The following is a 56097-nucleotide window of genomic DNA, read 5'->3' as shown; positions in this document are numbered from 1 at the left end:
TAAGAGACAGCCTCCCACACCTCCCACGTCGAGCGCATCGAGACCGAACTGCTGGAGGCGCTGCGCGGGATCACCCCGCGGTCGGCCCGGGTCCCGATGTTCTCCTCCGTCCTCGGCCGGTGGGTCGAGGGCGCCGAACTCGACGGCGCGTACTGGTACCGGAACCTGCGGCAGCAGGTCGGCTTCGCCGACGCCGTACGCGCCCTGCTCGACCTGGGCCACCGGACCGTTGTGGAGGTCAGCGCCCACCCGGTGCTGACCGGGGCCGTGCAGGACCTGGTCGACGACCACGGCGCGGACGGTGCCGCGGTCGTCAGCACACTGCGCCGGGACGAGGGTGGCCCGGCGCGCTTCCACCGGTCGCTGGCCGAACTCTGGGTGCGCGGCGTCGATGTGGACTGGGCGCCCGTCTTCGACGGCGTCACCCCACCGGAGGAGCCCGCGGACCTGCCCACCTACGCCTTCCAGCACCAGCGGTACTGGCTGAGCGCCCCGCCCGTCGGGAACACGGTGACCGGCGCGGGCCTCGCCGCTCCGGGACATCCGCTGCTCGACGCCGAACTGACGATGGCGAACGGCGGCACCAGGGTGTTCACGGGCCGTCTCGATGTGCGGAGGCAGCCGTGGCTGGCCGAGCACCGGGTCGGCGGCGTACTGATCGTGCCGGGCACCGCGTGGCTGGATCTGCTGTTCCACATCGGGGACCGGGTCGGCAGCCCCACGGTCGAGGAACTCACCGTCCTCGCGCCCACGACGCTCCCCGAGAGCGGCGGCACGGACGTCCAGGTCGTCGTGGAAGCGCCCGGCGGCGACGAGAGGGGCGAGCGGCACGTCACCATCCACACCCGCGGCGGCCCCCAGGACGAGGACGCGTGGACCGAGACCGCGAACGCCACCCTCACGGCGCCGGACTCCCCGGCCGCGGCGGAGGTCGGCGCGTGGCCGCCGCCCGGCGCGCGGGCGGTGGACCTGGACGGCTTCTACGACGGGCTGGCCGCGGACTACGGACCGGCGTTCCGCGCGGTGGAGTCGGTCCTGCGGGACGCGGAGGCCACCTACGCCGAGGTGCGGCTGGGCGAGACCGGCGACGACGACGGATACGGCGCGCACCCGGTGCTGCTGGACGCCCTGCTGCATCCGCTGGACGTGTCGGGGCTGCTGGGGGAGCCCGGCCAGTCGCGGCTGGCGTTCTCCTGGTCGGGCTGCCGGTTGTACGCGACCGGTGCGCGGTCGGTGCGGGTGCGGCTGGCCTCCGCCGGTGCGGACGCCGTTTCACTGACCGCGGTGGACGAGGCCGGCCTCCCGGTGGTCAGCGTCGACCGCCTCACCGTGCGGCCCGTCGGGGCCGAGGCGCTGCGGCGGCCTCTCTCCGCCGCCGACCTGCTGTTCGACGTCTCCTGGCAGCGCGCGGAACCGTCGGCGGCCGTCCCGGAGTGGGCGTTCTTCGAGGACGTCCGCGAGGCCGCACAGCTCCCCCCGGTCGTCGTCCGCACACCCGACACCGGCAGTGCCCAGGGGCCCCTGCCGGAGCGCGTCCGTACGGCCGGCCTCCGCGTTCTGCGGGACCTTCAGGAGTGGCTGGCCGACCCCCGGGCCGCCGAGTCGCGGCTCGTGCTGGCGACACGGCCAGGACGGCTGGTCACCGAGCCGCTGCGGGGTCTGCTGCGGACGGCCGCTGCCGAGCACCCGGGGCGGTTCGGGCTGCTGGCCCTCGACCGGCCGGAGCGGGACGCGATCGAGGCCGGGCTGGCGGTGGACGAGCCCGAGGTGTCGGTCCGCGAAGGCAGCGCCTTCGTCCCGCGGCTGAGCCGGGTGCCCGCGCCGGACGAGCCGGGCTCGCTGGAGGGGGAGACCGTGCTCGTCACCGGCGCGACCGGCGGACTCGGCAGGCGGGTCACCGAGCACCTCGTCCATGCCCACGGCGTCGCCGAACTGATTCTGGTCTCCCGCGGCGGCGCCGAGCAGGATTGGGTCGACCGGCTCGCCGCGGCCGGGACGACCGTGCGCTCCTTCGCCGCGGACGTCCGCGACCGCGAGGCACTGGCCGGGATCGTCGGCGCGGCCGCCGACCGGCTGACCGCCGTGGTCCACACCGCGGGCGTCGTCGACGACGGCGTGCTGACCGGCCTCGACGAGCACAAGTGGCACACGGTGCTGCGGACGAAGGTGGACGCCGCCTGGCACCTGCACGAACTCACCGAGCACCTCCCGCTCAAGGCGTTCGTCCTCTACTCGGCGGCCGCGGCCACGTTCGGCAACGCCGGGCAGGGCAACTACACCACGGCGAACGCGTTCCTGGACGCGCTCGCCCGCCATCGCGCCGCCCGGGGCCTGCCCGCGCAGTCGCTGGCCTGGGGCCTGTGGGAAGGCGGGGCCGGCATGGGCAGCCGCCTCGGCGCCGCGGACCGGGCCAGGATGGCCCGGCAGGGCACGCGGGGGTTCCCGGCGGAGCAGGGGCTCGCCGCCTTCGACGCCGCCCTCGCCGTCGACCGGCCGGCGCTCGTACCGGTCCGGCTGGACCAGGAGGCCCTGCGGACCGGCGAGGAGGTCCCGCCGCTGCTCCGCGCGCTCGTCCCGGCCCGCACCCGGCGCAGGGACCTGCGCCGCGACGACGGCGCGGCCGCGCGGGACGACGGGTTCGCGGCGCTCCCGCCGGAGCGGCGCGAGGCGCGGCTGCTCGACCTCGTCCGCACCGCCACGGCGACCGTCGTGGGGCATCGGACCGGTGACGACGTTCCGGCAGGCACCGCGTTCCAGGACCTCGGGATCGACTCGCTGCTCGCCGTGGAGCTGCGCAACCGGCTCAACAAGGCCACTGGGACCCGGCTGCCTGCGACCCTCGTCTTCGATCACCCCACGCCGCAGGACCTCGCCGTGCATCTGACCGGGCTCCTCGGGGACGAGGGCGGCACCGGCCAGGAGTCCGCCGGTCAGGAGCCTGCCGGTCAGGAGCCTGCCGTCCGGGAGCCTGCGGCGGTACCGGAGGGCCGGCCCGGCGAGGCGGGCGCGGCGGACGACCCGATCGCCATCGTGGCCATGGGCTGCCGGCTGCCCGGCGGGGTGGAGTCGCCGGAGGACCTGTGGCGCCTCGTCGAAGCGGGCGGCAGCGGGATCTCCGCGTTCCCGGCCGACCGCGGCTGGCTGCCGGACCCGGTGCTCGGAGCGGACAGCGGCATCGAGCAGGCCGGCGGCTTCCTCGACGGCGCCACCGCCTTCGACGCGGAGCTGTTCCAGCTCTCCCCGCGGGAAGCCGAGACCATGGACCCGCAGCAGCGGCAGCTCCTCGAAGTCGCCTGGGAGACCATCGAGAGCGCCGGGATGGACCCGACAGCCGTACGCGGGCGGCGGATCGGCGTGTTCGCGGGCCTGGTGCACAACGGCTACGCGGACCGCGCCGAGCTCGAAGGGCACCTCGGCGTCGGCACGGTCAGCAGCGTGGCGACCGGGCGGATCGCGTACACCTTCGGCCTTGAGGGCCCGGCGGTCACCGTGGACACCGCCTGCTCCTCCTCGCTGGTGGCGCTGCACCTCGCGGCGCAGTCGGTGCGCAGCGGAGACTCCGACCTCGCGCTCGCCGGCGGCGTCGCCGTCATGGCGTCACCGGAGACGTTCGCGACCTATGTGCGGCAGGGCGCGCTGGCCCCGGACGGGCGGTGCAAGTCCTTCGCCGAGGGCGCCGACGGCATGAGCATGTCCGAGGGCGTGGCGCTGGTGATGCTGGAGCGGCTCTCCGACGCGCGGCGCGAAGGGCACCGCGTGCTGGCCGTGCTCCGCGGCTCCGCGGTGAACCAGGACGGCGCGTCGAACGGCCTGACCGCGCCGAGCGGCAGGGCGCAGGAACGGGTGATCCGCCAGGCCCTCGCGAACGCGCGCACGGCACCCGGCGACGTGGACGCCGTGGAAGGGCACGGCACCGGCACCCCCCTCGGCGACCCCATCGAGGTCAACGCGCTGCTCGCCGCCTACGGCCAGGACCGCGATCCGCAGCGGCCGCTGCGGCTCGGCTCCGTGAAGTCGAACATCGGGCACAGCCAGGCGGCCGGCGGCGTCGCGGGCGTCATCAAGATGGTGCAGGCCATCCGGCAGGGGGTGCTGCCGCCCACGCTGCATGTGGACGAGCCCACCTCGGGCGGCGCGTGGGAGTCCGGAGCCGTCGAGCTGGTCACCGAGGCCACGCCGTGGCCCGAGGTGAACCGGCCCCGCCGGGCCGGGGTGTCGTCGTTCGGAGTGAGCGGGACCAACGCCCATGTGATCCTCGAACAGGCCCCCGACGAGGGGCCGGCCGAGGGGGAGGGGACCGGCGCACCGGAGGAGCGCCCCGCCGTGCCGTCCGCGGTGCCCTGGACGCTGTCGGGCCGGACCCCTGAGGCGCTGCGCGCACAGGCCGGCCGGCTCGCGGCCCACCTCACCCGGCACCCCGGTTCCGACCCTCTCGACGTGGGCTTCTCGCTGGCGCTGAAGGCCGGTCTGGAGCATCGCGCGGTGGTGACGGCCAGGACCGGGGGCGGCGCGGAGGCGCTGGACGCGCTGGAGGCGCTCCGTGCGCTCGCGGCCGGCGAGCGGCATCCCGCGCTCGCGCTCGACCAGGCCGACGACCCCGGGCTCCCCGCCTGGTTCGCCTCGCTCGGCGCGCGGCGGACCGAGCTGCCCGCCTACGCCTTCCAGCGGCAGCGCTACTGGCTGGCCCCGGAGGGCCCGGCCGCCGCCGGGGACGGGGCCGCGGAAGCGGCGCCCGCCGGGCTCGACGCCGACCCGGCCGGCCCGGAGGCGCTCCGTCGCCGCCTGGCCGGGCTCGGCGACGGGGCACGCCGGGAGCTGCTGGCGGACCTCGTCCGGGAGCTGCTGGCGGACTTCGTCGAGGACGGGCTCGCCCCCGGCGTCCCGGACGACGGCAACTTCTTCGAGCTGACCGGTCTGAGCTCGCTGCAGTCGGTCCAGTTCCGCAACCGCCTCAACGAGATCGTCGGACGGCGGCTGCCGGTCACCATCGTATTCAACAACCCGACCCCCGCGTCGCTGGCCGAGTCGCTGCAGGAGTGGCTCGGCAAGGACGGCGGCGCCCGCACGGCTGGAGGCGCGTAGTGCGGTCACCCCAGGAGAACGACGTGAGCACCGGACACGACGGTGCGGATGTACTGATCGTCGGCTACGGACCCGTCGGCATGGTGCTGTCGGTCCTGCTGGCCCAGCGGGGCCGGCGCGTGGATGTCGTGGAACGCTGGCCCCGGCCGTTCGGGCGGCCGCGCGCGGTCGCGTACGACAGCGAGGCCGGCCGCATCCTGGCCGCCGCCGGGCTCGGCGGGTTACTCGCCGGGTTCGGGGAGTGCGCCGACGAGTACATATGGCAGGACGCAGCGGGGGAGACCCTGCTGTACAGCAAGATCTCCGAGCGCGGCTGGTGCCACTGGCCGGACTCGACGTCGATGTACCAGCCGGAGCTGGAGGAAGCGCTGATCGCCCGCGGCGAGCGGCTGGAGAACCTGCGGGTGTTCCGCGGATACCGCGTCGACGACCTGTCCGAGGGCGAGGACGCCGTGCGGGCCGTGGCGCACGGCGCGGACGGGGAAGCGCTGGTGCTCGACGCGAAGTGGGTCGTGGGGTGCGACGGCGCGAACAGCTTCGTCCGCGGCCGCATCGACCCCAGGATGCGCGACTTCACCTTCTCGCACGACTGGCTGATCTGCGATGTGACCCTGCGGGAGCAGCGCGGGTTCCGGCCGAACAACCTTCAGATCTGCGACCCGGCGCGCCCGCGCACCGCGGTGTCCGCCGGGCCCGGCCACCGGCGCTGGGAGTTCATGCGGGTGCCCGGCGAGACCCTGGAGGAGCTGGGCACCGCCGAGTCCGCGTGGCGGCTGCTGCGGCGGTACGCCGGTGTGACACCGGACAACGCACGGCTGGACCGGTTCGCGTGCTACACGTTCGAGGCCCGCTACGCCGAGCGGTGGCGGGCCGGCCGGCTGCTGCTCGCGGGCGACGCCGCGCATCTGATGCCGCCGTTCGCGGGGCAGGGGATGAGCTCGGGGATCCGCGACGCGCTCAACCTCGCGTGGAAGCTCGACCTCGTCCTCGCGGGGAAGGCCGGTGAGGAACTGATCGACACCTACACCGAGGAGCGCTCGGCCCATGTGCGCCACGCGATCCAGCTGTCGCTGCACCTGGGCCAGGTCATCTGCCAGACCGACGAGGAGGACGCCGCCGATCTGCACGCCGTGCTCCGGGCCGCACGCGAGCGGGACATGGCCCGCTCCGCCCAGCGGCCCGGCGTCCACCCGCTCGTCGACGGCTTCCTGGACCGGGACGCCGACGGCACCTGCGCGCCACCGGTCGGCGAGCTGACCCCGCTGGGGCGCGTGTCCCGGGGCGGTGCGCCCGCGCTGCTGGACGACGCCGTCGGACCGGGCTGGGTGCTGCTGTGCCTCGACGACCCCCGGCCGTGGCTGGACGAGACCTGCCGCGGCTACCTCGACGAGATCGGCGCCCATGTCGTGCACGTCCGGCCGCCCGGCGCGAGCGGGCACGCGCCCGCGGGCGCGGTGGCCGACGTCGACGACGTGTACCGGCCGTTCCTCAGGGGCCACGGGGCCGGGGCCGTGCTGGTGCGCCCGGACTTCTACGTCTTCGGCGCGGTGCGGGACAACGACCGGCTGCCGGCGCTCGTCGCGCGGCTGCGCGAGCGCTGTGCGGTCGCCGCGCCGGTGTGAGCCGCGGCCGCTCGTCACCGGGCGCCGCGGGACAGGGGAAACGACACGATGCGAGGGAAGACCATGGTGGAGACCGCGGAGATCGGCAAAGCCTACGACGAGACGTCGCCGGTGGTGAGCGCCGTGGGGGACGGCCAGTTCCACCTCTGGTACTGGCACAGCGACGAGGACGGCGCCGCACTGGCGGAGGCGATGCGGCGCATCACCCGCAAGGTGGCCGGCGCCCTCGCACTGGAACCGGGCGAGCGCGTGCTCGACGCCGGTTGCGGATGCGGCGGCCCCGCGGTCCAGTTGGCGTCCGACACGGGCGCCGACGTCACCGGCGTCACCGTCAGCCGGGTCCAGGTGGCCCAGGCGCGGGCCCGGGGCGCGCAGAGCGAGGCCGCAGGACGCGTGCGCTTCGAGTACGGCGACTACACCGAGCTGGACTACGCGGACGCGTCGTTCGACGCGGTGGTGGCGCTGGAGTCCCTGCAGTGCGCACCGGACCTGCCCGCCGCCACGGCCGAGCTCGCCCGGGTGCTGCGTCCGGGCGGCCGGATCGCGATCACGGAGTTCAGCAGGGAACGGGCCATGACCGACGCGGACGCGGCCCGGTTCGCCGCGAGCATCGGCATCAACACGCTGCACACGCTCGACGGCTGGCTGGACGCGCTCACCCGGGCGGGGTTCGACATCGAGGAGTACACCCAGTGCGGGCCGCGGGTCTTCGGCCGGCGCAAGTGGAAGTACCTCGACCACGTGGACGCGCTGCGCGGCGACCTGACCGCCACGTTCGGCGCGGCGGCCGTCGCCGAGTTCGAGGACGGGGTGCGGCCCTTCTTCGCCCCCGCCGCTGAGCACCTCGGCTATGTGGTCATCGTCGCCGGCAAGCCGCACGACAGCGGGCCCGCGGGCGACGGCGGCCGAGCGGGCGACGGCGGCTGAGCGGGCGGCGGGTGCGTGCGCGCGCACCCGCCGCCCGCGCGGTCAGCGGACGCCGGCCACCTGCCGCACCGCGTCACGGATGATCCTGACGGCGTCGTCGACATGCTCGCGGTGGGTGCGGTGGTTGAGCACGCACATCCGCAGCCAGATCCGGCCGTTGACCCGGGTGCTCGTCAGCGTGGCGCGGCCGGAGGCGTTGATGGCCCTGAGCACCCGGAGATTCGTCTCGTCCTCGCCGACCGGGCCGCCGTCCCCGCCGTCCCCGCCGGCCACGCGGAACACGTGGACGGTGAGGTCCGGCGGCAGCACGCGCAGGCCCGGGATCCTCCGCAGCTCGCGGTCCACCACCGCGGCGAGGTCCAGCTTCTCGTCGAGCGCGGCGCGGAACGCGGCGACCCCGTGCAGCTGCAGGGGGAACCACAGCCGGAGGCCGCGCCACTCCCGGCTGAGCTCGGCGCCCAGGTCGGCGTAGTCCGGCAGCTCGTCGGCTTCGCGGTCCAGGTCGCGCAGGTAGGCGCCGCCTGCCGTGGCATGCGAGAGGCGCAGGGCGCGTCCGTCGCGTACGAGCAGGACCCCCGTGGTGTACGGCAGGAACAGCGACTTGTGCGCGTCCAGCACGATCGAGTCGGCCCGCTCGACGCCGGCCAGCAGCGCGCGGCCGCGGCCGGTGAGCTGGAAGCCGCCGCCGTAGGCCGCGTCCGCGTGCAGCCACATGCCGTGCCGGCCGGCGATATCGGCGAGCTGCGGCAGCGGGTCGATGGTGCCGGTGTCGGTCGCGCCCGCCGTGCCGACGAGCAGGAACGGACGGCGGCCCGCCGCCCAGTCCTGCTCGATCAGGGCCTCCGCCGCCCGCGCGTCCATCCGCAGCCCGGCGTCGACGGGCACCTCGCGGACCTGCTCCGGCGCGAAGCCGGCGAGCATCGCGGCCTTCGCCACGCAGTGGTGCGTATGCCGGGTGACGTACAGCGTGCCGGTGGCACCGGGGCCGCCGAGCACCGTGGTGCGGGCGGCGACGAGCGCCGCCAGCGTGCCGGCCGACGCACCGGTGGTGACCAGGCCGCGCGCCCCGTCCGGCAGGAGGAACTCCCGGCACAGCCAGCGCAGCACGCTCTCCTCCAGCGCGACCAGCTCACCGGCCATGGACGCGAAGCCCGAGTAGCGGTTGGTCACCCGGGCCAGCAGCTCGGCCACGGCCGAACTCACCAGGCCGCCACCGGGAAAGTAGGCGTAACAGCCCGGCCCGGTGGTGTCGTGGGCCCGCCCGGTGGCATCGCGGACCACCCGCAGCAGCTCCCGGAGCTCTCCGGGCCCCTCCGGGGGGCGGCCGGCCGGGGCCGTGCCCGGCTCCGGCCGCGGGCCCGGAGGGCGGTCGCGGCCCAGGGAGTCGAGGAAGCCGAGGACGAACTCGGTGACGTCCGCCATCATCGCCGCGGTCTGTTCGCGGTCCGGCTCCAGGGGGATGCGCGCCGCCCCGGGGCCTGCGCCGGCTGCGCCGTCCACGGTCAGCTCGCCCGGGGCAGGGCCGCCGCGCGGTCGTCCGCCGGGTGCGTCCTCTCGTCCGGATGCCGGGGGTCGAGCGGGGGGAGCGGGTAGGCGTAGCGCCGGCCGGGGTACATGACGGGCCGGCGCCAGTCCGAGTAGTCCAGGGTCACCAGCGTGTGCCGGTGCCGTCGGCCGGCGTCGACGGCGGCGGCGCGCGCCGAGGGGTCCGTGCCGCTCGCCCGCGCGATGCGCTGGATGCGCTCGGCGCCGAAGTTGATGGGGGCCGCCTCGCTGAACTCCCGTGCGCTGACCTGCAGCCAGTCCTCGGTGTCCGCCTTGATGCCGTCCGCCAGCTCGCGCAGCGCCTCGGGCACGCCCCGGCCCGCCGCCCGGGAGCGCCAGTAGTCGCGGACCCTGCGGCCGTGGCCGACCATGCCGGTCATCGCGCCGCCGCTGGTCATGAAATGGCCGTTGCCGAAGGAGTCGCCCGCGACGACGCCGTTCGGGACGATGAGCGCGTCGTCCCCGATCTGCTCGATCACGCTGAACAATTTCGGCCCGTAGTTCATCTGCACCCCGAGCAATTCCTCTTTCGGGATCTCCAGGATGTGCCCTGCCTGCTCCAGGAAGAAGTCCCGCATGAGGTGCTGGAAACCGGCGTAGTATTCGGGCGAGTCCTGGTCCGTTCCCTCGGGAACGAGCCCTGCGGCGACCGGGTCGAATGACTTGAAGTCGGGGACCTGCACCAGAACCCAGCCGACAGCGGGATCACCCTCGTGGCCGACGGCAATCTGGCGCACCCAGTACTCCGTGCCCTGCGCGTCGAATGCGGAGGCGATACGGCGCCGAAGCCTCCCGTCCACCAGCACATCCATCAGACCGGCGAGATAGTCGGCCTGTGCGACGACAGGGCCGCGGCCGTCCTGGTGGTCGACGTGGACGTCGTGCTGCTGGAAGCCGAGCCGCTTGGCGTCCTCGCTGTCGAACCCTTCGGCGATCATGAAGACCTCGGGGACGCCGAGGTCGATCACGTCCGTGCCCGGGGCGCGGACCCGGCGGAACCTGCCCGCGTAGTCGAGCTCCCGTATCGCCTCGATCCGGATGTGCCGGCGGCCGTCGGGCAGGGTGGTGAACCCGTCGGGGCCCGGGAGGACGCGGTGGTGGCTGAAGAGCCGCGCCCGTGGCTGCTCCAGGCCCCTGGCGAGGTCCATCGCCTCGATCTCCTCCAGATAGCGGCGCAGCAGGATGAGGACGTCCGCGGCGCGCGCCTGGAGCGTGGAGGGCCCGTCCAGGATGTCGGCCATGCCGCCGCCGAGCTTGGCGGAATCGGGCTCGGTGTCCGGGGTCGGCGGATCCGAGACGGTGATGGCGCGGTGCGGCCCGCCGCTCTTCCACCGGTCGTCGATGAACTCGGTGTGCAGCACGGTGCCGGTCACGCGCGTCTCCATCCCGGCGGCGCCGAGAAACCCGGTGAGCACGTCGTCCGCTGCCACCGGGCCGGCCGGCCAGTCCGGGTGGTACAGGCACTCGGCCAGGCGCATCAGACGGCCGTCGCCGCGGCGCGGGACGCCGTCCTCGCCGTACCTCTCCAGCATCAGCCGGTCGATCGTGCCGAGGTGATGGTAGAACTCCTGCCGGATGTTCCAGTGCACCCCCAGCGAGGGGCAGTTGCGCACATCGATACCGACAGCGCGCTTTCCGCTGGCTATCGTCCATAACATGGCCATCATGCTCGTGCCGCCGAGGCCGATTGCCAGGAAGTCGGGGTCGCGGGCCCCGGTCAGGTCTTCCGAGTACTCAGCCCTGTTGAATTGGGCGTTATCAAGGCAGACCGGTTCCGCTGTCTGCCCGTTCCGGTTCACCGGCCCAATCGGATCAGTCATCAATCCCCCTCGGGTGGAAGTCGCCCGGCCAAAGACTCATCGGGGCCGCCGGACAAGGACCTGTTGTATCCATTAACACCGAGGGGCTGTGAAACGGTCAACGCGCATAAGGAAAGTTAGGGGGGTCGGTCGAGAACGACGACGACCTTTCCTCTGCCATGGCCGGTTTCGACGTCGCGGTGCGCCTGGGCGATCTGCTCCAGCGGGTAGCGCGCGCGGACCGTGATGCGCAGCCGCCCCTCCGCGTAGAGGCCGGCGAGCTCGCGCAGGTGATCGAGGGAGCGTCGGCCGCGGACGCCGATCACCCCCAGCTCGGCCGCCGCTTCGTGGTCGACCAGGGTGGCGATCCGGCTCCGGTCGGCCGCGAGCAGCAGGGAGTCGCGCAGGGCCTGCCCGCCGACGGCGTCGAGCACCGCGTCCACTCCGCCGCCCGGGGCGACGGCGCGTACGCGCTCGACGAGGCCCGGCCCGTAGGCCAGCGGCGTCGCGCCGAGGCCCGCCAGGTACGCGTGGTTGGCCTCGCTCGCGGTGCCGATGACCCGGGCGCCCCGCGCCCTGGCGACCTGCACCGCGACCGTGCCCGTACCGCCCGCGGCAGCGTGCACGAGCAGGGTCTCGCCGGAGCGGACGCCCAGGTCGTCCAGCGCGGTGCAGGCGGTGTTGCCCGAGGAGGACATGCAGCCGGCGACGTCCCAGGGCATGTCCGGCGGCTTGCGCAGCACGGAGCCGGTGTCGACGGCGACGTAGGCGGCGAGCGAGGCCATGAACGCCCAGCCGAACACCTCGTCGCCCCGCGCCCAGCCGGAGGTGTGCTCGCCGACCTCGTCGACCACACCGGCGAACTCGTTGCCCAGCGACTGCGGGAAGACGACCGGGACATCCATCGTGCCCTGCCGGACCCGGACGTCGAACGGCTGGACGCCGCAGGCCCGCACCCGCACCCGCACCTGTCCGGGACCGGGCCGCGGCGTCCCGCGCTCGACGATCCTCAGCACCTCGGGCGGGCCGTACGCGTCGAAGGCCACCGCTTTCATCGAGACGCCCCCCTCGGGTCCGGCTGCGGCCAGTCGAAGAACTCGCGATAGCAGGACACCTGCTGCTCCAGCATATGGATGCCGTGGTGCACACGGCGCCCCTCCCGGGCGGCCCGGCGCAGCAGCGCGGTGTCGTGCGGCTCCATGACGATGTCCACGACGACGGCATCCGGCCGCACGGCCGAGGGGTCGAAGGGCAGCGGGTCGCCCGCGCGCAGCCCGAGCGGGGTGGCGTTGACCGCGAGATCGGCGGTCCGCAGATCCCCCGGGCCGGCCGCGTGAGCCCTGCCCGGCCACCGCTCGTCGAGCCGGGACAGCAGCGAGGTGAGCCGCGCCGCGTCGACGTCGTGCACACAGACCCGCGCGGCGCCCGCCGACAGGGCCGCCGCCGCGATGGCGCTGCCCGTACCGCCGCCGCCGATCAGCGTCAGCCGGCGGCCGTCCACGGTGTGCCCGGCCGCCTCCAGGCCGCGGACGAACCCGAGCCCGTCGAAGTTCTCGGCCGTCAGCCGCCCGTCGGGTTCGCGGCGCAGGACGTTCGCCGAGCCGGCGAGTGCGGCCGCGGGGCCCAGGGTGTCCGCGAGCGCGCAGACGGCCGCCTTGTGCGGGACGGTGACCAGCAGGCCGTGCAGACTCGCGATCCGTCCCAGCCCCCGTACCACGTCGGCCAGCTCGTCCCGCCCCACCCGCGCGGGGACCAGAACGGCGTCCATGCCGAGCCGCGCGAACAGCGGGTTGACCAGGCCGGGCGCCCTGACCTGCGCCACCGGGTCGCCGAGCACGGCGTACAGCCGCGTGGAGCCCGAGATCGCAGGGACCGCGGCGACTCCGGTCATGCGCGTACGGGCTGGTGGCGGGGAGCCTCGTCCGGCAGCAGGGGGATGGAGTCCAGCGCCGCGCGGACCGGACCCGGGATGGCCGTCTTGGTCAGCTCGCCGACGGCGAAGGCCACATAGCGGGCCGAGGCGTGGACCACCTCGCGGTCCCCGACGCGCCCCCGGTAGTCGATGGTCAGCGAGGTCGTTCCCATGCCGCGCCGCCACACCGCGATCTCCAGCAGCTCGTCGAAGCGGGCGGGGGCGAGGTAGCGGATCGTCATCTCGGCGAGGACGAAGTCCACGTTGTTGGAGGCCAGTACGTCGTAGTCGCCGGAGGCGGTCCGGAACGCCTCGATCATCGCTGCCTCGAAGAAGACGCTGTACCGGGAGGCGTGCACGATCCCCTGGAGGTCGGTGTCCGATGGACGGACGCGCACCTGGTACAGCAGCGCCTGGCCTGTCGCGGTTTCGGAATCGGCCGACATGGGCGTCACCTTACGCAGAACGGCTCCGGGCGTACAGAACCCATCCGGAATTCGCCGCTCCAGCGATCGGCGGCTCGGTCGCGGGGCGGTGTTGACAGGCCATCGTGGCGAAATCCATCCTCGGGGAGCATGACATCGACGGGCGCGCCCGAGGAGCATTTCGCCATCCAGGATGTCGTCAGCCGCTTCGGCCGCATGGTCGACGATCGGAATTGGGACCGGCTTCCCGGCATATTCACCGAACAGGTGCGGCTCGATTACACGGAACTGTTCGGCGGCCGGCCGCAGGAGGTCCCCGGCGGCACGATCGGTGACCGCTGGCGTGCCCGGCTCAGCGGCTTCAGCGCCACCCAGCACGTCATCACCAACGTCGTGGCGGATGTCGGGGGCGCGACGGCCGACGTGGTGGCCAACGTCGTGGCGACGCATGTGCTGCGGGGGCCCGCGGACAGCCGCATGGTGACCTGCGGAGGGACCTACCAGCTGGGCATGGCGCGGGGCCCCGGGCGCTGGCTGATCTCCGCGGTCACCGCGCGGCTGGTGTGGACGGACGGCGACCTCGGCCTCTTCGCGGCCGCGGCCGAGCACGCGCCCAAGCGCAGGGAGTGAGGCGCGCCCCGGCAGGGGCGCGGGGAACTGCGCGACCGGCCACAGAGCACCCGCAGCCTGCGGCGAGCAGCAAGGGGCAGCCCCGACCCGGCAAGATCCGCCGGACGCCCCCAGGCACCCGCCGAGCCGCCGCCCCTCACCAGGCGACCGGCAGGTTCACGGGGCCGCGCAGGATGATGCCGTCCTTCCAGGCGATCTCCTGCGGGGGAGCCGCGAGCCGGAGCCCGGGGAACCTCCGCACCAGCGCGCGCAGCGCGGTCCGCAGCTCCATGGCGGCCAGCCGCGAGCCGAGGCAGTGGTGCGGCCCGTGGCCGAAGCCGAGGTGCGGGTTGTCCTCGCGGGTGAAGTCCAGCTCGTCCGGTGCCGGGAACACCCGCTCGTCCCGATTGGCCGAGCCGGCGTGCGTCACCACCGCGTCGCCCGCCCGGATCACCGCGCCGCCGAGCTCCACATCGCTGGTGGCCACGCGCGGGAAGCTGCCCGCGGCGCCCAGCGGGATATAGCGCACCAGCTCCGCCACAGCGCCGGGGATCAGCCCCGGGTCCTCGCACAGCGCCGTGTACCGCTCCGGTACGGACAGCAGGGTGTGCAGGATGCAGGAGAGCTGGCAGGCCGTCGTCTCGTAGCCGCCGACCAGCACGACGACGCCCAGCATCACCATCTCCGGCTCGCCGAGGCCGCTGTCGGGGTCGGCGTGCCGCACCAGGGTGCTGAGCAGGTCCGCACCGGGCTCGCGGCGGCGACGGGCGATCAGTTCGGCGATATAGCGGTGGAGTTCGCCCGTCGCCCGCTCCATCTCCCGCTCGGTGAAGGCGGTGGTGGAGAGCAGCGCGTCGGAGTACCGCTCGAAGTGCTCGCGCTCGTCGTACGGGACGCCGAGCAGGTTGCAGATCGTCCGCATCGGCATCGGGAAGGCCAGGGCCTCGACCAGGTCGACGCCGGGGCCCCGCTCGGCCACCTGGTCGAGCAGCTCCTCGGCCAGCGCCTCGGTGCGCGCGCGCAGGCGCTCCACCTGGTGGGCGGTGAAAGCCTGCGCCACCACGCCGCGGAGCCTGGTGTGCTCGGGCGGATCCAGGTTCTGCAGCATCGCGGCGGGCAGCGGACGCGGGGTGAACCGGGGGCTGTCCGGGTGCGCCGCCGCGGCCCTGCTGAAGCGCGGGTCGGACAGCACGACCTTGCTCTCCGGATGGCCGGTCACCAGCCAGGCGTCGCCGCCGTGGGGCAGCCGCACCCGCGCCACCGGGCACTCCCGGCGCAGCCGCGCGTACCGCGGGTCGAGCCCGAGCCCCGGCTCGGTGGGAAACGGATACTCCACGTCACACCTCTTTCGCTGCCGACATCGTCAGCGGGCCACTTCGACCTGTCAACGGACCACTCCACCGGGGAATTCGATCGTGATTGACAGCCGCTGAACCGGATAGTTACGCTGACAGATCGTTGGCTTTCTGCGCGTCTTTTGATCTCCGTTCCGTTTTCGGCTCCACAAAGATCCTCAGTACAGATCACTGCCGGAGGGGGAAGATCAATGACCTTGCTGCACGATTCCGGAACGCGGGCAAAACTCTTCACCGTCAGATCGGCGTTATGGTCGCTGTCCAAAGCGGGTGACCCGGGGGCCCGTCTGATGTCGCTGCAGCCGGGCGAGAGCCCCTACCCCGTCTACGCCGCGGTCCGCGCCCGGGGCGAACTGGTCCGCAGCAAGCTCGGAGTCCACCTCACCGGCTCCCACCCGCTCTGCCAGGAGGCCCTGCGGGACCCCCGGTTCGGGGTCGCTCCGATCAGCGAGCTGACCCGCATCGACTTCGACCGGCACGCGGGCGGCCGGCGCCGGTACGTACAGCCCGTCGACGACTCCTTCCTCAGCCTCAACCCGCCGGAGCACACCAGGCTGCGCAAGCTGGTGGCGCCGTGGTTCACCCCGCGCGCCCTGCGCGCGCGTACCGAGCTCGTCGAGCGGACCGTGGCCCGGGAGCTGGACGAGCTGGCGCGGCGGCCGCGGTTCGACGCGGTCACCGACTTCGCGGTGCGGGTGGCGATCAGCACCATCACCGGGCTGCTCGGCGTGCGGACCGTGGACCACGACCGCTTCGTGTGGTGGGGCATGACGCTGGCGGGCACCCTCAACGGGGTGCGCACCATGGGCGAGGTGCGCGAAACCCGCGCGGTGCTGGGCGAGTTGGAGGCGTTCTTCGACGAGCTGATCGCCCACCGCAGACGGCACCCCGGTGACGACGTGGTGAGCCGGCTGGTCGAGTGCGAGGCGGACGGCCGCCCGCTGGAGCGGAAGGACCTGCTGGCCACCGCCCAGCTGCTGTTCGTCGCGGGCTTCGAGACCATGGTGAACCTGGTGGCCAACGCCATCGTGACGCTGCTGGACGGCAACGGCGGCAACGGCGACGGCGACGACGGCGGCAACGGCGGCGGCGGCAACACGGTGCGCCACCGCCTGGCGGCCGACCCGCAGCTCGCCGAGGACGTGGTCGAGGAGGTGCTGCGCCTGGACTCACCGGTGCAGTACGTGGCCCGGGTGGCCCGGGAGCCGGTGGAGCTGGGCGGGCACCGGCTGCGGCCCGGCAGCACGGTCGTGCTGCTGCTGGGCGCGGCCAACCGCGATCCCTCGGTCTTCGCCGAGCCGGACCGGTTCGACCCCGGCAGACCGAACAGCCGCGAGCACCTCGCCTTCTCCGCCGGCGCCCACTTCTGCCTCGGGGCCGGGCTGGCGCGGCTGCAGGCCACCACGATGCTGCGCGAGCTGTTCCGCCGCTTCCCCGCGCTCGCGAGCGCGGGCCCCGTCACCCGGCGCCCGTCCAGGAACATCCGCGGCGTGATCCATCTGCCGGTCGCCGTGCGCGCGCCGAGCCGGTCGGAGCCGGCCGCATGAGCGGCGGCGGCACGGAGCGGCAGGAGCTGCTGGAGCGGATGCGCACCCTGCTGGCCGACCAGCGCGGCATCGCCCCCGAGCTGGTCACCGAGGACGCACGGCTGGACGACGACCTCCATCTGGACTCCCTCGCACTGACCGAGGTCGGCTTCCTCCTGTTCACCGAGGGAGTCGGACTCGACGACGCCGCGGTGCTGACCGCACAGACCGTGGGCGACGTGCTCGACGAGATCGCCCCGAAGCCGGGAGCCTGACCGGCCGCCTCCGCAGACCGGCTACTGACCATCGACATTCCCCCAACTCGTGGCGGAGGGCTACGTGTCGGCGTACATCACTGGAATCGGAAAGTTCCTGCCCGGCGACCCCGTCCCCAGCAGCCGGATGGAGGAGTACATCGGCTCCCTCGGCCCCCGCTGGGACCAGCTGCGCGACAAGGTGGTGCGCAACAGCGGGATCAAGACCCGGCACTACGCGATCGACACCGAGCAGCGCACGCTCCACACCAACGCGACGATGTCCGCGCACGCGGTGCGCGACGCACTCGACAGCGCGGATGCCGCGCTCGATCGGGTCGACTTCCTCGGCGCGGCCGCCAGCTTCCCCGATCTGGTGGCGCCGGGGATCGCGAGCATGGTGCACGGCGAGCTGGGCAGCCCGCCGTGCGAGATCCGCTCGACGCACGGCACCTGCACCTCGGGAATGATGGCGCTGAAGGACGCGTACGCGCAGATCCGGCTCGGCGAGGCGGACTGCGCGGTCTCCTGCGCCTCGGAGTTCACCTCGCGGATCATGAAGAAGTCCCGCTTCTCCTCCGTCTCGGTGGACAGCGTCGACCAGAAGGTCGGCACCGAGCTGGCGTTCATGCGCTACATGCTCTCCGACGGCGCGGGCGCCGTGGTGCTGCGGCCGCGCCCCGCGCAGGACCGGATCAGCCTGCGGGTGGAGTGGATCTCGCTCACCTCGTACGCGAACACCACCGAGCTGTGCTCCTACCTGGGGAAGCCCGACAACTCGGCGGACTCGCCCTACTGGGGCGACTACCCGACCGTCGCCGAGGCCGCGGCCGACGGCGCGCTGCTGCTCCGCCAGGAGCTGCGGCTGCTGCCGGGGCTGGTGCGCACCTGCGTCGGGGAGTACGAACGGCTGCTGAAGGCGGGCAGGTTCGACCCGGGAGGGCTGCGCTACCTCGGTGCGCACTACTCCAGCGAGGTGCTGCGCCCTGCGGTGTGGAAGGAGATCGAGCGGCGCGGGCTGCCCTGCCCGGAGCCGGAGAAGTGGTTCACCAACCTGCACAGCGTGGGCAACATCGGCTGCGCGAGCATCTATGTGATCCTGGAGGAGCTGGTCAGGGAGCACCCGCTGGAGCCCGGGGACCAGGTGCTCTGCTTCGTGCCCGAGGCGGCCCGGTGGTCGATCTCCTTCATGCTGCTCACCGCCGTCGCGCCGCAGGACGGTGCCGCACCGTGACCGGCCGGAGGAGGCCGGTGGCGGTGACCGGAATCGGGGTGGTCTCCCCGGTGGGCTCCGGGCCGCGGTTCTGGGACGCGCTGGTGGCCGGGCAGTCCGGCATCGGCCGGATCACCGGCTTCGACCCGGCGGGCCATCCGGTGCGCATCGCCGGCGAGGTGCGCGATGTGGAGCTGGGCGCCTGGCTGGAGACCAAGGACGTCAAGCGGCTGGACCGGTTCTGCCAGCTCGCGCTGGTGGCCGCGGCGCTGGCGGTGTCGGACGCGGACTTCGCCGCGCCCGACCCGGACCGGGTCGGGGTGGTCTTCGGCACCGCCATCGGCGGCGCCGAGACCATGCGCGAGGGCTCGGTCGCCGAGTGGCTGCGGGGGCCGCGCTATGTCTCCCCGAAGCTGGTGCCCTGCGCGATCCCGAACATGGCCGCCGCGAACATCGCCGTGCGGCACGGCTTCCGCGGCCCGTCCATGTGCCCCGTCACCGCCTGCGCCTCGGCGTCCGACGCGGTCGGCTGGGGCGCGCGGCTGGTGCGGGACGGCTACGCGGACGCCTGTCTGGTGGGCGGCAGCGAGGCTGCCGTACGGGCCCCGATCATGGCTGGATTCGCACAGTTGCGCGCGCTGTCCCGGCGGAATGACGCGCCCGAGGCCGCCTGCCGCCCCTTCGACGCCGATCGCGACGGCTTCGTGCTCGCCGAGGGAGCCGGGGCGTTGCTGCTGGAGTCGGCGGACCTGGCGCGGGCGCGCGGCGCCCGGGTGTACGCGGAGGTCGCGGGCTACGGCCAGACCACGGACGCGCACCACGAGACGGCTCCGCTGCCCGGCGGTGCCGGTGCGGCGCGCGCGATCGGCGCCGCGCTGGACGACGCGTCCACCGCGGCCTGCGAGATCGGCTACGTGAACGCGCACGGCACCTCCACCCGGCTCTCCGACGTCGCGGAGACGGCGGCGCTGCGCCGGAGCCTCGGCGGCCACGCCGAGCGGATCGCGGTCAGCTCCACCAAGTCCATGACGGGCCACCTGCTCGGTGCGTCCGGCGCCGTGGAGGCGGCGGCCACCTCGCTGGCGCTCCACCACGGCATCGTGCCTCCGACGATCAACCTGGAGGCGCCGGATACGGACTGCGATCTCGACTACGTCCCCGGCAGCGCCCGCAAGGTGGAGCTCGATGCCGCGCTGTCGCTGTCCATGGCGTTCGGGGGCCACAACGCGTGCCTGGTCCTCCGCCGCGATAAGGAGGCAGGCCATGTCGCAAGGGCTTGACGTCACCGTGATCGGCGCCACCGGCGACCTCGGCAAGCCGCTGCTGCGCAGGCTGGAGGCCGACCCGCAGGTGGGCCGGATCCGGGCCGTGGGCCGCAGCGCGTTCGACCCGCGCGCCGCGGGCCTGGCCTCGGTGGAGTTCGTCCGGGCCGACGTGGTGGACGCCGCGTCCGTGGCCCGCGCCGTGCGGGGCGCCGACGTCGTGCTGCACCTGGCCTTCCTCATCTTCGGGCCGCGCGCGCAGACGCGGGCCATCAACATCGCCGGCTGCCGCAACGTGTTCCGGGCCGCCGTCGCCGCGGGCGTGAGGCGGCTGGTCTACGCGTCGTCCGCCGCGGTGTACGGGTTCTACGACGACCGGCCGCTTCCGCTCACCGAAGAGCTGCCGCTGCGCGCGAACCGCAACTACTTCTACACCCAGGAGAAGGTCGCCACCGAGCGGATCCTCGCCGACGTCACGGCGGGGACCACGGTGGACGCCTATGTCTTCCGGCCCTGCGTGATCGCCGGTGCCGAGTCGCTGGCGCTGGTGCGGGACAACCCGCTGACGCGGATGGGCGCGAAGGCCCCGGCGGGGCTGATGCGCGCGCTGCGGCGCACCGGGATGAAGCCCGTGGCCTTCGACGCGGGGGTGCCCATGCAGCTGGTGCACGCGGAGGACGTGTCCGAGGCGCTGGCGCTGGCCGTGGCGGGAGCGGGCGCCCCCGGCGCGTACAACCTCGCGGCGCCGGAGGAGCTGGCCGTCGGCGATGTGGCCCGCGCTCTCGGCTGGCCCGTCGCCCGTATCCCGCTCGGCGTCGCCCGCGGGCTCCGCGCCCTGGCGGCCGCCACCCCGTGGACGCCCCCCGAGCTGCAGTTCTACAGCCATCTGCTGTCCGCACCGATGACGGTGAGCTGCGACAAGGCCCTGCGCGAGCTGGGCTGGAAGCCGCGCCACCGCGCCGGTTCCGTCCTGGCCGAGACGGTCGCGAGCGCCCGCCGGCAGGGGCTGCCGGCAGCCGGGCCGTGACCGTGTGCCACCGCCCCGACCAGCAGTCCCTCCAACCCTGCGAGGAGTACCCCGTGGCACGACTGCCCTATGTGACGGCGGACGAGGCGCCCGAGCCCGTCGCCGAGGCCCTGCGCATGATGCCGGCCCAGGCGGGGATCGTGAACCTGGTCGCGCACGCCGAGACCTGTCTGCGGCCCTTCCTGCGGCTGGGCCAGGCGATCCTCACCTCCCTCGAACTCGACCCCGGGCTGCGGGAGCTGGCCGTCCTGCGGGCCGCTCAGCTGTGCGGAGTGGAGTACGAGTGGCACCAGCACGAGCGGCTGGCCCGGGTGGTCGGGGTGGCCGACGACAAGATCGAGGCCCTGCGCGGGGGCGCGGCCGACAGCGAGGTGTTCACCGATCTCGAACGCCGCGTGCTCGACTTCAGCACGGCGGTCGTCCTCACCGGAGACGCCGACGACGCCACCTACGCGGCGGTGGCCGACGACCTCTCGCCCCGGGAGATCGTGGAGCTGACCGTGTCCATCGGCTTCTATCTGATGCTCGGCCGCATCATGAACGTGACGCGGGTGGACCCCGAGCCGGCCGCCGAGGTCTCGATCGACGACCTGAAGCGCTGACGACCGCGGCCCGCCGGCTCCCCGCGGTCAGCCGCTCTTGACGCCGACCCCCACGTAGCCGACGTACTGCCGCAGTTCCTCCTCGGAGGGAACCGGCTCCTCGGGGCGCCACAGCGGCGCCTGCACCAGGCCGGGTTCGAGCAGCTCGAAGCCGTCGAAGAAGGACAGGATCTCCTCCCGTCCGCGCAGGTTGAGGCGTGCTGTGGCGGTGTCGTACACCTTGGCGGCGCCCAGGAGATCGCCGCTGCTGTTCGCCTCGAAGTCGGAGGAGACATGGGACAGGGCCAGGCAGCTGCCCTTGGGCAGGCGCCGGGTGAGGGTGCTGACGATCCCCGCCACGTCCTCCTCGTCGGAGATGAAGTGGAGGATGGCGACCATCATCAGCGCCACCGGCTCGTCGAGGTCGATCAGGTTCCGGACCGCCGGGGATTCGAAGACCGCCTCGGGCTCGCGGAGGTCCGCGAGCGCGAAACCGGCATTGCCCTCGTTGGTGAGCTTGACGTCCGCGTAGGTGGCGACGATGGGGTCGTTGTCCACGTAGACCACCCGGACATCGTTGTCGACCGTGCGGGCCACCTCGTGTGTGTTGGGCGAGGTCGGGATGCCGGTGCCGATGTCGATGATCTGCCGGACGCCCTGCCGGGTGACCGCGCGCACCGCGCGCTCCAGGAACCCCCGGTTGCTGAGGGACCATGCGCGCGCGTACGGAAAGAGCTGCAGTATGCGGTCGGCCGCCGCTCTGTCGACCTCGTAGTTGTCCTTGCCGCCCAGGTAGTAGTCGTAGATGCGAGCCGGGTGGGCGATACTGGTGTTGATCTCTTCAGGTGTGAAGCCGCCGTCGGGCATGGTGTTCTCCGCATTCTTCACTTTTACGCCGGTTGTCGGAGTGATCCGGTGCTGAGCGTTTTCCGGGTGTCGGCCCGTCCGGATCCGTGGACTGCCGCTGCGCGACCCGCCGAGCAGATTAGCGGGCATGCCGCCGCGGACACAGTCGTGGATGCGCCGGACTGCACCATCGTGCAACGCGCCGCCGGGTCAACCGACTTGGGGCGCCCTCGGCATCGCGGCCACCCCGCGGGAGCGGAACGGCGCACGGGCGTCCCGCACGGGGCGCCACGGAGTCACAGGCGGTCCAGCGCCGTGCGGCTGCGGTCGTCCGCGGCGCGGCAGACCATCAGCCGCTGGTCCGTGTCCTGGAGCGGCATCAGCACTTCGAAGTGCACGGCGATCTCACCGACGTCAGGGTGCCGCATCGCCTTGTGTCCGCGACCGTTGACCTTGACGTCCCGCGCGGCCCACAGCCGGGCGAAGTCCTCGTCATGGGCGGTGAACTCGGCGATGAGGCCGCCCAGCGCCCGGTCCTCGGGGTGTGCGGCCCAGGCGCTGCGCAGGTGGGCGACCCCGTCCCGCACCACCTGTTCGCGGTCGAGGTAGAACTCGCGGATCCGCGGATGCATCAGGCACAGCCACATCGCGTTGCGCCGCGGCGCCGGCAGGGTGTCGAAATCCACCTGGAGCAACCGGGTCATTTCGCGGTTCCAGGCCAGGATGTCGAAGCGGTGGTTCATCAGCATGGCCGGAAGGGGCGACAGGTCGGCGACCAGATGGGCCAGCTGCGGCGCCGGCGCGGTGGCGGGCCCGTCGGCCTCGGGGCGCCGCTGGCGGGTCAGGTCGAAGAGGTAGGCGCGTTCGTCGGGGGCCAGCCGCAGCGCCTGGGCCAGCGCCTCCACCACGCCCACCGAGGGCCGCAGTCCGCGCGCCTGTTCCAGCCGCACGATGTAGTCGATGCTGACCCCGGCGAGCTCGGCGACCTCTTCACGGCGCAGCCCCGGGGTCCGCCGGGACTGCCGGCGCGACGGCAGGCCGAAATCCCGCGGATCCAGGCGCTCGCGCCGAGTCCGCAGGAACGCGGCGATCTCCTGTGTCGTGTCCACCGTGTGGGTCGTCATCTCCTTGCCAACACCCGGGGGCGGAGCGATGTTCCCAGCAGGCCCTTCCTCGGGCCTCCGGGCCCCGGGCCCTGAGCCCCGGGCCCCGGCGAGGTAAAGCACGCTTGACACCGGCGGAGTGTCAAGCTTACTTTCCAGTCATGCGGAACGACGTGCGCGCCCTGCGGAGGACCAGGGCGCTGTCCCAGCAGGAGCTGGGGCAGGCCCTGGGCGTCTCCCGGCAGACGGTCAACGCCATCGAGCAGGGCCGCTACGACCCCTCGCTGCCCCTGGCGATCCGCATGGCCCGCTACTTCGGCAGAACGGTGGAGGAGATCTTCCATGTCGACTGACCAGCAGCTCGCGCGGACCCGGGGGCGGCGCTGGCTTGTTCCAGCCGTGGGGCTGCTGTGCGGCGTCGGCTACGTGGCGGTCTTCCTGGCCCGGGGCGACCCCGGAATGGCGGCCGGCGGCTTCGCGATCATGGCCGGCTACACGCTCTTCCTCGTCCTGCTGTCCCGCCGCTCGGAGGCGGTGGCCCTGCTCCGCGGCGAGGTCGAGGACGAGCGCCGTCAGATCATCAGCCTGCGCGCTGCCGCGCTGACGGGGCACGTTCTCATCCTGGTGGTGCTCACCGGCTTCGCGATCGAACTGACTCGCGGGAACAGCGCTCACCCCTGGGATCTGCTCGCTGCGGTGGGCGGGGTCACCTACCTCCTGGCCACCGTGTTCTTCACCCGGCGCGGGTGACCCCGCTACTCGGCGAGCGCCGTGCGGCCGACCCAGCGGAACTCCGGGATCCGCTCGCCGTCGACGGTGCGGTAGCCGCCGTGGTGGGCGAAGTGCTCGTAGCCGGAACCGAACGGCAGTTTGACGGTCTCGGCGAGGTCGGCGACGTGCTGGATGCGCAGATCCTCCGGGAGGTGGGCGGGCCCGCCCGTGAGGACGGCTTTGTACGGGGCCATGACGGACTCCTCCGGGTCTCGGCCCTCATCCACTGAGAGCACCTGGACAGGGCAGTCGGCGACCGCTCGGTGTACGGCGGTGCGGTGTTCTTCCGGGGCCTCCTGGACGAGCACGACGACGACACCGTCCTCGGCGCGCTGGCCGAAGACCTCGGGCGCGGTGTAGGCGCAGAGGCCGGAGGCGACGCAGCTGCCGGTATCGGCTCGTATCCTCAACGCCGCTCTCCCGGGGTCGGCGCCGGCGCCGCGGCGGCGCCTTCGGCGGCGGGATGGATGCGGTCCCAGGCCACCGGCAGGGCCGCGGGGCCGACGACGGTCGAGTCCGTCTTGAAGGGGACCTCCTCCAGCGGCACCGCGAGCCTGAGCGAGGGGACCCTGCGCAGCAGCGTCTCGAAGGCCACGGTCAGCTCCAGCCGGGCGGTCTGCTGGCCGAAGCACTGGTGCGCGCCGTAGCCGAAGCCCAGGTGCCCCTGGCCGCCGCGGGTGAGGTCGAGCCGGTCGGGGTCGGGGAACGCCGCGGGGTCGCGGTCGGCGGCCTGGATGGCGAGGACGAGATAGTCGCCGGCGGCGATCTCCTGGCCGCCGATGCGGGTGTCCCGGGTGGCCTGGCGCACGATGCCCGGGGCGCCGCCGAAGAACCGGACGAGCTCCTCGATCGCCTGGGGGACCAGGGAGGGGTCCGCGCGGAGCCGGGCGAGCTCCTCCGGGTGGGCGAGGAGCGCGAGCAGGCCGTGCGTCAGGACGGTGGCGGTGGTGTCGAAGCCCGCACTGAGCATGATCGCGCACATCGAGACCAGCTCCAGGTCGCTGAACGGCTGCTCGGCGGCGTCGCTGCGGGCGATCATGCGGCTGATGCCGTCGTCGGCCGGGGCGGCCCTGCGCTCCTGCAGGAGCTGGTAGAGGTAGCCGTGCAGCGGTTTGACCGCCGCCACCAGGCCGGCCTGGTCCGTCACACCGCTGAAGACCGCGGCGCCGGCCCGCTGGAAGAGGTCCCGCTCCTCGTAGGGGACGCCGACGATCCCGCCGATGGCGGCCGTGGTGACCGGAACGGCGAAGTCGTGGTAGAACTCGGCCCGCCGGTCCGTCAGCGCCAGCAGGTCGAGCCGCTCGTCGATAATGGCCTGGACCATTGGCCGCAGCTGGGCCAGCCGCCCCGCCGTGGACACCTCCGGGCCGATATGGCGCCGGAAGCGCTGGTACTCCGCTCCGTCCATACGGGTGAACTCGCCCGGCGCCAGCGGGCGTTCGGGATCGGCGTGCGCCATCAGGTGCACGACCTGGCCCGGCCGGCTGCTGAAGCGGTCCGCGTCCCCGAGGGCCTCGCGCACGTCCGCGTAGCGGGTGACGAGCCAGGCGGTGAGGCCGGTCGGGCAGGCCACCCGGGTCACCGGGGCCTCCGCGCGCAGCCGGGCGTACTCGGGCGCCGGCCCGAACGGGCACACATCGGGCCGCGGCATCGGCAGCTGCCGCACCGGGGTGCTGTCGTGTTCCATCAGCTCTCCTAGTCGCGGGCGCGCAGAGCGCGCCGGAGGACCTTTCCGCTCACGTTGCGCGGCAGCCGCTCGACGAACTCGTAGGCGGTGGGCATCTTGTACTCGGCGAGCCGCCCGTGCAGGAACTCCCGCAGCTCGCGCGGGTCCGGCCGGTCCCCGGCCCGGGGGACGACGTAGGCGTGCACGGCCTCCCCGCGCACCCGGTCCGGTCTGCCCACCACCGCGGCGTCGGCGACCGCCGGGCACATCCGCAGGGCGTTCTCGACCTCGGCCGGGTAGACGTTCTCGCCGGCCACGAGGATCACGTCCTTGATCCGGTCGCGGATGTAGAGGTAGCCGTCGTCGTCCACGCACCCCGCGTCGCCGGTGCGCAGCCAGCCGTCGGCGACGGTCAGCGCGCTCTCCCGGGGCCGCTGCCAGTAGCCGTCCATGACCGCCGGGGTGTCGATGAGCACCTCGCCGACCTGCCCGGTGGGCAGCGGGTTCCCCGCGTCGTCCACGATCTGCACGGCCACCCCCGGGTAGGGGCGTCCCGCGGCGGCCAGCCTGGGGTTGCCGGGCACATGGTCGGCCGGGGGCAGGCAGACGGCCGAGGCGCAGGTCTCGGTGAGCCCGTAGATCTGTGCGAACTCGCAGCGCATCGTCTCCAGGCAGCGCCGCAGCAGGCTCTCCGGGATCGGCGACCCGCCGTAGACCACCTTGCGCAGCCCGGTGAAGTCGGCGGGGGAGACGCCGGGTTCGCTGAGCAGCACCTGCAGCATCGCGGGCACCATCAGGGTCGTGGTGATGCCGGAATCGCGGATCAGCCGCAGGGTGTGCTGCCCCTGGAAGTCCCGTACGAGCACATTGGTGGCTCCGGCGCGGAAGCCCTGTAGGAACCACCAGGGGCCGCCGATGTGGTGCCCCGGCAGCAGGTTCAGGCTGCGGTCGTCCTCCCGCCAGTCGAGCCAGTCCAGCCGGTGCCGGGCCAGCAGGTCGTTGACCGCCCAGAAGCTGCCCTGGCGCAGCACCACGCCCTTGGGGGCTCCCGTCGTACCGCTGGTGTAGATCTGGACCAGCGGGTCGCGGGAGCGCGTCACCCCGGGCAGGTCGGTGTCCGGCCGGCCCGCCTGCCAGCCGGGGAACCCGCCGCCCGGCGCGTCCGCGCAGAGCGGGAGGACGGTGCGCAGCTCCGGCAGCGTCGACCGGATCCGGTCCACCGCCTCCAGCCGGTCCTCCTCGGCCAGCAGCAGCGCGGCCTGGGAGTCCCGCAGCACGTGCGCCAGCTCCTGCTCGGTCAGCCGCGGGTCGACGGGCACCAGGACGGCACCGGTCCTGGCACAGGCCAGCAGCGCCTCGTAGTAGTACTCGGAGTCCCTGCCCAGATAGCCGACCCGGGCGCCCGGCGCGAGGCCCTCGGCCAGCAGCCCGTGCGCCGTGCGGTTGCCCCGCTCGTGCAGCTCACGGAAGGTGACCCGCCGCTCCTGGCACTCGATGGCCATGCCGTCCGGCCGGTGCCGGGCGTGGTGGGCCGCCGCCTCGGTGAGGGTGGTGGGCCGGGTCCCGGTCCCGGCCGCGCCGCCGCTCACGGCTGCTCTCCCCGCGCACCGCCCGCGATCCGGGAGTCGAGGAACTCGGCGAGCTGTCCGACCGAGGGGTAGCTGAAGATGTCGGAGGACGACAGCGGGACGCGGAAGCACAGCTCCAGCGCGTTCTTCAACTCGACGGCGGCCAGCGAGTCCAGACCGACCTCGAAGAAGCGCGCGTCGGGCGGGACGTCCTCGGCGTCCTCGTAGTGCAGCTGCTGCGCGATCAGCGACCGCAGCACATGCGCGACGGCGTCCTGGCGCTCGGCGCCGGGCAGCTCCAGCAGGGCCTCCAGATCGACGTCGACGGCGGCGGACGCGGGCCCGCTCCCGACCTTGTGGTACAGCGGGTTGGGCTGCGGGCGGGTGGCGGCGCACCGGTCCCAGTCGACGTCGGCGATGGTGATCTGGGCGGGGAGGCCGTCCAGCAGCCGGGTCAGCGCGCGGATCCCGGCGGCCGGCTTGAAGAAGCCGAACCCCTGGTCCTCCACGCTCGCGATGTGCTGCGCGTCCATCCCGGCCGCCAGGCCGATTTCGCCCCAGGCGCCCCAGTTGACGCTGGTGCCGGGCAGCCCCGCGGCCCGTCGCGCGCACATGAGGGCGTCCAGGAACGCGTTGGCCGCCGCGTAGTTGGCCTGGCCCCGGGAGCCGAGGACCGAGGTGACCGACGAATAGCCGATGAAGAACCGGAGCCCGGGGTGGTGCGCGAGCTCCTGGTGCAGCAGCCAGCTCCCGTAGACCTTCGCCCCGAAGACCGTGTCGATGCTCTCCCAGCTCTGCGCCGTCACCGGCGCGTCCGCCAGCACGCCCGCCGCGTGCACGACCCCGCCCAGCGGCTGCTCCCCGGCCCGCAGCTGCCCGGAGATCCGCCGTACGTCGTCGGCGTCGGCGATGTCCGCGGCCAGCGCGACGACCTCGGTCTCCCGGCCGAGCCGCTCCCGGAGCGCGTCCAGCCGCCCGGCGTCGGGGAGCCGCCTGCCCAGCAGGGTGATGTGCCGGGCGCCGAGCTTGACCAGGTGCTCGGCGGTCAGCTGCCCGAGGGAGCCGAAGCCGCCGGTCACCAGGTATGTCTCCGCCGGGCTGAGCTCCACGGGCGCCGCGGGCGGCGGCACCGGCGGCTCCAGGCCGAGGACGACCCGGCCGGTGTTGGCTCCCCGGCTGAGCACCTCGAACGCCTCGTCGACCTCGTCGAGGGTGTAGACGGTGGTGGGCAGGGGCGCCAGCTCCCCGGCGGAGACCAGGTCGACGACGGTCCGCAGCGCGTCCTGCAGCGCGTCCTGGGGCAGCGTGTGCCGCGTCTGCTCGTCGACCAGGTCGCTGAAGTCGACGTAGCGGGCCTCGGGCCGGATGGCGCGGGCCTCGTCCGGGGTGAGCAGACCGGTCTTGCCCAGCTCGACGAAGGTGCCGCCGTCCGCCACGGTCTTCAGGCCCGCCTTGGCGAAGTCCAGGTCGAGGCTGTTCAGCACGATGTCGACGCCGGCGCCGCCGGTGGCCTCCAGCACCTCGTCGGCGAAGTCGAGGGTGCGGGAGTGCATCAGACGGCGTACGCCCTGGGAGCGCAGCAGCGGCCACTTGTGCGGGCTGGCCGTGGCGAAGACCTCGGCCCCCGCCCGCTGCGCCAGCTGCACCGCGGCCTGGCCGACACCGCCGGCCGCCGCGTGCACCAGGACGCGGTCGCCCGGCTTGATCCCGGCCAGCTCGTGCAGCGCGAGATAGGCGGTGCGGAAGGCGGTGGGCAGCGCAGCGGCCTCCGCGAAGCCCAGCTCCGGCGGCTTGCGGACGGCCGCAGCGGACTCCACGGTCACCTGCCGCTTCAGACAGCCGAGCTGGGCCACGACCACCTCGTCGCCGGCCCGGAAGGAGGCGTCGGGTCCCGCGGCGGTCACCACGCCCGCGCACTCCTGGCCCAGCGGCAGCTCCTCCCGGCCCGTCCCGGCCTCCTGGACGAACTGCCGGTGCAGTCCGAGGACGTTGAAGAGGTCCTTGAGGTTGATCCCGGCGGCGGACACCCGCACCTGGATCTGGCTGCCCGTGGGCTCGGCCGGCTCGCCCAGCGGCACCGCGGCGATCCCGCTGATCCTGCCCGGCTCCCTGAGGACCAGCTCGACCTCGGGGTCCGGGCCGCCCCGCTCGTCGTAGACCCGGCGCACATGGCGCTGTCCCGCACGGTAGGCCACCTGGAAGTCGGTGGCGTCCGGAGCCGTCCACTCGTCGAGCAGGGACGCGTACCCGCCGCCGGCGTCGGAGGGCAGGTCGACGAGGGTGACGCGGTACGCGGGGTACTCCGTCCACATCACGTGGCCGAAGCCCCACAGGGACGCCGCCGCCGGGGGCCCCTCCGCGACTCCGTCCCCGGGCCGGTCGCCCGGGACCCACTGGCCGCCCTCGGTGACCAGCCACAGCCGCTGGTCGTGCCCGAATCCGGACTCCTCCAGCACGTCCCGCAGGGCCAGCAGCCCCCGGTAGTTGCGCTCGCACTCCTCCCGCAGCGACTCCTCCGGGTGCGCGGCGGGCTGCCAGAACCAGCACACGTCCGCGGGCCGCTCCCGGAGCAGCTCACCGGCCTCGGCCCCGGTGGCGGCGACGGAGAGCGTGACCTCCCGGTCCTTCGCCGGCTCCGCCAGCGCCTCGACGGCGGCGCGCGGCGCGCCGACGAGCAGCGCGTGCCGGGGGCCCGGCTCCGGGGGCTCGGCGGAGCGCAGCGAGCGCTTGATCCACCGCACTTCGGAGTACATCCGCTCGCGGTCGGGCGCGGCGTTCGCCACCGGCTGGAGGGTGAGCTCCTCCAGCACGAGGACCGTGCGGTCCCCGTCGAGCAGCACCAGATCAGCGACGGGCGGCCCGGAGGCGGCGTCCGGTTCGCCGCCGGGCTGGCGGAAGCGCAGCACGCTGCGCAGCACGCCGCCGCGCGGCTTCTTCAGCAGCCTGAGCCGTCCGATGCCGGTGGGCATGGCGACCCCGTCCGCCTCGTCCGCGAGCGCGGCGAGCGACTGGAACGCGCAGTCGAGCAGGGCCGGCGGCACCAGCTCGCCCAGGGCCGCGTCCGGCCCGCGCAGCTCCCCGAGGGCCAGCTGTCCGGCGTGCCCCTCGACCTGGACGACTCCCTGGAAGCGGGGCCCGTACTCGACGCCCAGCTCGGCGAAGCCCGCGTAGAGGTCGTCGGCGTTCACCTGCACCCGGGGCTCGCCCGCCTCCCCGGCCAGGCCGCGCAGGGCGGCTTCCGTCTCCGTCACGTCCGCATCGCCGGCCGGGGCGAGGGCGCAGGTCACGTGCTGCCGCTCGAAGAGCGCCACGCCGGGCTCGTCGCTCTCCACGACGCTGACGATCTCGACGGTGTCCGTGCCGTCCCCGCCGGGCCGCAGCCGGGTGCGCAGCTCGGTGTCCGTGCCGTCGGGGAGGAAGAGGGCCTCCCGGATGGCCATGCCGGTGAGGGCCCGGTCGGTCTCGCCGTACACCGCGTCCTGGAGGGCCAGCAGCATCTCGATATAGCCCGCGCCGGGGAACACCACCCGGCCCATCACCTTGTGGTCGGCGAGATACGCGGGGCGGTCCGCGCCGATCCGGGCGGCGAACGTCCGGATGCCTGCCGCGCGTTCCCCGTCGCTGGTCACCTCGCGGCCGAGCAGCGGGTGGTGCCCGCTCTGCGGGCCGGTGGCCGCGCCGCCGGCGGCGGGCGCGGGCAGCCAGTGCCGCTTCCGGTCGAAGGCATAGGTGGGCAGTACGATCCTGCGCCGCTCCTGGCCGCGGTGGTGCGCGGCCCAGGAGACGGGCTCGCCCGCCGTGTAGAGCTGGGCGAGGGTCTGCCGGGCCGTGGTGCCGTCGGTGTCCTCCGGGTGCAGGCTGTTCAGCCACAGATGGTCGCCGGGCACATCGAGGCACTGCTTGCCCATGCCGACGAGCTCGGTTCCCGGGCCCACTTCGACGAAGGTGTGCCGGCCGCGTTCGGCGACGGCCCGCATGCCCTGGGCGAACTGGACCGCGCCGCGCAGATGGCGCCCCCAGTACCCGGGCGTGCGCAGTTCGGCCGGATCGGCCACCTTGCCGGTCAGGTTGGACACCAGGGTGAACTGCGGTTCGTGGAAGGTCAGGCCGGAGGCGACCTCGGTGAGCGCCTCGCCCGCCTCGGCCATCAGCGGCGAGTGGGAGGCGCAGGACACGGCGAGCCGGGTGGTCTTGACCTCCCGCACGGCCAGCGTCTCCTCCAGCCGCGCGAGGGATTCCCGCCCTCCCGACAGCACGGTGTTCCGGGTTCCGTTCACGGCGGCCAGCGACAGGTCGGGGTAGTCCGCGACCCAGGCGGCCGCCTCGGCCGCCGTCGCCTCGACGACGGTCATCGCGCCGGCCGGTGAGGCGTCCATCAGGGAGGCGCGGGCCGCCATCAGCGTGACCGCGTCCCGCAGCGAGAACACCCCCGCGACGGTGGCCGCGACGATCTCGCCGATGCTGTGCCCGGCCAGCACCGTGGGGCGCACGCCCCACGCCAGCCACAGCCGCGCCATCGCGTACTCCAGCGTGAACAGCGCGGGCTGCATATACCGGATCTGGTGGATGAGCTCGGCGTCCTCCGCCACGCCGAGCACCATGTCCCTGACGGACCGGCCCAGATGCGGTTCGAACAGCCCGTCGCACTCGTCCATGGGCTCGCGGAACGCCTCGAACTGCTCGTACAGCGGCCGCCCCATGCCCACGTACTGCGTGCCGCCGCCGGAGAACAGGAACGCCGTCCGGCCGCCCGCGGCCGGCCGGGCGGGCTGGGTGGAGCGCGTCAGGGCCCGGTCCAGCAGCCGGGTGACGTCCTCGTGGCTGCGGACGGCTCCCGCGATCCGCAGCCCGAAGTGGGCCCGGCCGGTGCCGGCGGTGTAGCACAGGTCGCCCAGGTCGGTGTCGGGCTCGTCGCTCAGCAGCTCCTGGTAGCGGCGCACCTGGCCGCGGAGCGCGCCCGGCGTCTTCGCGGAGAGCGCGAGGACATGCGGCCCGGCGGCCGGCCGTGCGGCGCCTGCGGCTTCCCGGTCCGCCGGGGGCTGCTCCACGACCACCGAGGCGATGGTCCCGGTCAGGCCGAAGGAGTTCACCAGGGCCCGCCGTACCGGCGCGGACCACGGGCGGTACTCGGTGGGGACGGTCACCGGGATGTCGTCCCACGGGATGCGGCTGGAGGGGGTGCGCAGATTCAGATGCGGGTAGAACGCGGCGTCCCGGATCTGCAGGACGGCCTTGATGAGTCCGCCGATTCCGGCGGCGGACTCCATATGCCCGATGTTGGTCTTGAGCGAGCCGACCGTCAGCGGCTGCTCCGCGGTGTGCGAAGCGCCGAACACCGCGCTGATCGCGCCGATCTCGATCGGGTCGCCCAGCGGGGTCCCGGTGCCGTGCGCCTCGACGCAGGAGATGTCGCCGGGGTGCAGGTCTCCCGAGGCCAGGGCCGTGCGGATCAGCCGCTCCTGCGCCGCGCCGTTCGGCACCATCAGGGAGCCGCTCTCGCCGTCCTGGCCGATGGCCGAGGAGCGCACCAGGGCGTAGACGCGGTCGCCGTCGCGCCGCGCGTCGCCGAGCCGCTTGAGGACGAGGGCGGCCGCGCCCTCGCTGCGGCAGTACCCGTCGGCGGCCTCGTCGAAGGTCTTGCACACCCCGTCCGGGGCGAGCATGTTCCCCTGGCTGGCCAGGATGTACGGGCGGGGGCTGTGGATGGTGTTGACCCCGCCGCACAGCGCGAGGTCGGTCTCCCCGCCGCGCAGCGCCTGCGCGGCCAGGTGCACCGCGGCCAGCGAGGCCGAGCAGGCCGTGTCCACGGTCAGACAGGGGCCCCGCCAGCCCAGGAAGTACGCGACCCGGCCGGACACCGCGCTCAGCGCCGCGCCGGTGGGCATATAGCTGTTGAGCTCCTCCGCGGCGTAGGCACCCATCTCGCCCGCGTAGTCCATGTTGCTGACGGCCATATAGACGCCGCCGTTTCCGTGCCGCAGCGGCGTCGGGTCCATGCCCGCGTCCTCCAGCGCCTCCCAGGCGACCTCCAGCGCGAGCCGCTGCTGGGGGTCGACGTAGTCGGCCTCCTTCGGCGAGATGTTGAAGAACTTCGCGTCGAACGTGTCGATGTCGTCGAGAAAGCCGCCACGGGCGCACCGGATGGTGCCCTTGGCCTCGGGGTCGTCCGAGAACAGGCCCTCGGTGTCCCACCGGTCCGTGGGGAGCGGGCGCAGACCGGACCGGCCGGCGCGCAGGAATGCGGCGAATTCGTCCGGTGTACTGTTCCCGCCGGGCAGCCGCAGGGCGATACCGACTACGGCGACGGATTCCTCGTGCGTGATGGGCATGGCTCCCTGCTTGTGGTCACGGTGACGGGGCACGACGGTGCGCGGGGTGTCAGGGGCTCGGGACGGGGCCTGCCGCCGGGGATTTCAGCGCCAGCCGCACCTCGCCGTGGCAGGCGGCCTTCTCGGCCTCCCCGTAGCGGCACTGCGTGTTCAGCAGAATCATCCGCCCGTTGCCGCCGTCCCGCTGCTGGGCCTTGACGATGTCGAGCTCGCCCCAGAAGTGGCGGCCGTGCATATGGCGGCGGAAGGTGCTGCGGAAGTCCACAATGAACATATCCGGGAGCTGCCGCTTCCAGAAGTCCTCCATGGACCAGTCGCCGAAGGCCCGCAGCAGCCCTTCCTTGACCGACTTGGCCACGATGAAGTAGTACATCTGGTTGAAGCACAGATTGAACTCGACGGCGTTGAAATGGCCGGTTTCATCGATGTAGCAGGACTCGGGAATGTCGAACGCGCCGCGCAGCCTGACCATTCCGCCCTCGTCCTGCGGGTCCCCCTTGGCCGTCACGGCCGTCGAGTTCAGATAGCGGGTGTGCGGCTTGTAGACGCGGAGCACCTGGTCGAGAAGCGCCTGGTCGTGCTCGTACTCCACTGCGATCCCCTCGCTTTCAGCGCCCGGCCGCCGTCAGCTGCCGCTCGATGCCCGGATAGAACTCGTGGTCGTCGTGCACGGTGACGCGGTGCGAAACCGTCGGCTCCGGGTTGGGCGTGTGCAGGGCGCGGTGCACCAGGCTGCGGTTGTCCCACATCAGCAGGTCGCCCTGCTCGAAGCTCTGGAGGTGGATGTTGTCGTGCGTGAAGCTGGTGTCCAGCTGGCCCACCGCCTCCAGCACCTCGGTGAGCAGGCCGTCGCGCAGCGGGTTGCCCTCGGCGTCCTCCAGCCGGTGGCTGACCGCCTCGCTGATATAGAGCACCGGACGGCCGGTCACCGGGTGCGGGAACACCGCGGGGTGCCTGACCTCGGGCGTCTCCTCCTCGATCTCCGCGAGGATCTCGGAGACCGGGCGGTAGACATCGGAGGGGCGGATCTTGAAGTAGCGGCGCACGCTGTTGACGACCCAGCTGTCCGCCATCTCCTTCCGCAGCTTCGCCGGCAGCTGCTCGTACGCCTTCTCCAGGTCGATGAACAGGGTGCCGCGCTGTCCCTGCGGAATAACCTGCGGGTAGATCAGCGTAAGGCCGAAGGGGCGCGGCATAAAGGAGTAGTCATGGTGCCAGAACTTTCCCGTCTTGGGCACTCCGATCTGCATTCCCCCTTCCTTCTTGTTGGAGGAGACAAAGATCTCCTTGTGCTCAGGGTGGTGGTACATCGGCTGGTAGTACGTCTCCACCTCGCCGAGTCTCCTGCCGAACTCGACGTAGTCGGCGGGGGAGAGATCCTGACCCTTCAGGACCAGGATTTTCGAGGTGTACACCAGGTTCTTGAGATCGCTCAGCTCTTCTTCCGGCGCTGCGAGGGCATCCAGTTCGGACACCTCGACTCCCATTTTCGCGCCGCGCTGCGGAGTAATGATCACAGATGGCCTGCCTAACAGTTCGACGGCAACTCGGGGAAAAGAGTATGCACAGGATTCGGGGCTGTTCAATGAAAAGGCGCTGCTGCCGGCGGCTTTTCGGATCAAGGCATGCCTCGCCAGGGTAGAGGCGCCGGGGGGAGGAATTCGCCCGTCCGCCCGCGCTTTCCGGCCGTGTTGTCCCGTCCGACGAGACAGCGAGCGGGGCCGACGGCCCCGGGGTGAAACCGGAACGAGTGGGTCCGGTCCGGGGCCGGGCCGTGGGTCAGGCGGAGGACCGCGGCGGAAGCACCGCTTGGGTCTGGGTGGTCTGGGCCACGCGCCCGCCCCGGTCGTCGTAGAGGTCGGTCTGTACGACGATGCTGGTCCGTCCGACGTGGAGCGGGCGGGCTGTCGCCCGGACCGTTCCCTCCCGCACCCCGCGCAGGAAGTTGGTCTTGGACTCAAGCGTCGAGGTGCTGTGGTCCGGCGGCAGGTTGAGGAAGGCGCACACCGCTCCCACGGAGTCCGCGAGAGTCATCAACGCTCCACCGTGCATCGCGCCCCCGAGCGTGGTCAGCCGTGGCGAGTAGTCCAAGTGCCCCCGGACCGCGGAGACGTCGGCCTCGTCGAGCGCGATGCCCAGGGCAACGGCGTGCGGCATCGTCGCCAGCATCTCCTCGGTCGAATACGCGGGGCCGGTCATGGCATCGGACTCCGGTTCGTGAGGATCGGGCCGGAATGGCGGGGCGTCGGAACTCGGGCCGGTCGGCTCACCCGTACTCTACGCCGCCCTGACACACCGATGACACGGTGCTGACACGCGCCATCCGGAGTGCTCCGCGGCCTCGGGCCCGGTGAATGGCTCAAGTTCTTCCGTACCGAATCGACTTTCTTGAGAGGGCAATTGACGCCGCGTCCCATGTGCAGCAGCGTCTAGTGTGCAGAGCCCGACACGACTGCCCCCCGCACTCTCTGAACACGGAGAAGGCCCATGTGCATGCCTGTTCCCAGCTCATGCGGCGACAACCCGACGTTCTTCCGCCTTCTCGGTCCGATGGAAGTGGGTGCGGCATCCCGTCCGCTTCCGATGCGCGCGGTACGGCAAAAGTGCATCCTGGCCATGCTGTTGCTCAACGCCAACCGCGTGGTGCCGAGAGAGTGCCTGATCAACGCGGTGTGGGGCGCGCAGTCGCCGCCCACCTCGCGCAGCCAGGTCCACATCTGTATCTCGCAGCTACGCCACAAGCTGGCCGAAGCGCTGCACGACGGCCACGGCATCGAGACCCAGCCGTACGGCTACGTCCTGCACATCGAGCCCGGCGACCTCGATGTGGAGGTGTTCCGGCAGAAGACGGCGGCCGCGGACCTGGCCCAGGACAGGGGCCGCCTCGAACAGGCCGTCGAGCTCTACCGCGCCGCCGTCGCGCTGTGGCGCGGGCCCGCGCTGTCCGACCTGGAGAGCGAGGTGTTGCGCGGCGCGGCGGCGCAGCTGGACGAGGAGCGCATAGCGGCCGACGAGAAGCGGATCGAGCTGGAGCTGCGGCTGGGCCGGCACCGCGCGCTGGTGCACGAACTGACCGGCCTGGTCGTCCGGCACCCGCTGAACGAACTGCTGAACGGCTATCTGATGACGGCGCTGTACCGGTCGGGGCGGCAGGCGGACGCGCTGGCCTCCTATCAGCGCACGCGCAGCCGGCTCGCCGAGGAGCTCGGACTCGAACCGGGCCGAGAGCTACGCGCGTTGGAGCGGGCCATCCTGCGCCATGACGACAGCCTGGTCGCGGACGGAGACGTCCCGTGCCGATCGTGGGACGGACAGCACGGCCGCCCCTGACGGGGATGACCGGGCTCGGACACGTCCAGGCCGCGCCCGGGGCTGCCCCTGTCCGTGCCCTGCGGACCGCGGCTGTCGCCGTGGTTGCGCGCGCAGTTCCCCGCGCCCCTGACGGGGCGCACGGATGCGCCCCGAAGGGGCGCGGGGAACTGCGCGCCAAGCCACGACACACCCGCAGACTGCGACGCGACAGCAAGGGGCAGCCCCGACCCAGCAAGGCCACCGCTAGGCGCCGGCCACCGCCAGAACAGCGTTCTGGCCGCCGAAGCCGAGGGACTCGGTGAGCGCCAGGCCGATGCGGCGCCGGGCGGGCACGGTGGGGATATCGAGCTCCACGCCGCGGTCGAGCCGTTCGAGGTTGGCGGTCGGCGGAACCAGCCCGCGCTCCACCGCGAGCACCGTGTACACCGCCTCGGCCGCGCCCGCCGCGCCGAGCAGGTGTCCGGTGACGCCCTTGGTCGAGGTCACCAGAGGGGAGCCCGGCAGGACCCGGCGCAGCGCCTTGGCCTCGGCCAGGTCGTTCAGCGGCGTCGACGTGCCGTGCGCGTTGACATGCGCCACGTCCGCCGGGGACGCTCCGGCGTCTTCGAGCGCCGCGCGCAGCGCCGCCTCGATGCCGCGCCCTTCGGGGTGCGGGGCGGTCATATGGTGGGCGTCCGCCGAGGCCCCGTAGCCGACGACGCGGGCGCGGACCCGGGCTCCGCGGGCCCGCGCGTGGTCGGGGCGCTCCAGGACCAGCACCCCGGCCCCCTCCCCGGCGACGAAGCCGTCGCGGTCCGCGTCGAAGGGGCGGGAGGCCCCTGCCGGGTCGTGATGGCGCCGGGAGAGGGCCTTCATCTGGGCGAACCCGGAGATGATGAGGGGGGTGAGGGTGGACTCGCCGGCGCCCGTCAGCACGATGTCGCAGCGGTCGAGCGCCAGCAGGTCCTTGGCCGCTCCGACCGCGCTGGTGCCGGAGGCGCACGCGGTGGCGACCACCAGATTGGGGCCCAGCGCGCCGAACTCCATGGCCACCTGGCCCGCCAGCATGCTGAGCGGGTGCATCGGGATCAGCAGCGGCGAGACCCACCGCGCGCCCTCCTCCAGCAGGACCCGGTGCTCGCGTTCCAGGGTGGTGGTTCCGCCGTCTCCGCAGCCGAGCACCACGCCCACCCGGGTTCCGTCCCAGGCCGCGGGGTCCAGGCCGGCGTCGGCGAGGGCCTCACGGGCGGCCACCAGCCCGAGCTGGACGAATCTGTCCAGGTGGTGGGCCCGGCGTGCGCCGAGCTGAGCGGCCGGGTCGAAGTCGGGCACGCGACAGGAGATACGCACCGGTGACGCCGTCAGTGCCGGGTCCAGGGCGGCGGCGGGCTTGGGCGCGCAGACCGTCTCCCAGTTGCGCTCGACTCCGGTCCCCGCCGGCGTCACGAGTCCGAGACCGGTGACGGCCGCGTCGGCGCGTGGCATCAGAGGGTCGCCCCCCGCTCCTCCATGAGCCGGACGATGTCGCCGACGGTGCTGGCCTCGGCCAGCACGTCGTCGCTGAGCTCGATCCCCAGCTCCTTGTCCAGGACGAGGGAGAGCTCCACGACGGCCAGGGAGTCCAGCTCGATGTCCTCGGGCGTGGCCTCCATGGTGATCAGGTCGGGGGGCACCATGAGTTTGCCGGCGAGGATCTCTTTCAGCTTCTCGTACATGAACGCGTCCTCAGGGAGTCGTCGATGGGCTCGGTCGGGGGTGCCGGGCCGTCAGTGCGCGGCGGACAGTTCCGGCCACACCAGGGTGGTCGCGCCCCATGCCAGGCCGCCGCCGAACGCGGTCAGCAGGACCCGGCGGCCGGGCCGCAGCCGGCCGTCCCGGGACGCCTCGGCCAGCAGCAGCGGAATGGAGGCGGAGGAGGTGTTGCCGGCGTACTCGATGTTGGAGAGCTGCCGGTCGGCGGGGATGTCGAGCCTGTCGCCGAGCGCGGCCAGGATGCGGGCGTTGGCCTGGTGCGCCACGAGGTGGTCGACGTCACCGGTCTTCCAGCCCGCGGCCTCCAGGGCGCGGCCCGAGGACTCGGCCATCCGCTCCACCGCGTGCCGGAAGGTCTCCCGGCCCCGCATACGCAGGAACTCCCCGCCCGGCTCGGCCGGCCGGCCGCTCTTGCGCTGCCGGGATCCGCCGTCGGAGACCCTCATCAGCCCGCTGAGCGCGCCGTCGCTGCCCAGGAAGGCGCGGCCGAGCGCCCCCGGCTCGTCGGCCGCGCCCGGCCGCAGCACCACCGCACCGGCCCCGTCGGCCATCAGGGCCGCCAGGGTGCGGTCCTGCGGGTCGACGATGCTGGAGAGGACCTCGGCGCTGATCAGCAGGACGCGGTGGGCCGCACCGTTCGCGATCAGTCCGGACGCCGCGGCCAGCCCGTAGACGAACCCCGCGCACGTCGCCGCGAGGTCGAACGCCGCGGCGCCCGACAGGCCCAGGCGGGTGGCGACGGCCGGCGCGGTGGCCGGGGAGGGGTGGTCCGGGGTCGCGGTGGTGAGCAGCACCGCGTCCACCGCGGGGCTGCCGGCCGACGTCAGGGCCCGGCGGCCGGCCTCCACGGCCAGGTCCGAGGTCGCGGTGCCGAGCGGCGCCATACGGCGCGCGGCGATGCCGGTCCGGCTGCGGATCCAGGCGTCGGAGGTGTCCAGGCGGACGCTGAGGTCGTCGTTGGTGACCACCTCCGGTGGCACCCAGCCGCCCACCCCGGCGACAACCGCCGCGCCCGCTACGGCGGTCGGGGGCGGTCCGGGCCGGTGTGTCGCGCGCATCACGGCCCCCTTCAGCCCGGTCCGCCCAGGACGGCGAGAGCGTCCTGAAGGCCCATGTGGACCAGGCGCGCTTCGGCCATCTCGTCCGTCCAGCGCTCGGCCATGGCGTAGCGCTCCTCGGGGCCGGTGTCGAGCATGCGGCGCCCCGGCCAGACCTCGTAGTCGCCCACCGCGTCGGCGTGCTGGAGCATGCCCTCCTGAAAGAGCTCCTCCCGGGGCATGACGAACTCGCGGTCGGGGAGCTCGTCCCACAGCTTCCGGCCGCCGCGCAGGATCTCCATCAGCCGCGGCCGGTACTCCGGATGGGCCACGAGGTGGTCGCGCAGGATCGAGCTGCCGACCGTCAGATGGCGGATCTCGTCGATCGCCGCGCCCCGGGACACCTCTCCGGCGGCCGGGTCCAGCGGCTCCCACTTGCGCTCGCTCAGCTCGGCGGCGGGTGCGAGGACCCCCTCGACGATGATGGTGAAGATGGCCACGCCGCCGGCGAAGTCGGCCTGGTCGCGTACGACCTCCAGGCTGAAGTCCGCCAGCGGCCGAAGCACCCGGGCGTGGTAGTCGGCGGCCATCTCGTGGATGTCGCGGATCAGCGTGTGCGCCGGCATCCCCAGCTCCACCAGGTGTTCGCGGAACACCCGGGCGTGGCGCGCCTCGTCCAGGAGCTGGGTGGCGTAGAACTCCATCTCCGCGACACCGGGGGCGTTGGCGACGTAGAGCCCCAGGGCTTTGGTGGCCATCTCCTCGGCCACCGAGCGGCAGCCCAGTTCGAGGACGAGGGCCTCGCGCAGCGGGCCGGGCTCCGTCATGAACCGCGGCACCCGTGCCTGGTCCGCGTGCCCGGTGACGGCGCGGCCGCGCAGGGTGCCCTGGGCGACATGGCGCAGCCAGTACGCCAGGTCGCACTGCTCGGCGGTGAGGTCGAGGCTCTTGGCCCCGTCGAGGAGTCCGGGAGCGGACTCCCAGCCTGCCTCGGGGGATACGGCGTCAGTCATCGTTGAATGCCCTCCTGCTGGTGGTGCGCAGCGCCCCGGGCTGCCGGGCCGGGCGCCTTCGGCGGGCCGGAGTCTCAGCCCCCGGCGCTCGGGGTGCCGGCCGGCACCCTGGACTCGGACTCGGACTCGGACTCGGACTCGGACTCGGACTCGGACTCGGGGGTGGGGACGGGGACCCTGCGTCCCTCGCCGCGGCGCCGCAGCCCGTCGACGAGCCGCCGGTACCCCGGATCGGCCTCGGGCTCGAAGGGCAGGGCGAACGGCTTGAGGAAGTTCCCGAACACCCCGCGGTCGCCGCACAGGTGGAACGCCAGCGCGAGCAGGGCCCACTCGGGCTGCACCAGCCAGCACCACAGGGCGGCGACGGCGCCCTGGGTGATCAGGCTGTGCATCGTGTTGTAGAGGACGTAGAAGACCTTGGAGATCCTCTTGTCCGCGCTGCGCCGGTAGGCGATGGCTCCGGGGAGGTAGCCGATGAGGTCGATATAGAGGAAGAGGACGAGCGCAGGGAGCCAGCGGATCTCGTCGGCGTGGGCGACGATCAGACCCCCGGAGACCGCGAGGCCGACGAGGTACTCGGCGCGGTGCAGCCGGAAGGTGGTGCGGGTCTCGAACGGGTTGGCTTGGTCCATCGGTCACTCCCCGCCGAGCGTGACGCCGGTGAACAGGCCGCTGACCGCCCAGGCGACGGTCTCCTCGACCACCCGCTCGGCGATCGGGTCGAGGATGCCCTCCATGCTGGGAATGCCGAAGTCGAAGGCGACCTCGAAGTGCAGGGCGCAGTCCTCGCCCGTCTGGCGCAGTTCCCACGAGCCGGCCAGTTCGTCGAAGTCGCCTTCGGTCTGCCGGAACGCGATGTGCAGGCGCTCGCGGTCGTACTCCTCGCTCTCGGTCCACCGCAGGAGGCCGCTGCGGAAGTACAGCTCCCAGCTGGAGCTGCCCCGCGGCTGCGGCGGCCCGGCGTGCACCACGGCCGTGCGCACATGCGGGGCGAGGTCGGGGTAGCGTTCGAACCGCAGGACGGCGTCGAAGACCGTCTCGGCGCGTTCGCCGGGGATGAGGGCGTCCACCGTCACCTGCCGCATGTCATCCTCCTCCTTGTGGCATACGGGCCCTGTGCTCGACCAGGTCGCGGGTGGCCGCGTCGAAGGCGCTCAGCAGGAATGCCGTGTCCGCGCCGGTGAGCACGGCGGGCGGGGTGAAGCGCACCACGGCGTTGCCGTTCATCGAGTGGTTCGCCACCACCCTGTGGTTGAACAGCTCCAGCAGCAGCTCGCCCGCGAGGCCCGCCTCGGTGAGCTCCACGCCGATGAACAGCCCGCGGCCGCGGACCTCGGTGAGCAGCTCGGGGATGTTGCGGCGGGCGATCTCGGCGATGCGCGGCAGCAGCTCGGCGCCGAGCGCGGCGGCGCGCGCGGTGAGGTCGTCCTCCCGCACCGCGCGGATGGCGCCCCGGACCGCGGCCATGAGGAGCGGGGCGCCGGAGAAGGTTCCGGTGTGGATGTAGGGGTCCTTGTCGAACGGCCGGAAGACCTCGCGGGAGGCGATCGCAGCGGAGACCGGGACGACTCCGCCGCCCAGCGCCTTGCCGGCGAGCAGGACGTCCGGCACCACTCCCTCGGAGTCGGCGCCCCACCAGGCCCCGAGCCGCCCCATACCGGTCTGCACCTCGTCCAGGACGAGGAACCCGCCGTAGGTGGCGCACAGTTCGCGGGCCCGGCGCAGATAGCCGTCCGGCGGGACGATCACGCCGCCCTCGCCCTGAACCGGTTCGAGCAGCACGCAGACCTCGCCGGGGTGCTGCGCCAGCTCCTTCTCCAGAGCGTCGGCATCGCCGTACGGGATCAGTGTGACGTCGGGCAGCAGGGGGTGGAACGGCCGCTGGAAGACGTCCTTGCCGGAGACCGAGAGCGCCCCCAGCGTCTTGCCGTGGTAGCCGAGGTGTGTGGAGACCACCCGCCGCCGGCCGCCCGCGCGGGCGAGCTTGAGCGCGGTCTCGACGGCTTCCGCGCCGGAGAGCGCGAAGTGCACGCGCTCCAGCCCCGGCGGGGTCACGGAGACCAGCGCCTCGGCGGCGCGGGCGACCGTCGGCTCCAGCAGGATGCGGGTGGCCACGGGGTGCGCGTCGAGCTGGCGGCGGACCTCCTCCATGACGACGGGGTGCCGGGCGCCCATGAGGAAGACCCCGTAGCCGCCGCAGTTGAGGTACCTCTCGCCGTCGTTCATGGTCAGCCAGGCACCGCAGGAGGCGACTTCCATATGGCTGCCGAACAGGTCGGCCACCGTCGCCCGGCCCTTGCTGAGGTGGGCCCGGTACTGGCGGAGTATCTCCTCTTCCGTACCGGGGCCGGTTTCCAACGGAGCGTTCACGGGCGTTGCTCCTCGATGTCGTCGACAAGGGGGCGCAAGGAGCGCGGTTTCACCGTGGCACGGGCCCCTGACGGATCGCTGACGGCTTCGCGCGCCGCGCGGTCCGGGCGATGGGAATCGGCCGGGGGGCCGGGCCGCAGGGCCGCCTCGATCCAGTCGCGCAGCTCCGCGCCGTCCATCGCGGGGAGGCGGGGGAGTGCTTCGGCGACCTGGTCCGGGCCGCCGAGCGCGCGGTACTTCGCGCGCACCAGCGCGGCGTGGTGGACGCGGGTGTGCTCCCCCGCGGCGCCGTGCGGGATCAGCAGTTCGCGCTCCGCGCTGCGGCCGTCGGTGAGCCGGACCGTCACCCGGGCGCCGGTGGCCTTGGCGGCCGCGGTGAAGTCCTCGGCCGGCGGGCCCGGGTCGCCCGCCAGCTCCACGAGCGGGGCACCGCCGAACTCCCGCAGCCACGCGGTGCCCGCGGCGCCCGCCTGGCGCAGCGCCTCGCCGAACGGGGCCTCGGAGGCGAGGAGGCCGCGGGTCATGGCGGGGTCGTGCAGCAGCCTGACCCTGTCGGCCGCGGCCCGGCGCACCGGGTCGTCGGCTGCCGGCGGGTCCAGGTCGGCCACGGTCAGCCGGCCGGTCGCCAGCGCCGTGGCCACCAGATAGCCGGTGTCCAGGACCAGGGCGCCGAGCGGCCGCCGGGGCCCGTCCAGGTGGCGGCGGGCGTGCCGGCCGACCAGGACCGTGTAGAGCGAGGCTTCGACCAGGACGTCGGCGAGGTCGTCGAAGTCCGGCGCGCCCAGCTCGCCGTGGAGCGCCAGCGCACAGTCGACGGCTGCGTCGATACCGGGTCCGCCGGGGTGCAGTTTGTACGAGAAGGTCTCGGTGTGCCAGCGCGTTCCGAACCCGGCGGTGACGGCGCCGGGCAGCGGAACGGCCGCGAACCGGCGCAGAAACCCGTCCGGGTCCTCCAGCAGGTCGGGGGCGCCGGTGAGCCCGGCGGCCGCGGCGTCGCACGCGTCCATGCCGGTACGGACCGGCCCGAAGGCGTGCAGCAGCCGGGCTTCGCTGGCGAGAAAGGCGCGCAGCAGCGGCCACGGCGGCTGCGCGTAGGCGAGGCCGAGCGCGTCCGTCCAGCGGCGGGCCGGCGCGCCTTCGCAGTGCAGCCGCCCGGCGACCGCGCCCGCCAGATGCGCGTGCAGCGCGGTCTGGCCGCGCAGCGGGCCCAGCGTCGCCGCGGCGGTGACGCGTGCCGCGCACTCGTTGGCCGCGACCACCGCGGTGAGCAGCGCCGGGCCGTCCAGCCCCCGGGCGCGGGCGAAGGCCAGGGGCACCGCGACGGTGGAACTGGACAGGTGGCCCGCGTACGCGGTGTCGTCGAGGTTCAGCCACGATCCGAGGCCGGCCAGGACGCACGCCGACTGGCGCGGATCAGGTTGCAGCGGGGGCCCGAAGGCGGCCGTCAGCCGCCCGCCGAGCGGGTGGTCGGCGCCGGCCCGCACCGCCCCGAGCTGGGACAGCACCTGGCTGGCGGCGCGGCGCAGAACGCGCTCGGGCACGGCGTCGGGCGTGAGCCGTGCGGCCCAGCCGCCGAGTTCTTCGAGCAGGGCCACGGGGCCCTCCCTCCCTCGCTGTCCGCAGGTGCCGTGTGCCGGGCAGGGGCGGCCCCTGCCGGTGCGTCGCAGTCCGCGGCTGGAATGGGGGTCCCCCCTGCTCGAGCGAAGCCGAGAGCTTGGGGGAGGTTGCTCGCGCAGTTCCCCGCGCCCCTGGCGGGGCGCGCCCTGGCGCCCCGCCAGGGGCGCTTCAGGGGCGCGGGGAACTGCGCGACCGGCCACGGCCCCAGCCGCGGTCCGCAAGCCACGGGCAGGGGCAGCCCCGACCCGGCTGCCCCGACAGAGGGCAACCACGATCCGCCGGACACGGCCTAGGGTGCCGCGGCGGCCCATACCGGCAGCGCCCGCGGCACCACGTCGAAGGTGGCCGTGTTCCCGGTGCGGTCCTGCAGTTCGCCGTCGTGTTCCAGGACGAGCCGCTCACCGTCCAGCCGCTCGACGACGATGCGCCGCCCGCGGCCGTACGCGGCTCCCGGCAGGCCCACATGCCGGCCGTCCCGGGTCAGCTCCGGCAGCCGGGCCGGGTCGGTGCGGCCGTCGATGACGCAGACGTCCAGCAGCCCGTCGTCCGGCTCGGAGTGCGGCAGCAGCAGAAACTGTCCGGCGCGGTACCGCCCACCGCCGACGTTGGCCAGGATGGTCGGCCCCTCGGCCAGCGGGACGCCGTCGACGGTGACCCGGCCCGGGTAGGGGCGGTAGCCGGCCGCGGCCTCGGCCAGGGCGCGGGCGTAGCGCTCGCGCCCGGCGCCGGGCAGCGTCTTGACCCTCGACAGGATCTGCGCGCCCAGTCCGGTGCAGGAGCCGAGGAGCACGTGGGCGCCGGTCTCCGCCAGCCGTGCGAGGTCCACCCTGCGTGTCTCGGCCCGGTGCCCGGGGCCGAGCACCCCGGACAGCGTCTCCTGCCACGGCCGGTCGTCCCAGAACATCCGGTAGTCGGAGTTGGCGCTGCCCGCGGGCACGATGAACAGGGCCGCCCGGGTGTCGTCGGCGCCCTGGCGGACCAGCCCCTCGGCGACCTCGCGTACGGTGCCGTCGCCGCCGACCGCGACCACCAGGTCCGGGCGCTGCCCGGCCGGGGCCTCGGCCACCGCGCGGCGCACCGCGTCGGTGGCGTCACCCGGGCCCGTCGTCCGGTGCACCGCCACCGACGTGAGCCGTGCGCGGCAGACGGCGGCCAGGCGCTCCACCACGGCGGAGCGGTAGCGGCCGGCCGCGGGGTTGGCCACGATGAGGGCGCGCTGCGCTGCCGGGCTCATCTGGTGCGGCATCGTTCACTCCTGGCGGACGGGGTCGCTTCGGGGATTCCGGGATCTTCAGACTCGTCCTTATGCGTGAATGAGTGTGCACCACGGCCCTGACCATTCCCTGACATATCACTGACGGCATCCCGGTTTTCCGCGGCCGGACGGGCCGCTTGTCGGGACGGCTTCGCGGTGCTCTACTCGTCAGTCAGTCCTTCCGATTCGAGCACTCGGAGGAAAGGGGACCATGACTGCCGCCTCGACCTCGGGTATTTCCGCTCTTCAGGCCATCAGGACGTATACGCGGTCCGCCAACCCGAGCGCATTTCTGGCGCTCAATGAAGGAAACCGCTACTTCACGACACCATCCGCGGACGGCGTGATCGCCTATCGGCGCACGGGCCGGTATCTGGTGCAGTTCGGCGGCCCTTTCGCCCCCGACGAGGACTATCCCCGGCTGCTGGGGGAGTTCGCCGCGTACGCGCGCGAGCGGCGGCTGCGCGTGGTCGGCGTTCAGCTCCAGCACGCCGACGCCGTGCGGTACGCGGAGCAGGGTTTCACGGTCAACCAGATCGGCGCGTCCTACGCGGTCGACCTGGACCGCTTCTCCCTGCGCGGCACCCGCTTCATGCGGCTGCGCAACAAGATCTCGCGGGCGCTGCGCAGCGGTCTGACGGTGCGGGAGGCCCCCGCCGGCGGTGCCGACGACTGGACCGCCTCGGTCCGGGAGCTGGACGCCTCCTGGCTCGCGGGGAAGGGGAAGCACGCCAAGCCCCTGGAGTTCCTGGTGGGCCAGCTGGGCGGGGCCGCGCAACCGCACCGCCGGCTGTTCCTCGGCCTGATCGGCGACGAACTGGCCGGATATATCTCCTACTCGCCCGTGTACGGCAGCCGGGCCGGGTGGCTGCACGACCTGAGCCGCCGCCGTCCGGACGGGCCGCCGGGGGTGGCGGAGGCGGTCAACAGCCATGCGATCGAGGTGTTCCGCGGCGAGGGCGCCGGCTGGCTGCACTTCGGATTCACGCCGTTCACGGGCCTGGACCCGCGGTGTGAAGTCCCGGGCCACAGCCCCGCGTTCCGCTGGCTGGTACGCCAGCTGTGGGAGCGCGGCAACGCCGTCTACCCCGCGCGCAGTCAGCTCGCGTACAAGGAGAAGTGGGCGCCGGACGCGGTGACGGCGGAGTACATCGCCTTTCGCGGGCGTGCCTCACTCCGCTCCTTCGCCCACGTGTTCCGAACGGCCAACGCGCTGTAGCCGTACCGCGCTACGGGATCCGCGCAGCGTGTACGGCCGACACCGGGCCGCGGTCCAGCGCCGGGTCCTGGGCGAGGATGGCGTGCTCCACCCGGCGCAGGGACGGCGACGGGTCGACGCCGAGCTGGTCGATCAGGCACTGCCACGTCCGGCGGCAGGTGCCCAGCGCCTCCGCCTGGCGGCCGGAGCGGTACAGCGCGACCATGAGCTGCTCGCAGAACCGTTCGCGCAGGGGGTCGTCCATATGCACCTCGCGCAGTTCGGCGAGAATCGCGGCATGCCGGCCCAGCATCAGCTCGCTGTCGAACAGCGCCTCCATGGCCTGCAGCCGGCGTTCCTCGTACCGGGCGGCGGCGGCCCTGCACAGCGGTCCGCCGGGGCTGCCTCCGCAGACCGCCCCGGACCACAGCCGCAGCGCGGGGCGCAGCAGGCCGACGGCCTGCTCGGGCGCGTCGAGCCGGATGCGCTCGGCCCGCGCGACGGACTCCACGAACGCGGTCGCGTCCAGCTCCGCGCCGTCCATGAGGAGCTGATACCCGTTGGGGCGGCAGATGAGGCGGGGGCGCTCGCGGTGCGGCTCGATCTGCCGGATCTTTCTGCGGATTCTGCTGGCGTGGGCCTGCAGGGCGTTGGCCGCGCCGGCCGGCGGCAGCTCCCCCCACAGTTCGGTCATCAGCATATCGCCGGTGATCGCTCTTCCTTCGCTTACCAGGAGGGTCTGCAGCAGCCTCCGCTGGAATTCTCCGGAAACCGTGGCACTTCCCAGCGGGGAGACCGCCTCCAGGCCACCGAGAATGCGGAACCGGACCACCGGACCCTCTGACCCGCCACAGATCATGAGTCACCTCGGCCTGAACACCGTGTGGGAAAAGCAGAAGACAGTGATCGCGCGTGCGCGTGGTGGAAAGACGTTCGCGGACGGGTCGCCCGGACGGTCACGCGACGCGCTCTGGCTTTTCGGTGCACGCTACTACGGTCGGCTATCGTGCCGCTTTCGGTGCGCTATCGAGTCGTCTCCCTCTGTTCGCTGGAGGTGGCGGGCGAGGTCGCTCGCGATGGCGATCGCGTGGTCCGCGAGGTAGAAGTGCCCTCCCGGGAACGCACTGGCTCCCAGAAAGACCGGGGTGCGGGCGGCCCATTCGGACAGCCTGCCGCGCTCCAGCGTCGGGTCGGCCCTCCCCCCGTAGGCGGCGACCGGACAGCCGACCCGGGCGCCGTCGTCGCGGTAGCCGGCGACCAGGGCGAGATCGGCGCGGAGCGCCGGAAGGACCAGCGCGAGCAGCTCCGGGTCCTCGCTGACCTCGGCGGGCAGTACACCGAAGCGCCGTACGGCGGTCACGAACCGGGCGTCGGGCAGCGGGAGAAGCGCTTCCACCGGAAGGACCCGCTCGGGCGCCCAGCCGGAAACGCCCAGCAGGACCGGGACCTCGCCGCCGTCCCGCTCGATGTCCACGGCCAGCCGGTAGGCGAGCAGCGCGCCTAGACTGTGCCCGAAGAGAGCGTACGGGCGGCCGTCCAGCTCGGCCTCGAGCGCCGTCCGGAGCGCCTCGACCAGCGGGCCGGTCCGGCGGTACGGCTCCTCGGCCCGCCGTTCCTGGCGGCCGGGCAACTGAGCGACCAGCACCTCGACGTCGGGCAGCAGGGCGCACCACCGCAGGTAGGACGCGGCGCTGCCGCCCGCGTGCGGGAAGAGGAAGAGCCGGCGCGCGGCATCGGGGCGGGGATCCGCCGTGGCGAACCAGCGGCCCGTTGGACATGGCACCTGACAGTCTCCTGTGGGTTCCACCGGTCAGCTCTCCCCCTCCGGGGCGGGGGGCGTGCGCATCCGGGAGGCGAAGTCCAGATCCGGGACGACGCCGGCGCGGGCCTGGGTGACCGGTGCGCCGTCGGCGTCCAGGACGCGGGCGTTGGCGACCATCCGGCGCCGGCCCGGGTGGACGAGGTCGCTGTGCACGGTGTAGTCGCCGCCGGGCCGGACGGGCCGGAGGAAGTCGATGTCCAGACTCAGGGTGATCATGGGGTATGCGTGCTCGCCCTGGCTCGACCCGGCGGCGCAGCAGGCGTCGTCGAGCACCATGGCGATATAGCCGGCGTGCACACCGCTCCCGGCGAGGTTGCTCAGCGCCGCCGGCGGCTGCCAGGTCTCCTCGACACGCCCCGGCCGGGCCCCGGTGACCCGCAGGCCCAGCAGCGTGTGGTGCGCCCCGTGCGGCACCCGGCCATCGGCGACGGCCTGGAGCATCTGGGCCCCGGTCAGCTCGTCCCACAGCGCCAGCATCGCGCTCTCCATCGTCTCCGGCATGCTCCCTGCCGCCTTTCTCCAGCATCGGGAATCCGAGGTGTCGGACCACGGTTGCGACCACGCGCCGCGTTGTCCACCACCGCGGGGCACCGACGTGTTCCGCCGGGCACCGGGGCCTGCCCGGTCACGACAGCGCGAGCGGGGCTCCCGCGAGGTACGCCACCAGCGGCTCGGCCGTGCTGGTGCGGGAAGGGGGGTGGAAGGCCAGCGGCCGGACGGCGGAGGCGAGCAGGGAGCCTTCCCGGGAGCGGATGAAGTCCATCCCGCCGAGCAGCTCCAGGGCCAGGTCGGCGGCGCCGGAGAGGGCCTCCTGAGCGGCGTACCGGGCGATGAGCACGGAGGCGACCGCCGCCTCGCCGTCCAGGTCGCCGTCGCGGACCGCCCGCGCCGTCCCCTCCAGCAGGAGGTGTGCGGACTCGGCCCGTACCGCGAGCGCCGCCCGGTCGGTGACGCTGCCCCGTTCGTGCTCCAGCACCCGCCGCACCAGAGCGGCCGCCGCTCCCGCGTAGCCCGCGGAGATCAGCAGCTCGAACCAGATGAATCCGGCGCTCTGCATCCGCGACAGCCGCTCCGGATCGTCGGAGCCGGTGCGCAGCACCAGTTCCTCGGGCACGAACACGTCCGCCAGCCGCACCTCGTCGCTCTCCGCCGCGGCCAGCGCGCCGTTGCCCCAGAACGGGTGCACAGTGATGCCGGGAGCGTCCCCGGCGATCAGCGCGAGCGCTGGCTCCGGCCGGCCCCTGGCGTCCGGGACCGAGACGCTCGCGGTGAGCAGGTCCATCGAACGGGACAGGCTGCACGGCTTCTTGGCGCCGCTGAGGAGGTACCCGCCGGCCACCGGCCGGGCGGCGACCGAGGGGGTGAGGACGTTCTGCCGAGTGCGTCCCTCGGCCCAGCCCGATGCCATGAGCTTGCGGGAGGGGACGACGCCGCGCAGCAGCGCCCGCTGGGCGGCGGTGAGGCCGTCGTCGCGGCCGGTCAGGGAGTAGAGGGTGGCGGCTGTGAAGTGGTGCATGGTCGCCGCGGCGGCCAGCGAGGGGGAGTAGGAGCCGACGGCCCGCATCACCCGCACGGCGTCCACGGGGTCGGCGCCCTTGCCGCCGAAGGCTTCGGGCACCAGCAGCCCGACGCCGTCGTGCTCGCGGAACAGCGCGATGACCGGGCTGCCGGGGTACTCCCGTTCCTCGAATTCGATCTCCTCCAGGGCCTTGCCGAGGCCCGGGTGGTAGTGCTCGCAGGTCGCGCGTGCCGAGTCGAGAGTGCGCACGGAGGAACACCTTTCGCTGTCGGGGCGCGCCGTCAGGCGCCGAAGACCGTGCTGCGCGGGCTGACGCCGGCGCCGATGCCGACGCCCTGCAGATGCGAGGTCTTCAGGATGGGGTAGTTGGCCTCGCCGTGGACGCCGCCGGACAGGCCGGTACCGCCGTGGGTGGGCAGACAGGGGAGGAAGCCGATATGGGAGTCGTTGACCTTCAGCAGCCCTCCGTTGACCACCCGCTGCACAAAGGCGTCCACGACCGTCTCGTCGCGCGCCCACAGGGAGTTGCGCAGGCCGTACTCGTTGGTGTTGACGAAGTCGATGAGCCGGTCGAGCAGCTGTCCGTCCTCGGCCGGTTCGGCGACGATGACCGGGAGCAGCGGGAAGAACGTCTCGCGACGCACCATCTCCAGGTCCCGCGAGCCCGCGAGGCCGTTCACCCGGACGACGGTCGGCTCCAGGAACACCCCGGTCTGCGACCGCGTCCCGTCCGCCTCCGTACGGTGCCCGCCGCACACCAGTTCCGCGCCCGCGTCGAGGGCCTCGCGCAGCAGTGCGAAGAACCGCTCGCTGCGCCGGACGGGGGAGAGCAGCACGTCCTCCTCCTCCGGGTGGCCCGGACGGACCTCGCGCGCCCTGTCCTTCACCTCGGCGAACAGCGCGTCGGCGGCATCCGGGTGGACGATGACGTAGTTGGGCACCATGCAGATCTGGCCGGAGCCGTAGAACGCCTCGCTGACGGCCTCGGCGGCAAGCGGGATATCGGCGTCCTTCCACACCACGATGCCGTCGTTGCCCGCGAGTTCGAGGATGGGCTTCTTGCCCGCGGCGACGCACCGCTGCTGGAAGCGCAGCCCTTCCTCACTGCCCCCGATGTAGAAGATGTCGTCCACCAGCGGGCTGTCGAGCCAGCGGTTGATCGTCTGGGCCGGGTTGCCGCACACGGCGCCGAGCGCCCCGGGCGGAACGCCCGCCTCGGCCAGGACCGGGGCCACCAGCTCGCGCAGCACGTACATCGTGCTCAGCGCAATGCTGCGCGGGGCGCGGACGACGACGGCGTTGCCCGCCATGAGCATCAGCACCACGAGCGCGGCGCTCTGGCCGGGGGCGTTCTGCGGCGGGTTCAGACAGACGACGCCGTCCGGCTGGCGGCGCACGACGAGACGGCGCTCGCCGTGCCGGAACGTGGTGTGCATGCACCGCCGGTACCAGGCACAGCTCTCCTCGCCGTACGTCTCCAGCAGGCCGCTCAGCTGCCAGCGGGCCAGCCGCAGCGGGTGCCCCTCGGCCACCAGCAGGTCGAGGAACTCCTCGCGGTGCCGGATCACCCGCTCGCGGAAGAGCGGGCCCAGGCGCATGCGCCTCTCCAGCGGCACCGCGGCCCAGGCCGGGGCCGCGGCGGCCGCGGCCTTGAGGGCGAGGTCGATCCCGGCGTCGCCCGCGACGGCGACCCGGCCGATGACATAGGGGTGCTGCGCGGCGTCGGAGCCGGGGTCGGGGCTCCGCTCCAGCGCGCGCTTGAGGCTGACGCTGGTGAAGACGTCCTCCAGCAGGGACCCCGCGCTGACGGTGTAGACCCAGCCCGTGCCCTCGACGTCCCGGCCCTGGATGTAGGAGTAGTAGCTGCGCAGCGGCCGCTCGCGCTGCGGTGGTGCGCTCGGCGCCGCCGCCGCGCCCTGCCCGGCCGGTGCCGGCACGGCGGCCGCTGAGCCGTTGCGGGGGGAGAGCCCCACGGCGTCCTCCAACGGTTCGTGGTTCGGGTTGCTTCTCCGTCCGCCCGCCGTCTGTCCGTCCGGACGGGCGCCTGGGCGGACGGGCCGACGCGGCGCGGCGCGGCGCCGGTCAGCCGTCCGGGAGGGAGCGCCACTGCGGCTTCGAGGAACCGCGGGGCAGGAGGACGGGGTCGTCGAAACTCCCGGGCGTCTCGCTCAGCCGGGCCGGCGGGACGATGTGCCGCAACTCGCCCAGCGGGGTCCGGTGGACCTGCCAGCGGGGTGGCGCCGGAAGGGCGTTCTCGTCGAGCGCGTCCACCAGCGCGGGGTCGGGACTGCCCAGGTTCCAGCACCAGTTGGCCACTCCCGCCAGGGAGACCCGGACGGAGTAGCTGCCTCCGTCGCGGGCACGCCGGACGACGGCGGCCATGATGCCCGAGGCGGCCAGGTACGCCGCGATGTAGTCGTTGAACACCCGGCCCGGCGGCAGCTTCGGCGCGCCGTCCCCGCCCTCGCGCAGGCTGATGCCGGTCAGCGCCTGGGCATGCTGGTCGAAGCCACCGCGGTCGCGCCACGGGCCGGTGTGCCCGTAGGCGCTGACCGAGCAGTGGATGACGCCGGGCGCCGCCGCCGCGCAGTCCTGCGCCGTCAGCCCCAGCCGTACGGCCTTGCCGGGGCGGTAGTTGTGCACGAACACGTCGGCGTCGCGCAGCAGCCGGTCGAAGGCGTCCCGCCCGGCGCCGCGCGCGTGCAGATCGAGCCGCGCCGAGCGCATACCGCCGGCCGACTCGTTCCAGACGGCCTCGTGCTCGAAGGAGTCGGGTTCGCAGACGTGCAGCACATCAGCCCCGTACTCGGCCAGCGCCCGGCCGGTCGCCGTCCCCGCCAGGATGTGGGTGAACTGCAGGCAGCGCAGCGAGGACAGCGGGCGGGGGCCGGACGGCAGCGGCACGGGCGGCCCGTCGCCGATCCGCTCGACCGCCACCACCGGCTCGGCCAGCACCGCGCGGCCCTGCGGGTGGGCGAGGAACTCCTCCCGGGTACGGACGATCGCGAGCGGAACGCCCTGCTCGGCGGCCGCGTCCTCCAGGCTGGAAGCGTTCCAGCGGGCGATGGCGGCCGTGATGTGCTCCCTGCTGTGCGCGCAGTCCAGGAGGCACAGCAGCGCGTCGCGGATCCTGGGATAGCAGGCGATCGGGATGACCCAGCGGCCGTCGGCGGTCCGGTAGAAGTCCCAGAAGGTCGGCGCCATACCGTCGATGCCGGCCAGCGAGCCGAGGCTGGAGAAGTAGCCGCCCAGGGTGGCTCCGCCGCCCAGGAGCGGGGTCATCCGGTGCAGCCCCTGGCCCAGGTCCAGCGACAGCCGCTGGGACCGGCCGGTCCGCAGCTGCCAGATCTGCGCGGACCCGATCGCCGCCGTGAGCAGGGGCACCCCGATCGCGGCACCCATGCGGAGCGGCGATTTGACCACCGGGTCCCGGCCGGTCACCGATAATTCGCTCACCGCGGGATCCCGGCTCAGGCCGATCGTTTTCAGCATGCTGTCCAGTTCCCCGACGAAGTCGATCTTTTCCTCCATCGTCCACCCATCCTCGGTTTACGGTCCGCCGGTTGTGGCGCCTCGATGAATCCCGGGCGGCCTTGCCATTCGGAGGCCGGCTGCGGTGCGGCTCTGCGAGTCTGCCATCGCGGCGGCCATTGCGAAATGGATGGTCAGTGGAGTGTCAGCACCGTGTCAGGCGAGTTTGGTTGACTGGCCGCGCCGGCGTACTCGTGATGAATCACGCCTGCATTGCGCTCGCATTTCGCCGGGACGGCCGCACACGTAGGGAGCGGGCCCGATGATCCACCGCACACCGACGGCCAGTGAGATCTGCCGGCTTCCCGCCTCGGAGCGCCGGGACGCCCTGGAGGAGCTCCTGGCCAGGGAGTTCAAAGCCAGCTTGCTGATGGACGAGGAGGAGGAGTTCCCACTCGACGGGAACTTCTTCGACCTCGGCCTCACCTCGCTGCGCGTGGCGGAGCTCAAGCAGCGGCTGGAGCGGCTGCTCGGCTGCGAGATCAGCACGAACGTCCTGTTCAACAGCCCCAATCTGGCACGGCTGCTGGACCATATGGTCACCGAAGTGCTGCCCGGCCTCTCCGGCGGCCCGCTCCACGGCGGAAAGGAGCAGCCATGACGGAGGCACCCGTGCCCGAGGGCGCCGAGGGCAGGCTCCGGGCGGCGCTGGAAACCGTCCGCGAGCAGAAGAAGGCCCTCGACCAGCTCCTGCTGGAGCAGCACGAGCCGATCGCCGTCGTCGGAGTGGGGCTGCGCTTCCCGGGCGGCAGCGAAACCCCGCAGGAATTCGCCGAGTTCCTGCGCGAGGGGCGCTCGGCCCATGGGCCGGTGCCCGAGGACCGCTGGGTCCACGGGAACACGGATTCCCCGGCTGACGACTCGGCGGACAACCCGGCGGACGATCGCGATAACCCGGGAATCAAAACCCCCGTGGCGGACGGGAATTTCATCGAGGGCCTCGACCTGTTCGATGAGAAGTTCTTCAAGATTTCCCCCAAAGAAGCCCCTTACATAGACCCCCAGCAGCGGCTTGTCCTGGAAACCGCCTGGCAGGCGCTGGAAGATGCCGGTATCGATCCCACCGGCCTGCGCCACGGGAACGGCGGAGTGTATATGGGCGTCATGTCCATGGACTACGTCGTGGAATCGGCCGCCCTTGCCGAGGAGGAGCTGGCCGGCTCCCTCATCCCGGGCACCGCGCACAGCGCCGTAGCCGGACGGCTGTCGTACTTCCTGGGGCTGCGCGGCCCGTGCCTCACCATCGACACCGCCTGCTCGTCCTCCCTCACCACCGCGCACCTGGCCGCCCAGGGGCTGCGCCGCAGGGAGTGCGACATCGCACTGTGCGGCGGGGTCAACGCCATCCACCACCCCATGGCCCAGACCGCCCTCACCCAGGCCGGGATGCTCGGCTCCGACGGCCGGTGCAAGACGTTCGACGAGAGCGCGGACGGCTACAGCCGCGGCGAGGGCTGCGGCGTCGTCGTGCTCAAGCGGCTGTCCGACGCGGAGCGCGACGGCGACCGGGTGCTCGGCCTGCTGCGCGGCTCGGCCGTGCGCGCGGACGGCGAGAGCGCGGGCCTGTCCGCGCCCAACGGCATCGCCCAGGCGGCCGTGATGCGCGCCGCGATCGCCGACGCCGGGCTCGAACCGCGGGACATCCAGTACGTCGAGGCGCACGGTACGGGAACCCCGCTGGGCGACCCCGTCGAGCTGGGGTCGATCAGCGACACCTTCGCCGCGTCGCACAGCGGGCCCGAGCCGGTGGTGGTCAGCTCCGTCAAGACCAACGTCGGCCACCTGGAGTCGGCCGCCGGCGTGTGCGGACTGGTCAAAACCCTGCTGCAGATGCAGGAGGGGGTCTTCTATCCGCATCTGCACCTCGCGTCCCCCTCGGCCCGTATCCCGTGGGACCGCTGTCCGGTGACCGTGCCGACGCGCTGCGGCCCGTGGACCGGCCGACCCCGGCGCGCGCTGGTGAACGGCTTCGGGATCGCCGGAACGCTGGCGTGCCTGGCCGTGGAGGAGGCACCGCCCCGGATCCGGGAGTCCGCTCCGGACGCGGAGGGGTCGGCGCACATCTTCACCCTGTCGGCGCAGAGCACCCGTTCGCTGCGCCGCCAGATCGAGCGCTACCGGCAGTACCTCGCGGACCACCCGGACATCCCGCTCGCCGACCTGTGCCGCACGGCGGCGGTCGGGCGGGCCCACTTTCCGGTGCGCCTGGCCGGAGTCGTCCGCGACCGCGAGGAACTGGCCGGTCTGCTCGGCCGGCGGCCGAGCAGACC

45 protein-coding genes and 1 pseudogene are annotated in these 56097 nt (G+C 73.2%); 16 read left to right on the top strand and 30 right to left on the bottom strand.

The window, feature by feature from the left end; genetic code table 11:
• Positions 1-18 precede the first annotated feature (18 nt).
• From G5C65_RS40640 to G5C65_RS00590, 3 genes and pseudogenes are all read left to right on the top strand, one after another.
• A pseudogene (locus G5C65_RS40640) lies at positions 19-5082 on the top strand (SDR family NAD(P)-dependent oxidoreductase); the annotation flags it as partial.
• 80 nt (positions 5083-5162) lie between these two features.
• Positions 5163-6704 carry a bifunctional 3-(3-hydroxy-phenyl)propionate/3-hydroxycinnamic acid hydroxylase MhpA gene (gene mhpA / locus G5C65_RS00595; RefSeq protein WP_165296561.1) on the top strand — a complete coding sequence of 514 codons (1542 nt, stop codon included), beginning with the start codon at positions 5163-5165 and terminating at the stop codon, positions 6702-6704.
• A gap of 48 nt (positions 6705-6752) precedes the next feature.
• The gene (locus G5C65_RS00590) at positions 6753-7631 is read left to right on the top strand and encodes an SAM-dependent methyltransferase (RefSeq protein WP_165296554.1); all 879 of its coding nucleotides are present in this window, start codon (positions 6753-6755) and stop codon (positions 7629-7631) included.
• Between the two features lie 42 nt (positions 7632-7673).
• Here G5C65_RS00590 and G5C65_RS00585 read toward each other — a convergent pair whose 3' ends face one another.
• From G5C65_RS00585 to G5C65_RS00565, 5 genes are all read right to left on the bottom strand, one after another.
• Positions 7674-9131, bottom strand: a complete 1458-nt coding sequence (locus G5C65_RS00585; protein WP_206441083.1) for an aminotransferase class V-fold PLP-dependent enzyme — start codon at positions 9129-9131, stop codon at positions 7674-7676.
• A 2-nt stretch (positions 9132-9133) separates the two neighbouring features.
• Complete coding sequence (locus G5C65_RS00580) at positions 9134-10834, bottom strand: FHA domain-containing protein (RefSeq protein WP_165296553.1); 1701 nt, start codon at positions 10832-10834, stop codon at positions 9134-9136.
• 278 nt (positions 10835-11112) lie between these two features.
• Complete coding sequence (locus tag G5C65_RS00575; RefSeq protein ID WP_165296552.1) at positions 11113-12030, bottom strand: NADP-dependent oxidoreductase; 918 nt, start codon at positions 12028-12030, stop codon at positions 11113-11115.
• Complete coding sequence (locus G5C65_RS00570; RefSeq protein ID WP_165296551.1) at positions 12027-12866, bottom strand: shikimate dehydrogenase family protein; 840 nt, start codon at positions 12864-12866, stop codon at positions 12027-12029. Before G5C65_RS00570 ends, G5C65_RS00575 begins: the two co-directional genes overlap by 4 nt.
• The gene (locus tag G5C65_RS00565) at positions 12863-13333 is read right to left on the bottom strand and encodes an acyl-CoA thioesterase (RefSeq protein WP_165296550.1); all 471 of its coding nucleotides are present in this window, start codon (positions 13331-13333) and stop codon (positions 12863-12865) included. Before G5C65_RS00565 ends, G5C65_RS00570 begins: the two co-directional genes overlap by 4 nt.
• Positions 13334-13462: 129 nt before the next feature.
• Here G5C65_RS00565 and G5C65_RS00560 point away from each other — a divergent pair, with 129 nt between their 5' ends.
• On the top strand, positions 13463-13942 hold the full coding sequence (locus G5C65_RS00560; protein WP_165296549.1) for a nuclear transport factor 2 family protein: 480 nt from the start codon (positions 13463-13465) through the stop codon (positions 13940-13942).
• 136 nt (positions 13943-14078) lie between these two features.
• Here the strand turns inward: G5C65_RS00560 and G5C65_RS00555 are convergent, their stop codons facing one another.
• Positions 14079-15257, bottom strand: coding sequence for a cytochrome P450 (locus G5C65_RS00555; RefSeq protein ID WP_165296548.1), 1179 nt, complete (start codon positions 15255-15257; stop codon positions 14079-14081).
• Positions 15258-15566: 309 nt separating this feature from the next.
• Here G5C65_RS00555 and G5C65_RS00550 point away from each other — a divergent pair, with 309 nt between their 5' ends.
• Genes G5C65_RS00550 through G5C65_RS00525 form a run of 6 tightly spaced genes read left to right on the top strand, consistent with a single transcriptional unit; the run spans position 15567 to position 21160 of the window.
• Complete coding sequence (locus G5C65_RS00550; RefSeq protein ID WP_206441082.1) at positions 15567-16823, top strand: cytochrome P450; 1257 nt, start codon at positions 15567-15569, stop codon at positions 16821-16823.
• Positions 16820-17077: a phosphopantetheine-binding protein gene (locus tag G5C65_RS00545; protein ID WP_165296546.1), complete on the top strand. Its 258-nt coding sequence runs from the start codon at positions 16820-16822 to the stop codon at positions 17075-17077. Before G5C65_RS00550 ends, G5C65_RS00545 begins: the two co-directional genes overlap by 4 nt.
• Before the next feature lie 49 nt (positions 17078-17126).
• The gene (locus G5C65_RS00540; RefSeq protein WP_206441081.1) at positions 17127-18290 is read left to right on the top strand and encodes a 3-oxoacyl-[acyl-carrier-protein] synthase III C-terminal domain-containing protein; all 1164 of its coding nucleotides are present in this window, start codon (positions 17127-17129) and stop codon (positions 18288-18290) included.
• Positions 18287-19549: a beta-ketoacyl-ACP synthase II gene (gene fabF, locus G5C65_RS00535; RefSeq protein WP_165296545.1), complete on the top strand. Its 1263-nt coding sequence runs from the start codon at positions 18287-18289 to the stop codon at positions 19547-19549. Before G5C65_RS00540 ends, fabF begins: the two co-directional genes overlap by 4 nt.
• A complete protein-coding gene (locus G5C65_RS00530) occupies positions 19533-20558 on the top strand; it encodes an NAD-dependent epimerase/dehydratase family protein (RefSeq protein ID WP_165296544.1) in 1026 nt (341 codons plus the stop codon). Before fabF ends, G5C65_RS00530 begins: the two co-directional genes overlap by 17 nt.
• Positions 20559-20611: 53 nt before the next feature.
• Positions 20612-21160: a carboxymuconolactone decarboxylase family protein gene (locus G5C65_RS00525; RefSeq protein WP_165296543.1), complete on the top strand. Its 549-nt coding sequence runs from the start codon at positions 20612-20614 to the stop codon at positions 21158-21160.
• A gap of 27 nt (positions 21161-21187) precedes the next feature.
• Here the strand turns inward: G5C65_RS00525 and G5C65_RS00520 are convergent, their stop codons facing one another.
• Both G5C65_RS00520 and G5C65_RS00515 read right to left on the bottom strand, forming a co-directional pair.
• Positions 21188-22006: an SAM-dependent methyltransferase gene (locus G5C65_RS00520; protein WP_165296542.1), complete on the bottom strand. Its 819-nt coding sequence runs from the start codon at positions 22004-22006 to the stop codon at positions 21188-21190.
• A gap of 275 nt (positions 22007-22281) precedes the next feature.
• On the bottom strand, positions 22282-23109 hold the full coding sequence (locus tag G5C65_RS00515; protein WP_165296541.1) for a helix-turn-helix transcriptional regulator: 828 nt from the start codon (positions 23107-23109) through the stop codon (positions 22282-22284).
• Positions 23110-23249: 140 nt separating this feature from the next.
• On the opposite strand from G5C65_RS00515, the gene G5C65_RS00510 reads away from it, so the two are divergent.
• Positions 23250-23441 (top strand): helix-turn-helix transcriptional regulator, encoded by a 192-nt coding sequence (locus G5C65_RS00510; protein WP_165296540.1) that lies wholly within the window; start codon positions 23250-23252, stop codon positions 23439-23441.
• Positions 23431-23838, top strand: coding sequence for a DUF2178 domain-containing protein (locus G5C65_RS00505; RefSeq protein WP_165296539.1), 408 nt, complete (start codon positions 23431-23433; stop codon positions 23836-23838). The genes G5C65_RS00510 and G5C65_RS00505 overlap by 11 nt, the downstream gene beginning before the upstream one ends.
• Positions 23839-23843: 5 nt before the next feature.
• Here G5C65_RS00505 and G5C65_RS38860 read toward each other — a convergent pair whose 3' ends face one another.
• The 7 genes from G5C65_RS38860 to G5C65_RS00470 all read right to left on the bottom strand — a co-directional run bounded on the left by G5C65_RS38860 (position 23844) and on the right by G5C65_RS00470 (position 35621).
• Complete coding sequence (locus G5C65_RS38860; protein WP_165296538.1) at positions 23844-24269, bottom strand: DUF5988 family protein; 426 nt, start codon at positions 24267-24269, stop codon at positions 23844-23846.
• A complete protein-coding gene (locus tag G5C65_RS00495; protein WP_165296537.1) occupies positions 24266-25546 on the bottom strand; it encodes a cytochrome P450 in 1281 nt (426 codons plus the stop codon). Before G5C65_RS00495 ends, G5C65_RS38860 begins: the two co-directional genes overlap by 4 nt.
• Positions 25547-25554: 8 nt before the next feature.
• The gene (locus G5C65_RS00490; RefSeq protein WP_165296536.1) at positions 25555-27114 is read right to left on the bottom strand and encodes a long-chain-fatty-acid--CoA ligase; all 1560 of its coding nucleotides are present in this window, start codon (positions 27112-27114) and stop codon (positions 25555-25557) included.
• Positions 27111-33422, bottom strand: a complete 6312-nt coding sequence (locus G5C65_RS00485) for a type I polyketide synthase (protein WP_165296535.1) — start codon at positions 33420-33422, stop codon at positions 27111-27113. The genes G5C65_RS00490 and G5C65_RS00485 overlap by 4 nt, the downstream gene beginning before the upstream one ends.
• A 49-nt stretch (positions 33423-33471) precedes the next feature.
• The gene (locus tag G5C65_RS00480; protein WP_165296534.1) at positions 33472-34014 is read right to left on the bottom strand and encodes an FcoT family thioesterase; all 543 of its coding nucleotides are present in this window, start codon (positions 34012-34014) and stop codon (positions 33472-33474) included.
• A 16-nt stretch (positions 34015-34030) separates the two neighbouring features.
• Positions 34031-34939, bottom strand: coding sequence for a (3R)-3-[(carboxymethyl)amino]fatty acid oxygenase/decarboxylase (scoE, locus tag G5C65_RS00475; protein WP_165296533.1), 909 nt, complete (start codon positions 34937-34939; stop codon positions 34031-34033).
• A gap of 262 nt (positions 34940-35201) precedes the next feature.
• On the bottom strand, positions 35202-35621 hold the full coding sequence (locus G5C65_RS00470; protein ID WP_165296532.1) for a PaaI family thioesterase: 420 nt from the start codon (positions 35619-35621) through the stop codon (positions 35202-35204).
• Between the two features lie 417 nt (positions 35622-36038).
• Between G5C65_RS00470 and G5C65_RS00465 the strand changes: the two genes are divergently transcribed.
• Positions 36039-36752 carry an AfsR/SARP family transcriptional regulator gene (locus G5C65_RS00465; RefSeq protein ID WP_165296531.1) on the top strand — a complete coding sequence of 238 codons (714 nt, stop codon included), beginning with the start codon at positions 36039-36041 and terminating at the stop codon, positions 36750-36752.
• A gap of 225 nt (positions 36753-36977) precedes the next feature.
• On the opposite strand, the gene G5C65_RS00460 is transcribed toward G5C65_RS00465, so the two are convergent.
• The 9 genes from G5C65_RS00460 to G5C65_RS00420 form a co-directional block, all read right to left on the bottom strand.
• Positions 36978-38198, bottom strand: a complete 1221-nt coding sequence (locus G5C65_RS00460) for a beta-ketoacyl-[acyl-carrier-protein] synthase family protein (protein ID WP_165296530.1) — start codon at positions 38196-38198, stop codon at positions 36978-36980.
• On the bottom strand, positions 38198-38428 hold the full coding sequence (locus tag G5C65_RS00455; protein WP_165296529.1) for an acyl carrier protein: 231 nt from the start codon (positions 38426-38428) through the stop codon (positions 38198-38200). Before G5C65_RS00455 ends, G5C65_RS00460 begins: the two co-directional genes overlap by 1 nt.
• Before the next feature lie 51 nt (positions 38429-38479).
• A complete protein-coding gene (locus G5C65_RS00450) occupies positions 38480-39523 on the bottom strand; it encodes a beta-ketoacyl-ACP synthase III (RefSeq protein WP_165296528.1) in 1044 nt (347 codons plus the stop codon).
• Positions 39524-39534: 11 nt separating this feature from the next.
• Complete coding sequence (locus G5C65_RS00445; RefSeq protein WP_165296527.1) at positions 39535-40515, bottom strand: ferritin family protein; 981 nt, start codon at positions 40513-40515, stop codon at positions 39535-39537.
• Positions 40516-40589: 74 nt separating this feature from the next.
• Positions 40590-41147, bottom strand: a complete 558-nt coding sequence (locus tag G5C65_RS00440) for a hypothetical protein (RefSeq protein WP_241265442.1) — start codon at positions 41145-41147, stop codon at positions 40590-40592.
• 3 nt (positions 41148-41150) lie between these two features.
• Positions 41151-41600 (bottom strand): type II toxin-antitoxin system RatA family toxin, encoded by a 450-nt coding sequence (locus tag G5C65_RS00435; protein ID WP_165296526.1) that lies wholly within the window; start codon positions 41598-41600, stop codon positions 41151-41153.
• 1 nt (position 41601) lies between these two features.
• Complete coding sequence (locus G5C65_RS00430; protein ID WP_338146184.1) at positions 41602-42885, bottom strand: aspartate aminotransferase family protein; 1284 nt, start codon at positions 42883-42885, stop codon at positions 41602-41604.
• A complete protein-coding gene (locus tag G5C65_RS00425) occupies positions 42882-44480 on the bottom strand; it encodes an MmgE/PrpD family protein (RefSeq protein ID WP_165296525.1) in 1599 nt (532 codons plus the stop codon). Before G5C65_RS00425 ends, G5C65_RS00430 begins: the two co-directional genes overlap by 4 nt.
• A gap of 311 nt (positions 44481-44791) precedes the next feature.
• Entirely contained in the window at positions 44792-45748 is a 957-nt protein-coding gene (locus tag G5C65_RS00420) for a diacylglycerol/lipid kinase family protein (RefSeq protein WP_241265441.1), read from the bottom strand.
• 220 nt (positions 45749-45968) lie between these two features.
• Here G5C65_RS00420 and G5C65_RS00415 point away from each other — a divergent pair, with 220 nt between their 5' ends.
• Complete coding sequence (locus G5C65_RS00415) at positions 45969-46976, top strand: bifunctional lysylphosphatidylglycerol flippase/synthetase MprF (RefSeq protein WP_165296524.1); 1008 nt, start codon at positions 45969-45971, stop codon at positions 46974-46976.
• A gap of 10 nt (positions 46977-46986) precedes the next feature.
• Here G5C65_RS00415 and G5C65_RS00410 read toward each other — a convergent pair whose 3' ends face one another.
• The 6 genes from G5C65_RS00410 to G5C65_RS00385 all read right to left on the bottom strand — a co-directional run bounded on the left by G5C65_RS00410 (position 46987) and on the right by G5C65_RS00385 (position 53827).
• Positions 46987-47814 carry an AfsR/SARP family transcriptional regulator gene (locus tag G5C65_RS00410; protein ID WP_206441078.1) on the bottom strand — a complete coding sequence of 276 codons (828 nt, stop codon included), beginning with the start codon at positions 47812-47814 and terminating at the stop codon, positions 46987-46989.
• 132 nt (positions 47815-47946) lie between these two features.
• Positions 47947-48738 (bottom strand): alpha/beta fold hydrolase, encoded by a 792-nt coding sequence (locus tag G5C65_RS00405; RefSeq protein ID WP_165296522.1) that lies wholly within the window; start codon positions 48736-48738, stop codon positions 47947-47949.
• A gap of 27 nt (positions 48739-48765) precedes the next feature.
• Positions 48766-49278: a PaaI family thioesterase gene (locus tag G5C65_RS00400; RefSeq protein ID WP_165296521.1), complete on the bottom strand. Its 513-nt coding sequence runs from the start codon at positions 49276-49278 to the stop codon at positions 48766-48768.
• Positions 49279-49402: 124 nt separating this feature from the next.
• Complete coding sequence (locus G5C65_RS00395; RefSeq protein ID WP_165296520.1) at positions 49403-50545, bottom strand: acyl-CoA dehydrogenase family protein; 1143 nt, start codon at positions 50543-50545, stop codon at positions 49403-49405.
• A 32-nt stretch (positions 50546-50577) separates the two neighbouring features.
• Positions 50578-52167 (bottom strand): aldehyde dehydrogenase family protein, encoded by a 1590-nt coding sequence (locus G5C65_RS00390; RefSeq protein ID WP_165296556.1) that lies wholly within the window; start codon positions 52165-52167, stop codon positions 50578-50580.
• 211 nt (positions 52168-52378) lie between these two features.
• Complete coding sequence (locus G5C65_RS00385; protein ID WP_165296519.1) at positions 52379-53827, bottom strand: CoA transferase; 1449 nt, start codon at positions 53825-53827, stop codon at positions 52379-52381.
• A gap of 262 nt (positions 53828-54089) precedes the next feature.
• Here G5C65_RS00385 and G5C65_RS00380 point away from each other — a divergent pair, with 262 nt between their 5' ends.
• The gene (locus G5C65_RS00380) at positions 54090-54428 is read left to right on the top strand and encodes an acyl carrier protein (RefSeq protein ID WP_165296518.1); all 339 of its coding nucleotides are present in this window, start codon (positions 54090-54092) and stop codon (positions 54426-54428) included.
• Positions 54425-56097, top strand: a 1673-nt coding sequence (locus G5C65_RS00375) for a type I polyketide synthase (protein WP_165296517.1), incomplete at its 3' end; no start/stop codon positions are given. The genes G5C65_RS00380 and G5C65_RS00375, both read left to right, overlap by 4 nt.

The organism is Streptomyces boncukensis (assembly GCF_011045075.1).
In the GTDB taxonomy this organism is placed as follows: Bacteria; Actinomycetota; Actinomycetes; order Streptomycetales; family Streptomycetaceae; genus Streptomyces; species Streptomyces boncukensis.
This window is presented reverse-complemented; position numbering and strand designations above follow the sequence as displayed.

Coding starts and splice junctions, on each gene's coding strand:
- G5C65_RS00440 (WP_241265442.1), bottom strand. CDS start 41,147: ATGGACCAAGCCAACCCGTTCGAGACCCGCACCACCTTCCGGCTGCAC.
- G5C65_RS00465 (WP_165296531.1), top strand. CDS start 36,039: ATGCTGTTGCTCAACGCCAACCGCGTGGTGCCGAGAGAGTGCCTGATC.
- G5C65_RS00415 (WP_165296524.1), top strand. CDS start 45,969: ATGACTGCCGCCTCGACCTCGGGTATTTCCGCTCTTCAGGCCATCAGG.
- G5C65_RS00380 (WP_165296518.1), top strand. CDS start 54,090: ATGATCCACCGCACACCGACGGCCAGTGAGATCTGCCGGCTTCCCGCC.
- G5C65_RS00530 (WP_165296544.1), top strand. CDS start 19,533: ATGTCGCAAGGGCTTGACGTCACCGTGATCGGCGCCACCGGCGACCTC.
- G5C65_RS00450 (WP_165296528.1), bottom strand. CDS start 39,523: ATGCGCGCGACACACCGGCCCGGACCGCCCCCGACCGCCGTAGCGGGC.
- G5C65_RS00520 (WP_165296542.1), bottom strand. CDS start 22,006: ATGCCCGACGGCGGCTTCACACCTGAAGAGATCAACACCAGTATCGCC.
- G5C65_RS00400 (WP_165296521.1), bottom strand. CDS start 49,278: ATGCCGGAGACGATGGAGAGCGCGATGCTGGCGCTGTGGGACGAGCTG.
- G5C65_RS00455 (WP_165296529.1), bottom strand. CDS start 38,428: ATGTACGAGAAGCTGAAAGAGATCCTCGCCGGCAAACTCATGGTGCCC.
- G5C65_RS00565 (WP_165296550.1), bottom strand. CDS start 13,333: ATGTCGGCCGATTCCGAAACCGCGACAGGCCAGGCGCTGCTGTACCAG.
- G5C65_RS00560 (WP_165296549.1), top strand. CDS start 13,463: ATGACATCGACGGGCGCGCCCGAGGAGCATTTCGCCATCCAGGATGTC.
- G5C65_RS00570 (WP_165296551.1), bottom strand. CDS start 12,866: ATGACCGGAGTCGCCGCGGTCCCTGCGATCTCGGGCTCCACGCGGCTG.
- G5C65_RS00590 (WP_165296554.1), top strand. CDS start 6,753: ATGCGAGGGAAGACCATGGTGGAGACCGCGGAGATCGGCAAAGCCTAC.
- G5C65_RS00550 (WP_206441082.1), top strand. CDS start 15,567: ATGTCGCTGCAGCCGGGCGAGAGCCCCTACCCCGTCTACGCCGCGGTC.
- G5C65_RS00515 (WP_165296541.1), bottom strand. CDS start 23,109: ATGACGACCCACACGGTGGACACGACACAGGAGATCGCCGCGTTCCTG.
- G5C65_RS00420 (WP_241265441.1), bottom strand. CDS start 45,748: ATGCCGCACCAGATGAGCCCGGCAGCGCAGCGCGCCCTCATCGTGGCC.
- G5C65_RS00505 (WP_165296539.1), top strand. CDS start 23,431: ATGTCGACTGACCAGCAGCTCGCGCGGACCCGGGGGCGGCGCTGGCTT.
- G5C65_RS00460 (WP_165296530.1), bottom strand. CDS start 38,198: ATGCCACGCGCCGACGCGGCCGTCACCGGTCTCGGACTCGTGACGCCG.
- G5C65_RS00545 (WP_165296546.1), top strand. CDS start 16,820: ATGAGCGGCGGCGGCACGGAGCGGCAGGAGCTGCTGGAGCGGATGCGC.
- G5C65_RS00470 (WP_165296532.1), bottom strand. CDS start 35,621: ATGACCGGCCCCGCGTATTCGACCGAGGAGATGCTGGCGACGATGCCG.
- G5C65_RS00410 (WP_206441078.1), bottom strand. CDS start 47,814: ATGATCTGTGGCGGGTCAGAGGGTCCGGTGGTCCGGTTCCGCATTCTC.
- mhpA (WP_165296561.1), top strand. CDS start 5,163: ATGGTGCTGTCGGTCCTGCTGGCCCAGCGGGGCCGGCGCGTGGATGTC.
- G5C65_RS00495 (WP_165296537.1), bottom strand. CDS start 25,546: ATGGAACACGACAGCACCCCGGTGCGGCAGCTGCCGATGCCGCGGCCC.
- G5C65_RS00575 (WP_165296552.1), bottom strand. CDS start 12,030: ATGAAAGCGGTGGCCTTCGACGCGTACGGCCCGCCCGAGGTGCTGAGG.
- G5C65_RS00385 (WP_165296519.1), bottom strand. CDS start 53,827: ATGGAGGAAAAGATCGACTTCGTCGGGGAACTGGACAGCATGCTGAAA.
- G5C65_RS00580 (WP_165296553.1), bottom strand. CDS start 10,834: ATGTTATGGACGATAGCCAGCGGAAAGCGCGCTGTCGGTATCGATGTG.
- G5C65_RS00485 (WP_165296535.1), bottom strand. CDS start 33,422: ATGCCCATCACGCACGAGGAATCCGTCGCCGTAGTCGGTATCGCCCTG.
- G5C65_RS00510 (WP_165296540.1), top strand. CDS start 23,250: ATGCGGAACGACGTGCGCGCCCTGCGGAGGACCAGGGCGCTGTCCCAG.
- G5C65_RS00445 (WP_165296527.1), bottom strand. CDS start 40,515: ATGACTGACGCCGTATCCCCCGAGGCAGGCTGGGAGTCCGCTCCCGGA.
- G5C65_RS00435 (WP_165296526.1), bottom strand. CDS start 41,600: ATGCGGCAGGTGACGGTGGACGCCCTCATCCCCGGCGAACGCGCCGAG.